The organism is Pseudoxanthomonas sp. G3 (genome assembly GCF_057654715.1).
This window is the reverse complement of sequence record NZ_CM172805.1, coordinates 2795475-2851785: the sequence shown is the minus strand read 5'-3', so window position 1 is coordinate 2851785 and position 56311 is coordinate 2795475. Positions and strand designations below refer to the sequence as shown.

52 protein-coding genes and 2 tRNA genes (2 of these 54 only partly in view) are annotated in these 56311 nt (G+C 65.9%); 29 read left to right on the top strand and 25 right to left on the bottom strand.

The genetic code is table 11. The features are described 5' to 3' along the window. Positions 1–486, bottom strand: the 5' portion of a protein-coding gene (locus AC23D6_RS13655) for a penicillin acylase family protein (RefSeq protein ID WP_487749782.1). It extends 1893 nt beyond the left edge of the window; 486 of the gene's 2379 nt are visible here — the first part of the coding sequence; it begins with the start codon at positions 484–486; its stop codon lies off the left edge, out of view. Between the two features lie 153 nt (positions 487–639). Between AC23D6_RS13655 and bfr the strand changes: the two genes are divergently transcribed. After that, positions 640–1125, top strand: coding sequence for a bacterioferritin (gene bfr / locus AC23D6_RS13650; RefSeq protein ID WP_487749781.1), 486 nt, complete (start codon positions 640–642; stop codon positions 1123–1125). Positions 1126–1203: 78 nt separating this feature from the next. Here the strand turns inward: bfr and AC23D6_RS13645 are convergent, their stop codons facing one another. From AC23D6_RS13645 to AC23D6_RS13630, 4 genes are all read right to left on the bottom strand, one after another. Then, the gene (locus AC23D6_RS13645) at positions 1204–1860 is read right to left on the bottom strand and encodes a thiopurine S-methyltransferase (protein WP_487749780.1); all 657 of its coding nucleotides are present in this window, start codon (positions 1858–1860) and stop codon (positions 1204–1206) included. A gap of 124 nt (positions 1861–1984) precedes the next feature. Continuing rightward, the gene (gene parC / locus AC23D6_RS13640) at positions 1985–4228 is read right to left on the bottom strand and encodes a DNA topoisomerase IV subunit A (RefSeq protein WP_487749779.1); all 2244 of its coding nucleotides are present in this window, start codon (positions 4226–4228) and stop codon (positions 1985–1987) included. 56 nt (positions 4229–4284) lie between these two features. Further along, positions 4285–6102: an SLC13 family permease gene (locus tag AC23D6_RS13635; RefSeq protein ID WP_487749778.1), complete on the bottom strand. Its 1818-nt coding sequence runs from the start codon at positions 6100–6102 to the stop codon at positions 4285–4287. A 133-nt stretch (positions 6103–6235) separates the two neighbouring features. Beyond that, positions 6236–6320: transfer RNA gene (locus tag AC23D6_RS13630), tRNA-Leu, on the bottom strand. A 243-nt stretch (positions 6321–6563) separates the two neighbouring features. On the opposite strand from AC23D6_RS13630, the gene rnr reads away from it, so the two are divergent. The 4 genes from rnr (at position 6564) to AC23D6_RS13610 (ending at position 11490) form a co-directional block, all read left to right on the top strand. Continuing rightward, entirely contained in the window at positions 6564–8882 is a 2319-nt protein-coding gene (rnr, locus tag AC23D6_RS13625; protein WP_487752640.1) for a ribonuclease R, read from the top strand. Between the two features lie 139 nt (positions 8883–9021). Further along, a complete protein-coding gene (locus tag AC23D6_RS13620) occupies positions 9022–9495 on the top strand; it encodes a GFA family protein (RefSeq protein ID WP_487749777.1) in 474 nt (157 codons plus the stop codon). A 51-nt stretch (positions 9496–9546) separates the two neighbouring features. Beyond that, positions 9547–10290: a 23S rRNA (guanosine(2251)-2'-O)-methyltransferase RlmB gene (gene rlmB, locus AC23D6_RS13615; protein WP_487749776.1), complete on the top strand. Its 744-nt coding sequence runs from the start codon at positions 9547–9549 to the stop codon at positions 10288–10290. A gap of 9 nt (positions 10291–10299) precedes the next feature. Beyond that, positions 10300–11490 (top strand): P1 family peptidase, encoded by a 1191-nt coding sequence (locus AC23D6_RS13610; RefSeq protein ID WP_487749775.1) that lies wholly within the window; start codon positions 10300–10302, stop codon positions 11488–11490. Between the two features lie 11 nt (positions 11491–11501). Here the strand turns inward: AC23D6_RS13610 and AC23D6_RS13605 are convergent, their stop codons facing one another. Then, positions 11502–12038, bottom strand: a complete 537-nt coding sequence (locus tag AC23D6_RS13605; protein ID WP_487749774.1) for a helix-turn-helix domain-containing protein — start codon at positions 12036–12038, stop codon at positions 11502–11504. Positions 12039–12146: 108 nt separating this feature from the next. Between AC23D6_RS13605 and rhtA the strand changes: the two genes are divergently transcribed. Then, on the top strand, positions 12147–13037 hold the full coding sequence (gene rhtA, locus AC23D6_RS13600; protein ID WP_487749773.1) for a threonine/homoserine exporter RhtA: 891 nt from the start codon (positions 12147–12149) through the stop codon (positions 13035–13037). 1 nt (position 13038) lies between these two features. On the opposite strand, the gene AC23D6_RS13595 is transcribed toward rhtA, so the two are convergent. From AC23D6_RS13595 to pstS (AC23D6_RS13545), 11 genes are all read right to left on the bottom strand, one after another. Further along, a complete protein-coding gene (locus AC23D6_RS13595; RefSeq protein ID WP_487749772.1) occupies positions 13039–13539 on the bottom strand; it encodes an O-acetyl-ADP-ribose deacetylase in 501 nt (166 codons plus the stop codon). A 22-nt stretch (positions 13540–13561) separates the two neighbouring features. After that, positions 13562–14191: a ribonuclease T gene (rnt, locus tag AC23D6_RS13590; RefSeq protein WP_487749771.1), complete on the bottom strand. Its 630-nt coding sequence runs from the start codon at positions 14189–14191 to the stop codon at positions 13562–13564. A gap of 207 nt (positions 14192–14398) precedes the next feature. Further along, the gene (locus tag AC23D6_RS13585; RefSeq protein ID WP_487749770.1) at positions 14399–15151 is read right to left on the bottom strand and encodes an HvfC family RiPP maturation protein; all 753 of its coding nucleotides are present in this window, start codon (positions 15149–15151) and stop codon (positions 14399–14401) included. Continuing rightward, positions 15144–15995 carry an HvfB family MNIO-type RiPP peptide maturase gene (locus AC23D6_RS13580; RefSeq protein WP_487749769.1) on the bottom strand — a complete coding sequence of 284 codons (852 nt, stop codon included), beginning with the start codon at positions 15993–15995 and terminating at the stop codon, positions 15144–15146. Before AC23D6_RS13580 ends, AC23D6_RS13585 begins: the two co-directional genes overlap by 8 nt. 49 nt (positions 15996–16044) lie before the next feature. Continuing rightward, positions 16045–16455, bottom strand: coding sequence for an HvfA family oxazolone/thioamide-modified RiPP metallophore (locus AC23D6_RS13575; RefSeq protein ID WP_435305457.1), 411 nt, complete (start codon positions 16453–16455; stop codon positions 16045–16047). 146 nt (positions 16456–16601) lie between these two features. Further along, positions 16602–17312 carry a phosphate signaling complex protein PhoU gene (phoU, locus tag AC23D6_RS13570; RefSeq protein ID WP_487749768.1) on the bottom strand — a complete coding sequence of 237 codons (711 nt, stop codon included), beginning with the start codon at positions 17310–17312 and terminating at the stop codon, positions 16602–16604. Positions 17313–17320: 8 nt separating this feature from the next. Continuing rightward, entirely contained in the window at positions 17321–18139 is an 819-nt protein-coding gene (gene pstB, locus AC23D6_RS13565; RefSeq protein ID WP_487749767.1) for a phosphate ABC transporter ATP-binding protein PstB, read from the bottom strand. Then, positions 18132–18983, bottom strand: coding sequence for a phosphate ABC transporter permease PstA (gene pstA / locus AC23D6_RS13560; protein ID WP_487749766.1), 852 nt, complete (start codon positions 18981–18983; stop codon positions 18132–18134). The genes pstB and pstA overlap by 8 nt, the downstream gene beginning before the upstream one ends. Before the next feature lies 1 nt (position 18984). After that, positions 18985–19956 (bottom strand): phosphate ABC transporter permease subunit PstC, encoded by a 972-nt coding sequence (pstC, locus tag AC23D6_RS13555; protein WP_487749765.1) that lies wholly within the window; start codon positions 19954–19956, stop codon positions 18985–18987. Between the two features lie 110 nt (positions 19957–20066). Further along, positions 20067–21161, bottom strand: a complete 1095-nt coding sequence (gene pstS / locus AC23D6_RS13550) for a phosphate ABC transporter substrate-binding protein PstS (protein ID WP_487749764.1) — start codon at positions 21159–21161, stop codon at positions 20067–20069. Positions 21162–21363: 202 nt separating this feature from the next. Beyond that, positions 21364–22374: a phosphate ABC transporter substrate-binding protein PstS gene (gene pstS / locus AC23D6_RS13545; protein WP_487752639.1), complete on the bottom strand. Its 1011-nt coding sequence runs from the start codon at positions 22372–22374 to the stop codon at positions 21364–21366. A 429-nt stretch (positions 22375–22803) separates the two neighbouring features. On the opposite strand from pstS (AC23D6_RS13545), the gene AC23D6_RS13540 reads away from it, so the two are divergent. Beyond that, positions 22804–24102, top strand: coding sequence for an OprO/OprP family phosphate-selective porin (locus tag AC23D6_RS13540; RefSeq protein WP_487749763.1), 1299 nt, complete (start codon positions 22804–22806; stop codon positions 24100–24102). A 191-nt stretch (positions 24103–24293) separates the two neighbouring features. Next, entirely contained in the window at positions 24294–25904 is a 1611-nt protein-coding gene (locus tag AC23D6_RS13535) for a M28 family metallopeptidase (RefSeq protein WP_487749762.1), read from the top strand. A gap of 199 nt (positions 25905–26103) precedes the next feature. On the opposite strand, the gene nth is transcribed toward AC23D6_RS13535, so the two are convergent. The 3 genes from nth to AC23D6_RS13520 are packed head-to-tail and all read right to left on the bottom strand — an operon-like array spanning position 26104 to position 27919. After that, a complete protein-coding gene (nth, locus tag AC23D6_RS13530; protein ID WP_487749761.1) occupies positions 26104–26766 on the bottom strand; it encodes an endonuclease III in 663 nt (220 codons plus the stop codon). Next, positions 26763–27131 (bottom strand): hypothetical protein, encoded by a 369-nt coding sequence (locus AC23D6_RS13525; RefSeq protein ID WP_487749760.1) that lies wholly within the window; start codon positions 27129–27131, stop codon positions 26763–26765. Before AC23D6_RS13525 ends, nth begins: the two co-directional genes overlap by 4 nt. Before the next feature lie 5 nt (positions 27132–27136). Continuing rightward, entirely contained in the window at positions 27137–27919 is a 783-nt protein-coding gene (locus tag AC23D6_RS13520) for an enoyl-CoA hydratase/isomerase family protein (protein ID WP_487749759.1), read from the bottom strand. A 157-nt stretch (positions 27920–28076) separates the two neighbouring features. On the opposite strand from AC23D6_RS13520, the gene AC23D6_RS13515 reads away from it, so the two are divergent. The 3 genes from AC23D6_RS13515 to AC23D6_RS13505 all read left to right on the top strand — a co-directional run bounded on the left by AC23D6_RS13515 (position 28077) and on the right by AC23D6_RS13505 (position 30536). After that, positions 28077–28778, top strand: coding sequence for an FKBP-type peptidyl-prolyl cis-trans isomerase N-terminal domain-containing protein (locus tag AC23D6_RS13515; RefSeq protein WP_487749758.1), 702 nt, complete (start codon positions 28077–28079; stop codon positions 28776–28778). Between the two features lie 100 nt (positions 28779–28878). Beyond that, positions 28879–29682 (top strand): NUDIX hydrolase, encoded by an 804-nt coding sequence (locus AC23D6_RS13510; protein ID WP_487749757.1) that lies wholly within the window; start codon positions 28879–28881, stop codon positions 29680–29682. Continuing rightward, a complete protein-coding gene (locus AC23D6_RS13505; protein ID WP_487749756.1) occupies positions 29679–30536 on the top strand; it encodes a sulfurtransferase in 858 nt (285 codons plus the stop codon). Before AC23D6_RS13510 ends, AC23D6_RS13505 begins: the two co-directional genes overlap by 4 nt. 9 nt (positions 30537–30545) lie before the next feature. Here the strand turns inward: AC23D6_RS13505 and AC23D6_RS13500 are convergent, their stop codons facing one another. Continuing rightward, entirely contained in the window at positions 30546–31322 is a 777-nt protein-coding gene (locus AC23D6_RS13500) for an enoyl-CoA hydratase/isomerase family protein (protein ID WP_487749755.1), read from the bottom strand. Here AC23D6_RS13500 and AC23D6_RS13495 point away from each other — a divergent pair. After that, complete coding sequence (locus AC23D6_RS13495) at positions 31293–31802, top strand: copper chaperone PCu(A)C (RefSeq protein WP_487749754.1); 510 nt, start codon at positions 31293–31295, stop codon at positions 31800–31802. The genes AC23D6_RS13500 and AC23D6_RS13495 overlap by 30 nt on opposite strands. A gap of 183 nt (positions 31803–31985) precedes the next feature. Here AC23D6_RS13495 and AC23D6_RS13490 read toward each other — a convergent pair whose 3' ends face one another. Together AC23D6_RS13490 and uvrA are read right to left on the bottom strand one after the other, a co-directional pair. Beyond that, complete coding sequence (locus AC23D6_RS13490) at positions 31986–32408, bottom strand: acyl-CoA thioesterase (RefSeq protein ID WP_487749753.1); 423 nt, start codon at positions 32406–32408, stop codon at positions 31986–31988. Continuing rightward, entirely contained in the window at positions 32405–35338 is a 2934-nt protein-coding gene (uvrA, locus tag AC23D6_RS13485) for an excinuclease ABC subunit UvrA (protein WP_487749752.1), read from the bottom strand. Before uvrA ends, AC23D6_RS13490 begins: the two co-directional genes overlap by 4 nt. Positions 35339–35757: 419 nt before the next feature. Here uvrA and rplU point away from each other — a divergent pair, with 419 nt between their 5' ends. The 3 genes from rplU (at position 35758) to cgtA (ending at position 37516) form a co-directional block, all read left to right on the top strand. After that, complete coding sequence (gene rplU / locus AC23D6_RS13480; protein ID WP_062355039.1) at positions 35758–36066, top strand: 50S ribosomal protein L21; 309 nt, start codon at positions 35758–35760, stop codon at positions 36064–36066. A gap of 12 nt (positions 36067–36078) precedes the next feature. Continuing rightward, positions 36079–36339, top strand: a complete 261-nt coding sequence (gene rpmA / locus AC23D6_RS13475) for a 50S ribosomal protein L27 (RefSeq protein ID WP_056878362.1) — start codon at positions 36079–36081, stop codon at positions 36337–36339. Positions 36340–36466: 127 nt separating this feature from the next. Continuing rightward, complete coding sequence (gene cgtA, locus AC23D6_RS13470) at positions 36467–37516, top strand: Obg family GTPase CgtA (RefSeq protein WP_487749751.1); 1050 nt, start codon at positions 36467–36469, stop codon at positions 37514–37516. Between the two features lie 125 nt (positions 37517–37641). On the opposite strand, the gene rpsT is transcribed toward cgtA, so the two are convergent. Beyond that, complete coding sequence (gene rpsT / locus AC23D6_RS13465; RefSeq protein WP_062355047.1) at positions 37642–37911, bottom strand: 30S ribosomal protein S20; 270 nt, start codon at positions 37909–37911, stop codon at positions 37642–37644. A gap of 127 nt (positions 37912–38038) precedes the next feature. On the opposite strand from rpsT, the gene murJ reads away from it, so the two are divergent. The 13 genes from murJ to radA all read left to right on the top strand — a co-directional run bounded on the left by murJ (position 38039) and on the right by radA (position 55265). Then, positions 38039–39649 carry a murein biosynthesis integral membrane protein MurJ gene (gene murJ, locus AC23D6_RS13460; protein WP_487749750.1) on the top strand — a complete coding sequence of 537 codons (1611 nt, stop codon included), beginning with the start codon at positions 38039–38041 and terminating at the stop codon, positions 39647–39649. Between the two features lie 84 nt (positions 39650–39733). After that, complete coding sequence (locus AC23D6_RS13455) at positions 39734–40681, top strand: bifunctional riboflavin kinase/FAD synthetase (protein ID WP_487749749.1); 948 nt, start codon at positions 39734–39736, stop codon at positions 40679–40681. Beyond that, the gene (ileS, locus tag AC23D6_RS13450; RefSeq protein WP_487749748.1) at positions 40678–43509 is read left to right on the top strand and encodes an isoleucine--tRNA ligase; all 2832 of its coding nucleotides are present in this window, start codon (positions 40678–40680) and stop codon (positions 43507–43509) included. Before AC23D6_RS13455 ends, ileS begins: the two co-directional genes overlap by 4 nt. Next, complete coding sequence (gene lspA / locus AC23D6_RS13445) at positions 43509–44006, top strand: signal peptidase II (protein WP_487749747.1); 498 nt, start codon at positions 43509–43511, stop codon at positions 44004–44006. Before ileS ends, lspA begins: the two co-directional genes overlap by 1 nt. A gap of 229 nt (positions 44007–44235) precedes the next feature. After that, positions 44236–45186, top strand: a complete 951-nt coding sequence (ispH, locus tag AC23D6_RS13440) for a 4-hydroxy-3-methylbut-2-enyl diphosphate reductase (protein WP_487749746.1) — start codon at positions 44236–44238, stop codon at positions 45184–45186. A gap of 38 nt (positions 45187–45224) precedes the next feature. Beyond that, positions 45225–45869 carry a cation efflux transmembrane domain-containing protein gene (locus AC23D6_RS13435; RefSeq protein WP_487749745.1) on the top strand — a complete coding sequence of 215 codons (645 nt, stop codon included), beginning with the start codon at positions 45225–45227 and terminating at the stop codon, positions 45867–45869. 151 nt (positions 45870–46020) lie between these two features. Continuing rightward, on the top strand, positions 46021–46599 hold the full coding sequence (locus AC23D6_RS13430; protein ID WP_487749744.1) for a hypothetical protein: 579 nt from the start codon (positions 46021–46023) through the stop codon (positions 46597–46599). A 580-nt stretch (positions 46600–47179) separates the two neighbouring features. Next, a complete protein-coding gene (locus AC23D6_RS13425) occupies positions 47180–47662 on the top strand; it encodes a hypothetical protein (protein ID WP_487749743.1) in 483 nt (160 codons plus the stop codon). Positions 47663–47935: 273 nt separating this feature from the next. Further along, positions 47936–52312, top strand: a complete 4377-nt coding sequence (locus AC23D6_RS13420; RefSeq protein WP_487749742.1) for an RHS repeat-associated core domain-containing protein — start codon at positions 47936–47938, stop codon at positions 52310–52312. Between the two features lie 15 nt (positions 52313–52327). Further along, positions 52328–52741 (top strand): hypothetical protein, encoded by a 414-nt coding sequence (locus AC23D6_RS13415; RefSeq protein ID WP_487749741.1) that lies wholly within the window; start codon positions 52328–52330, stop codon positions 52739–52741. A 269-nt stretch (positions 52742–53010) separates the two neighbouring features. Further along, positions 53011–53562, top strand: a complete 552-nt coding sequence (locus AC23D6_RS13410) for a hypothetical protein (RefSeq protein ID WP_487749740.1) — start codon at positions 53011–53013, stop codon at positions 53560–53562. A 133-nt stretch (positions 53563–53695) separates the two neighbouring features. Further along, positions 53696–53771 (top strand) — tRNA-Thr (locus AC23D6_RS13405). A 105-nt stretch (positions 53772–53876) separates the two neighbouring features. Further along, on the top strand, positions 53877–55265 hold the full coding sequence (gene radA / locus AC23D6_RS13400) for a DNA repair protein RadA (protein WP_487749739.1): 1389 nt from the start codon (positions 53877–53879) through the stop codon (positions 55263–55265). Positions 55266–55369: 104 nt separating this feature from the next. On the opposite strand, the gene AC23D6_RS13395 is transcribed toward radA, so the two are convergent. Further along, entirely contained in the window at positions 55370–56161 is a 792-nt protein-coding gene (locus AC23D6_RS13395) for a cytochrome C assembly family protein (protein ID WP_487749738.1), read from the bottom strand. A gap of 126 nt (positions 56162–56287) precedes the next feature. Here AC23D6_RS13395 and ffh point away from each other — a divergent pair, with 126 nt between their 5' ends. Continuing rightward, a protein-coding gene (gene ffh / locus AC23D6_RS13390) for a signal recognition particle protein (RefSeq protein WP_487749737.1) crosses the window boundary here: on the top strand, positions 56288–56311 show its beginning. The gene runs 1347 nt beyond the window's last position; 24 of the gene's 1371 nt are visible here — the first part of the coding sequence; its start codon is at positions 56288–56290; its stop codon lies beyond the right edge, outside the window.

Sequence of the window (56311 nt, the reverse complement as noted above, 5' to 3'; positions counted from 1 at the left end):
GCGTGGCTCCTGCCGCAGCAGCAGGTAGGGCCAGGGTCGCGCGCGCAGATTGCCGAGGCCGGCGTTCACGCCATCGGCATAGGCTTGCAGCTGCGGCATGCGGTTGCCGGCGAAGGCGTCCAGGTGCTCGCTCAGGCGCGCGCGCATGCGGTGCACGCGGCGCTCCTTGTCCAGGTCGACGGCGATGGGGCCGAACAGCTCCGCCAGCTCGCCCGCCGAACTGCGGCGCATCAGATCCATCTCGAAATAGCGCTCCTGCGCGTGCACGTAGCCGAGTGCGCGGACCGCGTCAGCCTCGCTGGCGGCGTCGATGGTGACCACGCCCAGCGCGTCGCGCTGCACGCTGGCCGGCGCCGACAGGCCGGCCAGGCCGGCCTCGCCGTCCAGCCGGGCCAGGCTTCCCCGCAACATCCACCATGCGACCAGCACCACGACCACGATCAGGGCCAACAGCAGCAGCGCGATGCGCCGGGTCCACTTCAGCATTGCGGGTCCTGAGGGTAGGGGCGGGCGGGGCGATTATTCCATGGAAGCGATGACGGTCCATGCCGCGATGCGACGACGAACGCGACTGATTCCGATTCGGTCGCCGGCCCGGAGGATCGGGCATCCTGTGCGCCTCGTTACAGGAGCCGCCCCATGAAAGGCCACCCCGACGTCATCGACTACCTCAAGTTCCTGTTGCGCGGCGAGCTGGCCGCGCGAGACCAGTACTTCATCCATTCGCGGCGTTACGAGGACCAGGGCCTGAAGGCGCTGTTCCACCGCATCGACCACGAAATGCAGGAAGAGACCCAGCATGCCGACGCGCTGCTGCGCCGCATCCTGTTCCTCGAGGGCGACCCGGACATGCGCCCGGAAGCCTTCATCGCCGGCACGACGGTCGAAGAGATGCTCCAGCGCGACCTTGAGGTCGAGTACGCGGTGCGCGCCAATTTGGCCAAGGGCGTCGCCCTGTGCGAACAGCATGGCGACTACGTGACGCGCGAGATCCTGCTGACCCAGTTGCAGGACACCGAGGAAGACCATGCGCACTGGCTGGAGCAGCAACTCGGCCTGATCAAGCGGCTCGGCATCGAGCTGTACCTGACCTCGAAGCTGGACGGCGAAGCCGTCGCCGAATAAGTGCTCACGTAGCGCCGAGCTTGCTTGGCTTCGCACGCCGCGAGCATCCGCTGTCCCTGCTGGAAATCAGGCTCCGCTCTACGAACGGCGCAGGCGGTAGACCGCCGTTTCCAGTGCGCTCAGGCCTTCCTCGCGGAAGCGTGGCTCCTGGTCCAAGATGTCGCGCCGTTCCAGCAACGTATGTCGCCACGGTGCGGCGAACAACGCTTCGACCTCGGGCTGCTCCACTGAAAACGGCGGGCCGGCCTTCTCGGCCTGTGGGTACTCCAGCGTGATCAGCAGCCCCTGGCAGCCGGCAGGCAGTGACACGTACACCGTGTCGCGATAACGCAGGCGCAGGTGGGGCGGCAGCGCGATCAGGGCGGCGCGGTCGTAGACGCCGGCCACGTCGGCGAGCAGCGCCGGATCCACGCCGAAAGCATCGCCCAGGATGATCTCCACCGGCCCAGCGCTGAAGTGCTCGCCGTAGCGGCTCGTGGTCCGCACCGGCTCCAGTCCGGCTTCTTCGAAGAACTGCGTCACCGCCAGTGGCGACAGTTCCACACCGAGCACGCGATGGCCTTGAGCAGCCAGCCAGTGCATGTCCAGCGACTTGCCGCACAGCGGCACCAGCACGCGCGCCTCCGACGGCAGTTGCAGCGACGGCCAGTGCTTCTCCAGCAGCGGCATCACGTCGCTGCGATGGAAGCCGATCTGGCCTTCCTGCCACTTCTGCAACCAGAAATCGGCATCCATCGACGAATCCTTCAGAGGTAAGGGTGAACTACGGGACGTCCAGTCCGTCGACCCTCTGCTGCGCCCCTTTGAAGCCAGGGACGGCGGCGATCATGAGCGCGCCGCAGCGCGCCCATGCGGTGAACTACTGGACTTCGAGTCCGTCGACCTTCTGCCAACCCCGCGGCAACAACCCGCCCCGCGTCGCCCGCGCGCCGAGGTACTCGTCCAGATCCTTGAACGACAGGCTCATCGTGCGCTGTCCGCTCTTCACCAGCAGCGTGCTGCCCGGCGTAACGGCCGCGATGGCCACCACGCGCTCGGTGCCGAGTTTGGCCTTCGGGATTTCGATGATCTTGTTGCCCTTGCCCTTGTCCAGTTCCGGCAGATCGCTGACCGGGAACGCGAGCAAATGGCCCGCGCTGGTGACGGCGACGATGCGGTCGGTCTCGGTGTTGGCCACCTGCGCGGGCTGCAACACGCTCGCGCCCACCGTGAGGTTGAGCATCGCCTTGCCCGCCTTCTGGCGGCCGGTGAGGTTTTCGAAGCGGGTGACGAAGCCGTAACCGTGCGAGGACGCCAGCACGAAGCGGCTGTCGTTGTCGCCGCTGGCCAAGGCCTGGAACGATGCGCCGGCGGCCGGCGAGAAGCGCCCGGTCAGCGGTTCGCCGTTGCCGCGGGCGGAGGGCAGCGTGTGCACGGCGGTGGAGTAGCTGCGGCCCTCGGAGTCGAGGAAGGCCACCTGCTGCGTGCTGCGCGAGCGCACCGCCGACAGCAGGCCGTCGCCGTCGCGGTAGGAGAGCGTGGCGGCATCCACCTCGTGGCCCTTGGCGGCGCGGATCCAGCCCTTCTCCGACAGCACGACGGTCATCGGTTCGCTGGCCACCAACTCGGTCTCGTCCAGCGCCTGCGCGGCGTCGCGCTGCACCAGAGGCGACAGGCGCGCGTCGCCGAATTTCTTGGCGTCGGCGGTCAGTTCGTCCTTGATCAGCTTCTTCAGTTTCGCCTTCGATTCCAGAATGCCGGCGATCTTCTCGCGCTCGGCCTGCAACTCCTCCTGCTCCCCGCGGATCTTCATCTCTTCGAGGCGTGCGAGCTGGCGCAGCTTGGTCTCGAGAATATAGTCGGCCTGCTCCTCGCTCAGCTTGAAGCGGGCGATCAGCGCGGCCTTCGGCTCGTCCTCGGTGCGGATGATGCGGATCACTTCATCCAGGTTGAGGAACGCGACCAGCAGGCCTTCCAACAGGTGCAGGCGGCGCTCGACCTTCTCCAGCCGGTGTTTCAAACGGCGCGTCACGGTGTCGCTGCGGAACGCCAGCCATTCCGTCAGGAACATCTTCAGGTTCTTGACCTGCGGGCGGCCGTCCAGCCCGATGATGTTGAGGTTGACCCGGTAGCTCTTCTCCAGGTCGGTGGTGGCGAACAGGTGGCCCATCAGTTGTTCGGCATCCACGCGGTTGGAGCGCGGGATCAGCACCACGCGCACCGGGTTGGCGTGGTCGGATTCGTCGCGGATGTCCTCCAGCCACGGCAGCTTCTTGGCGCGCATCTGTGCGGCGATCTGCTCGATCACCTTGGAAGGCGACACCTGGTAGGGCAGCGCGTCGATCACGATGTTGGCGTTGTCCTTGCGCCACACGGCGCGTGCGCGGACGCTGCCGGTGCCGTTCTCGTACATCGCGCGCAGGTCCGACGCCGCGGTGATGATTTCCGCCTTGGTCGGGTAGTCCGGGCCGCGCACGTGTTCGCACAGGTCGGCGACGGTGGCGTCCGGATCGTCGATCAGGCGGATGCACGCGCTGACGATCTCGTTGAGGTTGTGCGGCGGTACGTCGGTCGCCATGCCCACGGCGATGCCGGTGGTGCCGTTGAGCAGCAGGTGCGGCAGGCGCGCGGGCAGCCAGGTAGGCTCTTCCAGCGTGCCGTCGAAGTTCGCCGCCCAGTCCACGGTGCCCTGCCCAAGTTCGCCCAGCAGTACTTCGGCGATGGGGGTCAGCTTCGATTCGGTATAGCGCATGGCCGCGAAGGACTTCGGGTCGTCCGGCGAGCCGAAGTTGCCCTGGCCCTCGATCAGCGGATAGCGGTACGAGAACGGCTGCGCCATCAGCACCAGCGCTTCGTAGCACGCGCTGTCGCCATGCGGGTGGTATTTACCGATCACGTCGCCCACGGTGCGCGCGGATTTTTTCGGCTTGGCGCCCGCGTTGAGGCCCAACTCGCTCATCGAATAGACGATGCGCCGCTGGACCGGCTTCAATCCGTCGCCGATGAAGGGCAGGGCGCGATCGAGCACGACGTACATCGAATAGTCGAGGTAGGCGCGTTCGGCGTACTCGCGCAACGGGATCTGTTCGAACCCGTGGAAGGTGGGGCGGATCGTTTCGGTCATTGCGGGCGTGCGGTCTGCGGGTCGGAAATCCCCTCCATTCTACCCGCGGGCACGTCTCACCCCGCGATATTGGGCAGCAGCGGGCCATCCAGCCATAGCCAGCGCGCGAGCCAGGCCGTGGTAAAGGCGATCGCCAGGGTGAGGGGGATGCCCACCCGCAGGAAATCCGCGAAGGTGTAGCGGCCCGGGTTGAGGATCAGCAGGTTGCCGTGGTGGCCGATCGGGGTCAGGAAGGACGCCACCGCGCCCATGGCGGTGCAGACGACGAAGGGGACTGGGTTAAGTCCCAATCCGGTCGCGAGGGCGAGCGCGATCGGCGCCAGCAGCACGGTGGTGGCGGCATCGGATAGGATCTGCGTGAGCAGCGCAGCCGTGCCGAACATCACCAGCAACAGCGCGAGGGGCGTCCAGTGCGCGGCGTGGCGCATCAGCAGATCGGCGACCAGCCCGGCCGTGCCGGTCTTTTCCATGGCGATACCCAGCGGAATCACGCCGCCGATCATCACGAAGATGCGCACGTCGATTTCCTGGTAGGCGCGCTCGATGTCGACGCAGCGGGTCAGCACCATGGCCACCGCGCCGGCCAGGAAGGCGATGTGCGGCGCCAAGGTTTCGGTGGCCGCGGCCGCCACCGCCGCGACCATGACCGCGAGGGCGATCGGAGCGCGACGCCGCGATTTCTCCTCGCCGCCGAAGGGCACGAGCATCAGGAAACCGTGGTGCGCCGCCAGGGGTTCGAAATTCTGCGGTTGCCCCCACAGCACCAGCAGGTCGCCTTCCTGGAGCACCATTTCCGAAAGCTCGCCGTGCAGCCAGCCTTCGCGTCGCCATAGGCCGACGACGACCACGCCGAGATTCCTCAGAAAGTCGATGTCGGCGACGCTGCGGCCGATGAACTCGGAGTGCGGGGCGACGACGGCCTGTACCAGCCGTTCCTCGCCCAACGCCTCGCTCTTGCCGTCCTCGTGCTTGTCGCCGTATTTCGCCACGGCATGCAGTGCCAGCCCGGGCTCGTCGCGGATGGAGGCGATCTCGTCCGGCGAGGCGCGCACCAGCAGTACGTCGCCGGCTGCCAGCAGGCTGTCGAGGCGCTGGTTGCGCCGGCGCATGCCATGGCGCAACCAGTCCACCACCTGCAGGCGACCTTCGTAGGTCTGCGCGAATTCGCCGCGCGGCTTGCCGATCCACGGGGAATCCTCTTCCACCAGCAACTCGGTGTAGTAGCGATCCAGCTTCAGGTAATCGCCTTGCGGCGTTTCACCCTCGCGCCTGGGCACCAGCCAGCGCCCCAGCAGCATGTAGACCGTTCCGAGCACGACCAGCGCGATGCCGATGGGCGTGACCGCGAAGAGGTCGAGCGCAGGCAATCCAGCGCGCTTGATCAGATCGTTCGACAGCAGGAAGGCCGGGGCGCTGAACAGCGTCAGCGTGGTGCCCAGAGACGCTGCCAGCGACATCGGCATCAGCAGGCGCGATGCCGCAAGCTTCTGCTCTCGTGCGATGCGCATCAGGATCGGCAGCATCATCGCCGTGACCATCACGTGATGCGAGAACGCGGCAAGCGCGGCCGTGGCGGGCATCACCACTGCGATCGTGCGCCACTCGCTGCCGCCGGCCGCGCGGCCGATGCCCGCGCCGATGCGTTCGGTGATGCCGGTGGCCGACAGGCCTGCGGACAGCACGAACACGGCGGCGACGATGATCGCCGGCTCGCTGGCGAAGCCGGACAGCGCTTCCTTCGGGCCGAGGATGCCGGTCAGCGTGAGCGCCAGCAACGCCAGCAGCGCGACCAGGTCGACGCGCAGTTTCTCGCTGACGAACAGACCCAGGGTGACCGCCAGGATGGCGAGAAACAGGATCTGCTGGAACTCCATGCGCGCCCCCGGGCGATAGAACGTCGTGCGTGTGTCGCGGAGCCTAGCGTGGGCGGCGTGATGAGGCGTGATCGCATGCGGACACGTCCCCGGAAACGAAAAACCCCCGCTTGCGCGAGGGTTTCGTTATGCGTGGTGCCCAGGAGAGGACTCGAACCTCCACGGTTTTACCCGCTAGTACCTGAAACTAGTGCGTCTACCAATTCCGCCACCTGGGCAGGTAAGCGAGGCGCGCATTTTGAGGATAGGGCGGGGGAATGTCAACGGGTGTCTTCGCGCGGCGTTGTTCAGGCGGGGTGTACGATGCACGGATGACCAAGAAGAACACGACTGGCGGCGGCAACAAGCCCGCCGCGAACGCGAAGGCCGGTGCGAAACCGGCGTCCCGAAATGCGCCCAAGGCCGGTGGCAAGTCCGCCGGCAAGCCGGGCAAACCCGCCAAGAAGAGCCTGCCGCCCTGGATGCCGGATCTGCCATCCGCCCCGCGCGGCGGTCGCAAGCCGTCGCCCGCGTCGGCTCCGATGCCACGCCGGGCGCCGTCGCCCGGCCGCTTCGTCGACCCGCATGCGCAGCGCGAAGCGCAGCGCTACGACCAGCCCATCGCCAGCCGGGAGGCCATTCTGGCCTTTCTTGAAGCGGCCGAGGGGCCGCAGACGGCGGAAGAGATCGCCGGCCCGCTGGGTCTCGACGCGCCCGACCGCTTCGACGCCCTGTCCAAGCGGCTCGGCGCCATGGTCCGCGACGGCCAGCTCGTGCAGAACCGCCGCGGCGGCTTCGCTCCGGTGCAACAGACCGACCTGATCGCCGGCACGGTGATCGCCAATCCGGACGGCTTCGGTTTCCTGCGGCCGGACACGGGCGGTGGCGATGATCTGTTCCTGCCGCCTTACGAGATGCGCAAGGTGATGCACGGCGACCGCGCCCTGGCCAACGTCACCGGCATCGACCGTCGCGGCCGCCGGGAGGGCAGCATCGCGCGCGTCCTGGAGCGCGGCGTCACCCGCCTGATCGGCCGCTTCGGGTTCGAAGTCGGCATTGCCTACGTCGCACCGGACGACAAGCGCATCCAGCGCAACGTGCAGATCCCGCAGGATGCCACCGGTGGTGCGCGCGACGGCCAGCTCGTCGTCGTCGAACTGACCCAGGCCCCGGACGCACGCCGCCCGCCCATCGGCAAGGTGATCGCCGTGCTCGGCGACAGCCTGACGCCGTCGCTGGTGGTCGAGGCCGCCATCCACGGCCACAACCTGCCGCACGAGTTCCCGCAGGACGTGCTCGACGAAGCCACCGCTGTGCCGCTGGTCGTGGAGCCGGCGATGATCGGCGACCGTGTCGACCTGCGGTCCACGCCGCTGGTCACGATCGACGGCGAGGACGCGAAGGATTTCGACGATGCGGTCTACTGCGAACCCACTCGCGACGGCTTCCGCCTGATCGTCGCCATCGCCGACGTGTCGCACTACGTCTGCCCCGGCACGCCGCTGGACGACGAGGCGCAGAAGCGCGCGACGTCTGTCTACTTCCCCGGTTACGTGGTGCCGATGCTGCCGGAGACGCTCTCCAACGGCATCTGCTCGCTGAACCCGAAAGTCGATCGCATGACCTTCGTCTGCGACATGCAGGTCAACCGCGAGGGTGAAGTCACCAGTTCGACGTTCTACGAGGCGGTGATGAACTCGCATGCGCGCCTGACCTACACGCAGGTGTGGAAGGCGGTCGGCGAGAACGACGAAGAAACCCGCGCGCAGATCGCCCCGGTGCTGCCGCACGTCGAACGCCTGTATCAGCTCTATCACGTACTCGCGAAGGCGCGCACGCAGCGCGGTTCGATCGAATTCGAAAGCTCCGAAGTGCGCTTCGTGCTGGACAATCGCGGCGAAGTGACGCAGGCCGGCATGCTGGTGCGCAACGATGCGCACAAGCTGATCGAGGAATGCATGATCGCGGCGAACGTGCAGGCCGCCCGCTATCTGTTGAAGGCGCACATCCCGGCGCCGTACCGCATCCACGAGAAGCCACCCGAAACCAAGTACATGGACCTGCTGGAATTCCTCAAGGAGTTCAAGCTGTCGATGCCGTCGTGGGGCAAGGTGCAGCCGAAGGATTTCACCCACCTGCTGAAGAAAGTGCGTGAGCGGCCCGACGCGGCGCTGCTGGAGTCGGTGCTGCTGCGCAGCCAGAGCCTGGCGGTGTATTCGCCGGACAACGTGGGCCACTTCGGCCTGGCGCTTGAGGCCTATGCGCACTTCACCTCGCCGATCCGCCGTTATCCTGACCTGCTGGTGCACCGCGCGATCAAGCACGGGCTGACGAAGAAAAAGCCCGATGCCTTCCTTTATGCGCCGCGCGACATGGCCGCGCTGGCGCTCCAGTGCTCCGAACGCGAGCGCCGCGCCGACGAGGCCGAGCGCGAGGTGGATGAGCGCTTCCGCGCCGCGTGGATGGAGAAGCACGTCGGTGGCCAGTTCGACGGCGTCATCAGCGGCGTGACCAGCTTCGGCCTGTTCGTCGAGCTGGACCAGTCCAAGGTCAACGGCCTGGTCCACGTGACCCAACTGCCGCACGACTACTACCACTTCGATCCGATGCGGAAGACGCTGTCCGGCGAGCGCCGTGGCCTGCAGTTCCGCCTCGGAGACCGGGTGCGCATCATCGTGCTGAAGGCCAGTCTGGAGGAGCGCAAGATCGACTTCCGTTTAGTCGAAGACAAGACTGATACGGGGGCTCCGCCTCCGCCGCCGCGCGGGCAGCCGGCGAAGCGCAAGAAACAGAAGTACTGAGTACCCCGGCCCGTCGTCCCAGCGAACGCTGGGACCCACTTTGATTCTGCTTTGCGCGTGGGTTGCGGCGGCAGACGCAACATGGATCCCGGCCTTCGCCGGGATGACGATCAGGATTTTTCACCCAACCGGAGTCTCCATGTCTCCCGACATCCACACCGGCGGCTGCCAATGCGGGGCGATCCGCTTCCGCATCACCGGCGACCTCACGGATGCCTCCATCTGCCATTGCCGCATGTGCCAGAAAGCGTTCGGCACGTACTACGCACCGCTGGTATCAACGCGCGGCGCACGACTGGAATGGACGCGCGGCGAACCCAAGCGCTTCCAGTCGTCGAATGTCGTCCGTCGTGGCTTCTGCAGCGACTGCGGCACGCCGCTGACCTATGAAGCACCGGACGGCGTGGCCGTGGCGGCGGGCGCGTTCGACGAGCCCGGTGGTCTGGCGCCATGGGTGCAGTACGGCGTGGAGGGCAAGCTGCCGTTCGTGGATGGCCTGCCGGCGCTGCCGCAACGGCGCACCGAAGAGGACGAGGCCGCCGCCGCGTTCCTCGTCGGCGTGGTCTCCTTCCAGCACCCGGACCACGACACGCCGGCCTGGCCGCCACGCTGAACGGCGGGTCGGTGCGATAATGCCGGCCTTTCCAGGGCGGCCGTACAGCGCATGAGCAAGCAGAACCAGTGGATCGTCGGCGTCAACGCGGTGGCGTCGGCCATCGAGAACGATGCCGACAACGTGCGCGAGGTGCTGGTCGAAGGCGGCAGCAAGAACGCGCGCCTGACCGAGATCGAAGAGAACGCGCGCCGCAAGGGCATCGACGTGCGCCGCGTGACCGGACAGGCACTGGATGGCGTGGCCGGTTCGCTGCGCCACCAGGGCGTTGCCGCGCGCTATGCCGCGGCGAAGACCTGGGATGAGGGCGAGCTGCAGGGCCTGGTCGAGGCCGCCGAAGGCAAGGCGCTGGTGCTGGTGCTGGACGGCGTGCAGGACCCGCACAACCTCGGCGCCTGCCTGCGCAGCGCCGCAGCGGCCGGCGTCACCGCGGTGGTGATCCCCAAGGACAAGTCGGTGGGCGTGAATGCCACCGTGCGCAAGACCTCGGCCGGAGCGGCCGACACCATCCCGGTGGTGCAGGTCACCAACCTGTCGCGCTGCCTACGCGACCTGCAACAACTCGGCGTGTGGATCTACGGCCTCGCGGGCGAGGCGGAGGCGTCGTTGTACTCGCTCGATCTGCGCGGCAACGTGGCGCTGGTGCTGGGGGGCGAAGCCGACGGCCTGCGCCGGTTGACGCGTGAGAACTGCGACGGCCTGGTGAAGATCCCGATGCCGGGCGAGATCGAGAGCCTCAACGTGTCGGTCGCCGCCGGCATCACCCTATTCGAAGCCGTCCGCCAACGCCAATAAGGACGCCGCATGCCCGGCACACCGCACCGTTCCCTGTACCGGCTCGCGGCGCTGCTGCTGGCAGTCCTATCCGCCACCGCCGCCGCACAGGAGGCTCCGCGCGTACGCGCGCGTGACCTCGGCGTTGCGCCGGGCATTTTCGCCACCGGCACGCACAACGCCATCACCGATGTCGGCGGCGTACGCGTGGGGCAGGTAACCCTGGTGGAAGGCAATAGCGTGCGCACCGGCGTCACCGCCATCCTGCCGCATCCGGGCAATGCCTACCGCTCTCGCGTGCCCGCGGCGGTGCATGTCGGAAATGGCTTCGGCAAGTTCATCGGCAGCACGCAGGTGAGCGAGCTCGGTGAACTCGAAACGCCCATCCTGCTGACCTGCACCTTGTGCGTATGGAAAGCCGCCGATGCGATGGCGGCGTGGATGCTCGAACGCCCCGACATGCAGCAGGTGCGGTCGATCAACGTCGTCGTGGGCGAGACCAACGACGGTGGACTCAACGATATCCGCGCGCGGCCAGTCACGGCCGAAGCGGTGCGACGCGCACTGGAGACGGCGAGCGACGGTCCGGTGCGCGAAGGCAGCGTGGGCGCGGGCACCGGTACGGTCGCGTTCGGCTGGAAGGGCGGCATCGGCACGTCCTCGCGCAAGCTGCCCGACAGCTTGGGCGGCTGGACGGTGGGCGTGCTGGTGCAAGCCAACTTCGGCGGCGTGCTGCAGGTGTCGGGCGCACCGGTGGGTCGCGAACTGGAGCGCTATGCCTTCCAGAACGCGGTCGCACAGGCGCATGCCGGGCGCGGACCGGCGGAAGATCGCGGCGACGGTTCCATCATCATCGTCATCGCTACTGATGCACCGCTCGGCGATCGCAACCTGCGCCGGCTGGCCTCGCGCGGCATGATGGGATTAGGCCGTACCGGCAGCGCGGCGTCCAACGGCAGCGGCGACTACATCATCGCGTTCTCCACGGCGGAATCCGTCCGGCGTGCCTTCGACGCGCCGCGCCTGGAGACGACCGAACTGGCGAACGAGCAGACCAGCGCGGTCTTCCAGGCCAGCGTGGATGCGGTCGAGGAGGCGATCTACAACGCACTGTTCATGGCCACCACCGTGAGCGGGAACGGCCAGACCGTCGAGGCGATTCCACTGGATCGCGTGCGCGCCGTCCTGCGTCGCCACGGCATCGCGCCGCCGGCGAAGTAGGCCACTACAGACTAGTGCACGACGTTGCGGATGAAGCGCAGCGGCGTGTCGCCGCCGTTGCGGTAGGCGTAGTCGCGGTCGCTGGGAAAGACGAAGAAGTCGCCGGCGTCGACGGTCTGTTCGCCCTCGGGCAGCTCGACCACCAGTTGCCCTTCGATGACGAAGAACATCTCGTGCCAGCCGGCCGGATCCGCGCCGCAGGTGTAGCGGTCGCCGGGCATCAGTGTCCACGCCCACAGTTCGACATCGTGCGACGCGGGCGCGGTGGCCAGCAGCACCGCCCGCGATCCCGGTGTGCGCCCCTGCCAGGCGAGGGCTTCGATGCGGCGCAGGTCGTTGGCGGGGGCCTTCACCAGGTCGGCGAAGCTCACCTGCAATGCTTCGGCGATCCGGTCCAGGGTGTTCAGGCTGACATTGGCGTCGCCGGACTCGATGCCCACCAGCATCCGCCGACTGACGTCGGCCGCTTCGGCCAGGGCCTGCTGGCTGAGGCCGGCGGCGGCCCGCAGGCGACGGACGTTCTCGGCCACATGTTCAAGTACGCTCATCGTCGGAGTTGCGCAATATATTGCGCATAGGCTAAGCTTCGATTGCGCAATATAGTGCGCAAAGCCCTTGTCCCACAAGCGCACGTCCCCGCCGTGCAGGTGTTCCTCATGCAATCCCTGTCCCGTTCCCATGCTGCTTCGCCGTGGCAGCCCATCGCGCTGTTGCTGGTCGCGATGGTCTCCATCCAGTCCGGCGCCGCGCTGGCCAAGCATCTGTTCCCGGCCGTCGGTGCGTCCGGTGCCACCGCGTTACGTCTCGCGCTGGCGACGCTGATGCTGGTGGCGGTGTTCCGGCCGTGGCGCATGCGCGTGGAGCGGCACCAGTGGCCCGCGCTGCTCGCGTACGGTGTCTCGCTGGGCCTGATGAACCTGATGTTTTACAAGGCGCTGGAAACCGTGCCGTTGGGCATCGCCATCGCGCTGGAATTCACCGGTCCGCTGGCCGTAGCGCTGTTCGGGTCCCGCCATCTGCGCGACGTGGTCTGGGTGGCGCTGGCCGTGTTGGGCCTGGTGCTGCTGGTGCCGGAGCAGGGCCCGCAGGGGCTGGATCCTGTCGGCGTGGCTTATGCGCTGGGTGCGGGTGCCTGCTGGGCGCTGTACATCGTGTTCGGGCAAAAGGCCGGCAGCGACCATGGGCCGCAGACCGTGGCGCTCGGTAGTTGCATCGCCGCCGCGGTCGCGGTGCCGTTCGGCGTGGCGCATGCAGGCGCGGCCTTGCTGTCGCCCGCCCTGCTGCCGATCGCCTTCGGCGTGGCCCTGCTGTCGACGGCGCTGCCCTACAGCCTGGAAATGGTGGCGCTGACCAAACTGCCGACGCGCACATTCGGCATGCTGATGAGCCTGGAACCGGCGATCGGCGCGCTATGCGGCTTGCTGTTCCTGCACGAGCGGCTGTCGGTGCTGCAGTGGCTTGCGATCGCCGCGATCATCGTCGCGTCAGCCGGTGCGGCGATGACTTCGCGCTCCCCGGTGAAGACCGCGGCCAACGGCGAGGCGTAGTTCAGGCGAGCAAGGCGCGGTAGTGCGCCAGGTCTTCCGAAGAGAAGCAGCAGAACACCACGTCGGGCGGCGCCGCCGATCCAGCCAGCACGTCGCGGACCGTATCGACCGCGACGCGCGCGGCCGCCTCTGCGGGGTAGCCAAATATGCCGGTACTGATGCAGGGAAAGGCGATGCTCAGAAGGCCGTGCTTGTCCGCCAGCGCCAGGCTGTTGCGGTAGCACGCGACGAGCAGATCCTGCTCGCCCTGGTCGCCGCCACGCGATACCGGGCCGACGGTATGGATCACATGGCGTGCCGGTAGCCGGTATCCCTTCGTGATCTTCGCTTCACCGGTCTTGCAACCGCCGAGCAGCCGGCATTCGTGCACGAGGTCCGGACCCGCCGCGCGATGGATCGCGCCATCGACCCCGCCGCCGCCGAGCAGCGAGGAGTTCGCGGCATTGACGATGGCGTCGACGTCCAGCGTCGTGATGTCAGCTTGTAATGCGGTCAATCGCATGAGGGCATGCTCACGCGCGATCTCAGCCTGGCGGCCGCGGCCACGCGTTGGCGATCGTGCAGAAAAGGCGCGCGGTCTGCTCCGCGTCGTAGACGGCGGAGTGGGCGTCCTCGGCATTCCAGTCGAAGCCGGCGGCAGCCACGGCACGGGCGAGTACGGTCTGGCCGTACGCCACGCCGGCCAGCGTCACCGTGTCGAACACGCTGAAGGGATGGAACGGGTTGCGCTTGTGGCCGACGCGTGCGACGGCGGCATTGAGGAAATTCAGATCGAAGTGGGCGTTGTGGCCCACCAGGATCGCGCGCTGGCAACCGTGCTTCTTCACGGCGGCGCGCACCGGCGCGAACACGTGGTCCAGCGCCTCCTTCTCGTGCTTGGCGAAACGGAACGGATGGTCCAGGTCAATGCCGGTGACCTCGAGCGACTTGGGATCGATCTCCAGGCCGGGCGCCGGATGCAGGTGCACGCTGGACGTGGTGCCGGGCACGAGCAAGCCGTTTTCGTCCAGATCGAGCGGCACGGCAGCCAGTTCGAGCAGGGCGTGGCGGTTCCAGTCGAAGCCGCCCGTTTCCACGTCGACCACCACGGGCAGGTAACCGCGGAAGCGGTGGGCCATGGGGGTGATGCGGAGGGGCTCGGCGACGTTTTCCATGCGGAAAGGGTAGCAGAGGGCGAGGGCGCTTCCCCGGCTGAAAGCCCACCGGGAACCCGTTCCGTTGTAGGAGCGACGTAAGTCGCGACCGTCAGCCTGCCGCCCAGTGACAATGAATGCGCTGCACGAAGGGACGCGATGTCTCCGCTCTCGGCGTGCGACGGTCTCGTGGTTGCTCAATCCGTGCGGTCGCGACTCACGTCGCTCCTATAGTACAGGCGGGACGGTGCCAAGGAGCGTGCCTTCCTGACGCATGCGCGCGAGCATCGCGGTGCCCTGTTCGATGAAGGCGGGGGCGTCGTCGACGCCCGCTTCGTCGGCCAGCTGGCGGAGCGTTTCCGCGCCGGTGCGCTGTCCCTCGCCGAGCAGTTCGATCAGCCGGTAGACGAGGGGCGAGAGGGCGGAGAAGCGGACCTGATGATCGTCGCCACGCCGCACCAGCAGGCAGGTCGGTGCCTCCGGCGGTGAAGTAGGGCGGTAGTCCGGCCCGATGCGATGCACCGGCCACTGATACGCCAGCGCCCACGCGAACGGCGACACCACGGGAACGCCTGCGAGCAGATTGCCATCCGGGTCGTGCGGCGGCACGGCGTCGTCGGCGATCTGCAGGGCCAGTTCCACCCATTCGTAATGCGCCAGCTCGCGCAGCCACGGCGTATCGGGATCAGGTGCGCGACCTTCAAGGAAGCGGATGAATTCGCGCGCCACTTCCGGAAACAGTGGCGTGTGGCTGCGGTGGTTCGCGTAGAAGTCGCGCACGAGCCGGCGCCATGCATCATCGCCCAAGGTCTTGCGGATCACCGGGAAATTGCCCGCCAGCAAGCCCTCGATGTTGTTGAAGAACAGGTCGCGGTAGATCGCCAGCCGCCGTTCCTCGATCCCGGGCGGCGGCGGATGCGTCGACGGGTCACGCAGGTGCCGCGACAACGCGAACTGCTGGTCTTGCAGGCGCTCAGCCATGGGTGGCGCGCGCGGTCGCGCCGGCATGCGGCGCTTGCAGGTCGCGGATGCGCTGCACTTCCGCGGCCAGTTCGGCCAACGGCGGGAAGTTGAAGTCACGCTCGAGCAGGGTCGGCCGTACGCCATGGGTGGCGTAGGCCAGCGACAGTAGCGACCACACGTCGTCCTTCACCGGCGCACCGTGCGTATCGACCTTCAGGTCGTCGGCTTCGTCGTAGTGCCCGGCGATGTGGTACGAGGCGATCCGCGCCGATGGCATGCGGGCCAGGAACGCGCGCGCGTCGTAACCGTGGTTGATGGCGTTGACGAAGATGTTGTTGACGTCGAGCAACAGGTCGCAGTCGGCCTCGTCGAGGACCGCGCCGATGAAATCGGCTTCCGCCATCGCCTGGTAGGGCGCGGCGTAGTAGGAGACGTTCTCCACCGCGATGCGTCGGCCCAGCGCGTCCTGCGCCTGGCGGATGCGTGCGGCGACGTGGTGGACCGCTTCTTCGGTGAACGGGATCGGCATCAGGTCGTACAGGTGCCCGTCGTCGGCGCAGTAGCTCAGGTGTTCGCTGTACAACGCGACCTCGTGTTGGTCGAGGAACCGGCGCGTGCGTGCGAGGAAGGTATCGTCCAGCGGCGCCATGCCGCCCAACGACAACGACAGGCCGTGACAGGTGAGCGGATGTCGCGCCGACAGCGCGCGCAATGCCTCCCCGTAACGGCCACCCACCCCGATCCAGTTGTCGGGCGCGCATTCGAGGAAATCGAACGCGCCCGCAGGCGCAGCCAACAGATCGTCGAGCAGCGCGCGGCGCAGGCCGAGGCCGGCCGATGCAGTGGGGAGGGGCGTGGTCATCCGGTGGATGCCGCAGGCCCCGGCTCAGCCGGGGCCCGAGGCCATGGGCTTACTTGTCGCCGGTCTTCTTGTCGCCGCCGCACTTGCCCTCGCCGCACTTGCCTTCACCGCACTTGCCCTCGGCGCCCTTGGCGCCGGCGTGGGCCTTGTGCTCGGCCGCGTCGATGAAGCCGTCCTTGTTGGTGTCGATGCCGGCGAAGTCGGCCGCCTTGTCCGGATGGGCAGCGGCGAACTCGGCCTGCGAGACCTTGCCGTCCTTGTCGGTGTCGGCCTTGGCCATGCCGCACTTGCCCTCACCGCATTTGCCTTCACCGCACTTGCCTTCGCCCGCCTTCGCGGCTTCGGGTGCGGCAAGCAGGTAACCCTGCGCCAGCGGTTCCATCGCGAAGCTCGAGCCGGCCAGCAGGATGCCGCCGGCCAGCGCAACGGCGACGGCGGCGGGTTTGGTGGTCTTGGACATCTGTTCTCTCCCAGGGCGTGCGGGGAATCCGCACCAGCGTGGCGCGATTGTAGCCGCGAGACGTTAGCGCGCCGTCTGCGAGGGGCCCTGAACCGACAAGCCCCGCCGGAGCGGGGCTTGTCGCATGTTGCGGTGCGGCGCGTGGATCAGACGGCGCCGGTGGTGCTGGTGTCGTCGCGCTTGGCGCGCGGCGGCAGCGGCTGTTCGCCATGGACCAAGAACCACACGTTCTCGGCGATGTTCGTCGCGTGGTCGCCGATGCGCTCCAGGTTCTTCGCCATGAACAGCAGGTGCGTGCACGGCGTGATATTGCGCGGGTCTTCCATCATGTAGGTCAGCAGTTCGCGGAACAGCGCGGTGTAATGCGCGTCCAGCTCGGCATCGCGCTCGCGCACCTGCACGGCCTGTTCGGCGTCGCCATTCTGGTAAGCGACCAGCACATCGCGGACCTGGCGGGCGGCGAGCCTGCCGAGCGCGCGCAACCCGGTGATCTGCGGCATCGGCGGCGAGACGTTCAGGGCGATGGAGCGCTTGGCGACGTTGGCCGCGTAATCGCCGATGCGTTCGATGTCGGCGGGGATGCGCAGGCCGGCGAGGATCTCGCGCAGGTCGCGCGCCATCGGGCCACGCAGCGCCAGGTGCATCACGTCATGGCTGACCTGGTGCTCGATAGCGTCGATGGCTTCGTCGTTGGCGATGATGCGCTGGGCGGCCTTGTCGTCGCGGCGTTCGACCACGTCCAGCGCGGCCTCCAGCTGGGCGACGGCGGTTTCGCCCATGCGGACGATCTCCGCCACGATGCGGCGCTGTTCTTCGTCGTAGCTCTTCACGATATGGTCGTTGGGTTGGGTATTCATGGGCGTCCTCAGCCGAAACGTCCGGTGATGTAGTCTTCGGTCTGCTGCTTGCCGGGGTTGGAGAAGATCGTCGACGTGGCGTCGTGTTCGACCAGCTCGCCCAGGTACATGAAGGCCGTGTAGTCCGACACGCGCGCCGCCTGCTGCATGTTGTGCGTCACGATGGCGATGGTGTACTGGTGCTTCAGTTCTTCGATCAGCTGTTCGATCTTGCTGGTCGAAATCGGGTCCAGCGCCGAGGTAGGCTCGTCCAGCAGGATTACGTCCGGACGCAGGGCGACGGCACGCGCGATGCACAGGCGCTGTTGCTGGCCGCCAGAGAGTCCCAGCGCGCTCTGCTTCAGCTTGTCCTTGGCTTCTTCCCAAAGCGCGGCCTGGCGCAGCGCCTGTTCGACGCGCACGTCCATGTCGGCCTTGTTGAGGCGTTCGTGGTGGCGGATGCCGTAGGCGACGTTTTCGTAGATCGTCATCGGGAACGGCACGGGCTTCTGGAAAACCATGCCCACCTTGCTCCGCAGGCGGTTCATCGGGTACTTGGCATCCAGGATGTTCTCGCCGTCCAGCAACACTTCGCCCTTGGCGTGCAGCTTCGGGTAGAGCGAGTAGATGCGGTTGAAGACGCGCAGCAGGGTGGACTTGCCGCAGCCGGACGGACCGATCAGCGCGGTAACGCGCTTTTCCGGAATCTCCAGGTTGATGTTCTTCAGCGCATGAAAATCGCCGTAGTAGAAATCCAGGCCCTTGGCGGCCAGCTTCACGCTGGCGGGCGCGGCGTGTTCGTCGTGGCGCTGCGGCGTCACCACGGCAATGCGGGCGGCGTCATTCATGGGTCACCTTGTTTCGAAGAAGGATGGTGCGGGCGATCAAGCTGAGGATCAGCACCAGGGCGGTCACGAGGAAGGCGCCGGCCCAGGCCAGCGAGTTCCAGGAGTCGTACGGGCTCATCGCGTACTGGAAGATGACCATCGGCAGGTTGGCCATCGACTGGTTGAGATCCGTGCTCCAGAACTGGTTGTTGAAGGCGGTGAACAGCAGCGGCGCGGTTTCGCCGCTGATGCGCGCCAGCGCCAGCAGGATGCCGGTGACGATGCCCGGCAGCGCCGAACGCATCAGCACCTGGGTGGTGACCTTCCACTGCGGCACGCCCAGCGACAGCGCGGCCTCACGCATCTGCTGCGGCACCAGGCGGAGCATTTCGTCGGTGGTACGCACGATCACCGGCAGCGCGATGAATGCCAGCGCGACCGCACCGGCCCATGCCGAGTAGTGGCCCATCTGCGCCACCATCACGGTGTAGATGAAGAGGCCCAGCACGATGGACGGCGCCGACAGCAGGATGTCGTTGACGAAGCGGACGGTCTCGCCCAGCCAGTGCTTGTTGGCGTACTCGGCCAGGTAAGTGCCGGCGGCGATACCGATCGGCGTACCCAACACGATGGCCAGCAGGCTGATCACCACGCTGCCGAACAGCGCATTCGCCAGGCCGCCCGGTTCGTTCGGCGGCGGCGTCATCTGGGTGAACAGGTCCAGGTTCAGACTGCCCATGCCCTTGGTGATCGTCGTCCAGAGGATCCAGACCAGCCACATCAGACCGAACAGGGCGGCGGCGATGGACAGCGTCAGGGCCACGCCGTTCTTGACCTTGCGCCAGGTGTAGAGGGACGTGGACATATCAGTTGCCCTCCCGCTTGGCCAGTTGGCGCAGCATCAGGCGCGCGATCGCCAGCACGATGAAGGTCAGCACGAACAGCGTGAAGCCCAGCAGCAACAGCGAACCCTTGTGCAGCGGGTCGGTGGCTTCGGCGAACTCGTTGGCGATCGTCGCGGCGATCGAAGTGCCCGGTTCCAGCAGGGCGAGACTGATGGCATAGGCGTTGCCGATCACGAAGGTGACCGCCATCGTTTCGCCGAGCGCGCGGCCCAGGCCGAGGAACACGCCGCCGATCACCGCCGAGCGGGTATAGGGCAGGACGATGTCCCAGACCACTTCCCACTTGGTCGAGCCCAGCGCGTAGGCCGATTCCTTCAGGCGCCCCGGCACGGTCAGGAAGACTTCGCGCATCACCGACGAGATGAAGGGGATCACCATGATCGCCAACACCAGGCCGGCGGTCATCATGCCGATGCCCAGCGGCGGACCGGACAGCAGCACGCCGACCAGCGGCAGCTGGCCGAGGTTGTCGTTGATCCAGGGGTAGACGTGTTCGCTCAGCTGCGGCGCCAGCACGAACAGGCCCCACATGCCGTAGATGATCGAGGGAATGCCGGCCAGCAGTTCGATGGCCATGCCGACCGGGCCGCGCAGCCAGGCCGGTGCGACTTCGGTGAGGAACACCGCGATGCCGAAGCTCACCGGCACCGCGATCAGCATGGCGATGCCGGCGCTGACCAGCGTGCCGAAGATCGGCACCAGTGCGCCGAATTCGCGCGTGCCGACGTTCCACTCGGTGCTGGTGAAGAACCCCAGGCCGAAGGTCTGCAGGGCTTCGCGGCCACCCCACAGCATCGACAAGGCGGCGGCGATCAGCGAGACCAGGACGAACAGGCCGGCACCGGTCAGCGTGAGCCGGAACAGCCTGTCGGCGCGCGCGTCTTTCGCAGTGCGCACGTCCGTCAGGGAAGCGGGGAGGGCAGTGGCGTTCATGCAACCCGAAGGGTGGGGGAGGGCGGTAGGGCGGTCTGGCTAGTGCACGGGTACGTCGTTACCGCGTGATGACACCGGGCCGCCCATCACGGCGGCCCGGTGCGGACGACTCAGAGCTTGATCTCGGTGCTCCAGTACTGCTCGATCTGGCCGACCAGTTCAGGCGGCAGCGGCACGTAGTCCAGTTCGTTCGCCTGCGCCTGGCCCTGTTCGTACGCCCACTTGAAGAAATCCAGTGTGTGCTTGGCCTTCGCGGCGTCCTTCGGCTGCTTGTAGACCAGGATGAAGTTGGTGGCGGTGATCGGCCACGCCTGCTCGCCCGGCGCGTTGGTGATGACGAGATTGAAGTCCTTCGCATTAGCCCAGTCGGCGCTGGCCGCGGCGGCAGCGAAGCTCTCGGCGGTGGGCAGCACGAACTGGCCGGCCGCGTTCTGCAGCGAGGCGTAAGACATCTTGTTCTGCTCGGCATAGGCCAGTTCGACGTAGCCGATGGAGCCCTTCAGCTGGCGCACGTAGGCAGCCACGCCTTCGTTGCCCTTGCCGCCGACGCCGCCCGGCCAGTTGACGCTGGTGCCTTCGCCGACCTTGCTCTTCCACTCCGGGCTGACCTTGGACAGGTAGTTGACGAAGTTGAAGGTGGTGCCCGACCCATCGGAACGGTGCACGGTGTTGATCTTGCCGGTCGGCAGGGTGACGCCCGGGTTCAACGCGACGATGGCCGGGTCGTTCCAGGTGGTGATCTTGTGCAGGAAGATGTCCGCCAGCACGGTGCCGTTGAGCTTCAGCTGGCCCGGCTGCAGGCCTTCCACATTGATGACGGGGACCACGCCGCCGATCACCGACGGGAACTGGCCCAAGCCGGCCTGCGCCAGTTCTTCCGGCGACAGCGGCTTGTCGGAGGAACCGAAGTCGACCGTCGCGGCCTTGATCTGCGCGATGCCGCCGCCGGAACCGATCGACTGATAGTTGATCTTCGCGCCGGTGGCCTTGTTGTAGTCCGTGGACCAGCGTGCCATCAGCGGATAGATGAAGGACGCGCCGGCGCCGGTGATCTCGGCCGAGATCTTCTGCGCGCCCTCCGCGGTCGCGGCGGCGCCTTCGGTACCCGCGGTCGCAGCCGGAGCATCGGTCTTTCCGCCACAGGCAGCGGCGAACAAGGCGGTGGCCAGGGCCAGCGTGGCCAGGCGGGCATTACGGACGTGCATGGGCGCTCCAGACGGGTCGTTTGTGATCCACGCTATGAAATGATGTTTTTGTTACGGCTTGATGACATGTGCGTCTCGGGGTGTCATGCGACAGCTGGGGAGACAAAAGAAAGCGGGCCCGAAGGCCCGCCGGATGAGGCTGCGCGGGAGGGAGCGCAACCCGGTGCCGGCACGGGGAGAGACCGTGCCGGCGGTGCTGCGATCAGTACTTCAGATTCGCCTTCCAGTACGTCTCGATCTGCTGCACCAGCGCCGGCGGCAGCGGCACGTAGTCGAGCGACTTGGCCTGGGCGTCGCCATTGGCGTAGACCCAGCGGAAGAAATCACGGGCGTCCTTGTTGCCCTTCTTCGGCGCCTTGTACATGAGGATGAAGTTGGTGGCGGTGATCGGCCAGGACTGCGCGCCCGGGGCGTTGGTCATCACCAGGTAGAAGTCCTTCGACTTGCCCCACTCGGCACTGGCGGCCGCCGCGGCGAAGCTCTCTTCGCTCGGCTGCACGAACTGGCCGGCAGCGTTCTTCAGGCTGGCATAGGCCATCTTGTTCTGCAGCGCGTAGGACAGTTCGACATAGCCGATGCCGCCCTTGATCTGCTTCACGTACGCGGCGACGCCTTCGTTGCCCTTGCCGCCCACGCCGGTCGGCCACTGCACGGTGGTGCCTTCACCGACCTTGCTCTTCCACTCCGGGCTGACCTTGGACAGGTAGTTGACGAAGTTGAAGGTGGTGCCCGAACCGTCCGAGCGACGGACGACGGTGATGCGCTGCGCCGGCAGGGTCAGGCCCGGGTTGAGGGCGGCGATGGCCGGGTCGTTCCAGGTCTTGATGGTGCCCAGGAAGATGTTGGCCAGGGTCGGGCCGTCCAGCTTCAGCTGGCCCGGCTTCAGGCCGGCCACGTTCAGCACCGGCACCACGCCGCCGATCACCGACGGGAACTGGGCCAGGCCGTACTTGGCGAGTTCTTCGGGCCTCAGCGGGGCATCGGACGAGCCGAAGTCCACCGTGCCGGCCTTGATCTGCGCGATACCGCCGCCCGAACCGATCGACTGGTAGTTCACGCGGTTGTTGGTGGCCTTGGCGTAGTCGGCCGACCACTTGGTCATCACCGGATACACGAACGACGCACCGGCGCCGGTCACGTCGGCCGCGAACGCCTGCGTGGAGAAGGCGGACGCCAGCGCCAGCAGCGCCACGCGGGATTTGATCGAGTTCAACACGGAAGTCTCCTGGGAGAAGGCAGGGTGGAAGGCACGGGCGTGCCCGTTGGGTGGCCATTCCACGACGTTTCTGTGACAGCCCCGTGTCGCGATTAAGACAGTCCCGTGACGATGCGCGATCCGGCCCGATTGCGTCAGGAAAAGGCGCCCGAGCGCAACTGCCACTCGCGCGACAGACCCGGAGACTCATCGACGCGTCCTGAGCTCTCATTTATGAGGTGGCCGAATCCCGCGTTGCCGGATGAACGCGTGGAGGGCGCGCCTGTCACATTACGGTCACGAAACGCACATGTGACTGCAAGATTTCACTCCCATCCTTTAGCGCATCTTTGACGGGCGCTTAATGATTTCCGAAGGTGATCTCGGAAGCGGAGCGGGCGCCCACGAAGCCTGCGCTCTTACTTAACTTCCACTCGGAGAGTCACCATGCGTTATTCCCTCCTGGCCGCCGCGCTCGCCGTCGCCATGGGCAGCACCAGTTTCTCGGCGTCCGCCGCCGACTCCCGCGATCAGACGATCGCCGAACTGAAGGCGCAGCTGGAAGCGCTGTCGGCCAAGGTGGCCGAGCTGGAAGAGCGCACCGACGCGCAGTCCGACGTCAACCTGGATACCGCCGCGCAGTTGGACAAGCTCAACACCGGCTCGCCGAAGGTCGACACCAAGGGCGGCCTCAAGATCACCTCGGCCGATGGCAAGTTCGAAGCCTCCGTCGGCGGCCGCATCCACTTCGACACCTACGCGTTCGATCGCGACCTCGCCAGCACCACCGGCACAACGGAGTTCCGTCGCGCGCGTCTGACCTTGCAGGGCAAGGCCTACGGCTGGGAATACAAGATGGAGAACGACTTCGGTGCGGGCGGCGGCCTCGACGGCTTCCGCGACGTCTACATCGCCAAGTCGGCGTTGGGCGGCAAGTTCACGATTGGTCACTTCAAGCCCTACCGCGCCATGGAAGAGCTGACCAGCTCCAACGAACTGTTGACGATGGAGCGTCCGTTCGCCTCGGCCACAGGCCTGTTCTCCGGCCGCCAGTTCCAGCAGGGCGTGGGTTACCTGCGCGCCGGCGAGAACTACACCGCGGGCCTGAGCGTATTCAACCTGCGCGGTGCTGCGGGCACGCGCAATGAGGGCGTCGGCGCCGCCGGCCGCGTGACATATGCGCCGATCAACACCGACAACAACACGCTGCACTTCGGTGCGTGGTACAGCTTCGAAGACAACAACCTGGGGTCGGCCGACCTGGTCGCCACCTCGAACTACGCCGGCCGTCGCGGTCCCTCGCAGGTGATCGCCACCACTACCGGTGCCAGCCGCAACACCGTCGACGTGATGGCGGTGGAAGCCGCCGGTTCGTTCGGTCCGGCCTTCTTCCAGGCCGAGTACGCCGATGCAACCTTCGGCCAGCCGCTCGGCCGCGACCAGGACGTGACCACGTACTACGTGCAGGGCAGCTTCATGCTCAACGGCGGGCACAAGCCTTACAAGGGCGCCACCGGCGTGTTCGGTTCGCCGAAGGTCGCCGACAAGGGCCTGTGGGAGCTGACCGGTCGCTATGACTACGTCGAGAACGAAACGCTGAACCGCGAAGTCACCAGCTGGATCCTCGGCGTGAACTACTACGTCAATCCGAACCTGCGCTTCATGTTCAACTACACGCAGGGCGACAACGAAGTCACCGGCGACGAGACCGCCCAGTACGCGCTGCGCACGCAGTTCGCCTGGTAAGCCGCGCGGCGCATCCGCGTCGCTCGCACGGCACGAAGGCCCGGGATCGCATCCCGGGCCTTCGCCTTTCCGGCCACCGACCATGACCATTGGCAGGGGTACCCATCTGGTCCAGCAGGGACACTGCGGGGCGGTCCATGGCGCATGCGGTGGATCACAGGGATGGGGATCCTTTTCAATCAGGGGGCTGGATGAAGCGGCTGATGATCGTCGCCTGGGCGGCGATGTGCGTGATGGCGGGAGAGGGGCAGGCGGCCGAGCCGGTGGACCTGGATGTGGTCGCGAAGATCCGGCACGAGGCCTTCAACCGCTCGCAGGCGGCGGCCAACCTGAAGGCGCTCACCGAAACCGTCGGCCCGCGCCTGACGGGTTCGCCCAACTACACCCTCGCCAGCGCGTGGGCGCGCGAAAAGCTGTCCGCCTGGGGTTTGTCCAACGTGCACGAGGAGGTTTTCGATCCGGCCTTCGGCCGGGGCTGGGCGTTCGAGTCCTCGCGCGTGGAGATGGTGTCGCCGCGCCGGGCGCCGGTGCATGCACTGCCGAAGGCCTGGACGCGCGGTACCGATGGCCCGGTGGAAGGCGAGGTGGTCCTGGCCGCGTTCAAGACGCTGGAGGACATCGACAAGCAGCGCGGCAAGCTGCGCGGAAAGATCGTGCTGCTGGATGATGCGCGCGCCTATAAGCCGGCAGAGAAGGCCGACTTCCGCCGCTACAGCGAAGCCGAGCTGGGCGAACTACAGACCTTCCCCATCGCCGAAGACGCTGCACCCGATGCCCAGGAGAAACGCCTCGAGGAGTACCGCAAGCGCCAGGCCCTGACCAAGGCGTTGAATGCCTTTCTTGCCGATGAAGGCGTGCTGGCGACGCTGTCGCTGAGCGCGTGGGACAACGGCATCATCCGCGCCACCGGCGGCGGCGCGCGCAAGGCCGACGAGCCGGTCGGCGTCACCGAGCTGGTCCTGCCCACCGAACACTACAACCCGCTGGTGCGTGCGGTGCAGGCCAAGCAGGCAGTGCGGCTGCGCATCGACGTCGATTCCCGCTTCACGAGTGAGCAGGACCTGCCGGCCACCAACACCTTCGCCGAGATCCCGGGCACGGGCGGCAAGGCGGGCGAGGTGGTGATGATCGGCGCGCACCTGGACTCGTGGCACACCGGCACCGGCGCCAGCGACAACGGCGCCGGCGTGGTCGTGATGATGGAGGCCATGCGCATCCTCAGGGCGATCGGCGTGAAGCCGCGCCGCACGATCCGGCTGGGCCTGTGGGGTGGCGAAGAGCAGGGGCTGCACGGTTCGGCTGGTTATGTCGCCCGCTACCTGGCCGACTATCCGGCGCCCACTGATCCGGAACAGAAGGCGCTTCCCCGCGCCTACCAGCGCGGCACTGGCCCGCTGCAGCGCCAGCGCGGGTACGACCACTTCTCGACCTACTTCAACTTCGACAACGGCACCGGCCGCATCCGCGGCATCTACGCGCAGGAGAACCACGCCGCGGTGCCGATCTTCAAGGCTTGGCTGGAGCCGTTCGCCGACATCGGCGCCACCGTCGTGACCACCCGCAACACCGGCAGCACGGACCATATTTCGTTCGATCGCGTGGGCCTGCCGGGGTTCCAGTTCGTGCAGGACCCGGCGGACTACTTCACCCATGTCCACCACACCCACCTGGACACGTACGACCATGTGGTGCCGGAGGATCTGAAGCAGGCGGCGGCAATCATCGCGTCGTTCGCCTACCACGCCGCGATGCGCGATGAGCGCATGCCGCGCAAACCCTTCATCGAGCGCGACGCACAGTAGCGTGCACCGCGTGCAAGATCGCTAGGATTCCGACGAGGCGATGCCGTGCGCATGGCGCACGCTACGTCGGGCGATGTCCTTGTCCTTGAATCGGCAGGATCGCGGTTCACCCTCATGGAGCGCGACACCGGATCGTGCGCCGCGCGCACAATCCGGAGGATTCCACCGACGCGATGCGGTGCACGTGGCGCACGCTGCGTCAGGGTGCCGTCTTCTCCTTGAAGCGGCAGATATCGCGGATCACGCACTGCGGGCAGTCCGGTTTGCGCGCCTTGCACACGTAGCGTCCGTGCAGGATGAGCCAGTGATGCGCATCCTGCATGAACTCCGCCGGCACCACTTTCTGCAGCTTGTCCTCTACCGCGCGCACGTCCTTGCCGGGCGCCAGCCCGGTGCGGTTGGCGACCCGGAAGATGTGCGTATCCACGGCGATGGTCGGTTCGCCGAACGCGGTGTTGAGCACCACGTTCGCGGTCTTGCGTCCCACGCCAGGCAGGCTTTCCAGTGCTTCGCGAGAGCGCGGCACTTCGCCGCCGTAGTCGTCCACCAGGATCCGGCAGGTGGCGATGACGTTCTTCGCTTTCGCGTTGAACAGGCCGATGGTGGCGATGTATTTCTTCAATCCGTCTTCGCCGAGGGCGAGAATCGCCGCCGCCGTGTTGGCGACGGGGAACAGCCTTCGCGTCGCCTTGTTGACGCCCACGTCGGTCGCCTGCGCGGAGAGCGTCACCGCGACCAGTAGCTCGAAAGGCGTGCTGTACTCGAGTTCCGTGGTCGGATGCGGATTGAGTTCGCGCAGCCGCGAAAACAGTTCCACCACTTCATCGCGCTTGAGCGTTGGGCTCCGTCGCACCGCGCTCATGGCTTCGTGCGCTCCGCGGCCTTGGCGCGCGCGCGCTCGAGCACGGCGGCGGCAGCGGCGGGCAGCGCAGGCCTGACGGGCACGGCGGGTCCGCTGGGTTGCGCCGCGATGCGTCGCGCCTCGTGTTCGGCGGCACGGCGTGCCAGTCGTGCTGCGCGCTGGCGATAGCGCTCTCGCGCTGCCCACGCCGTGCGCAAGCGGACCTGCGCGCGGGTGATCGCCTCGACGTACGCCGGATCGGCGCATTCGCCGGGACACTGCACCCACCCCATGAGGCCGGTGTCCAGCGCGGCATCGATGGCGTCGTCGACCAGCAGGCGGGTCAGCATGCGGGCCTGTTCGCAGCCGGGGCAGAACGTGGCCATGCGCCTCAACGGCCGGTGAAGTGGGGCTTGCGGCGTTCGATGAAGGCGCGGGTGCCCTCGCGCATGTCATCGGTGGCGAACATCAGGCCGAACTGCGCGGTTTCATACTGCAGGCCTTCCTCGATGCCGCACTCGCCGCCGACATTCACCACCTCCAGCGTCGCGCGCAGGGCGAGCGGTGCCGAGGCGGCGAGTTGCGCGGCCACCTTCAAAGTTTCTACTTCGAGTTCGGTCGCCGGCACCACGCGATTGACGATGCCCAACTGCAGGGCTCGCTCTGCGGTGATCGGGGCGCCCAGCAGGCACAGTTCCAGCGTGGCGGCACGGCCGGCCAACCGCAGCAGGCGCTGGCTGCCACCGAAGCCTGGGATCAGGCCCAGGTTGATCTCCGGCTGTCCAACCTTGGCGGTGTCCGCGGCGATGCGCAGGTGGCAGGCCATGGCCAGTTCCAGCCCGCCGCCGAGGGCGAACCCGTTGACCATCGCGATGACCGGCTTGGGCAAGGTCTCGATGGTGCGCATCAAGCGTTGGCCGCGCAGCGAAAAATCGCGGCCTTCGGTGGCCCGCAAGTCGGCCATTTCAGCGATGTCGGCCCCGGCCACGAAGGCTTTCGGACCGGCGCCGGACAGCACGACCACACGCACGGAGGTGTCTTCGGCCGCGGCCGTGAACGCGGCCTGCAACGCATCCAGCGTGGCGGCATTCAGAGCGTTCAGCTTGTCGGGACGATGGACAGTGAGGCGGCGGATGCCATCGGCATCGCTAACGAGAACAAGGCTTTCTGACATGGGATTTTCAGTGGTTTTGTAAATTTTCGGTAAAGCGGGAACTCCGCCGCAGAGAGCCGGTCAGAGCAGCCTGCTGTCAGTGGCGGTTAAGCGCCCCGGCCGCTATCCTATCGCGTCCATTCCAGGCGGTATGCCGCCCATCCCGGAGAGTGTGTTGATGAAGTTGCGTTCGTTAGTGGTCGCTGTTGCGGCATTCGCCATGGCCGGTAGCGCCCTGGCCCAGGACGTCTCGTCCGAGAAGGGCAAGCTGAGCTATTACTTCGGCTACGACTATGGCAACAACCTGGCCGAGCTGACCGCCCGTGGCGAGCAGTTGGATATCAATTCCGTGGTCAAGGGCTTGCAGGATGCGTATGCCAAGCAGAAGCCTGCCCTGACCAGCGAGCAGCTGAAGCCCGCCCTGGAGGCCTTCCAGAAGCGCGAGCAGGCCCGCGCGCAGCAGGCCAAGGCCGAGTACGACAAGGTCGCGGCCGAGAACAAGACCAAGAGCGACCAGTTCATCGCGACGTTCAAGGGCCAGCCGGGCGTGAAGCTGCTGCCCAGCGGTGTGGCCTACAAGGTGCTGGAGAACGGCACCGGCGCCAAGCCCACGCAGGCGAGCACGGTGGAACTGCAGGTTGCGGGTGCCTACCCGTTCGGCCAGCGTCCGACCGAAGCGCGTCCACCGCAGCAGATGAAGGACGTGAAGGTCAGTGCCATCGAGATGCAGGCCATGCGCGACGTGCTGCTGCAGATGCCGGTCGGCTCGAAGTGGGAAGTCGCGCTACCGCCGGACAAGGCCTATGGCGCGGACCCGCGCACGGGTTTCCCGCCGAACGTGGCGGTGGTGTTCGAGATCAAGCTGGTCAGTGCCAGGTAAGCCTGTCTGACTGTTCCATCCCTGCGCCGGCCTCGTGCCGGCGCAGTGCTTTTCGCGGCAGGGCACGTTTTCGCGCTACCCTCCGCAGGTGTCCGACGACATGAATACCGCTTTCCGCGCCGTGCTCAGCCCGTGCATCGGCGTCTGCACGCTGGACGATGCCGGCCTCTGCCAGGGCTGCCTGCGCACCACTTCGGAGATCGCACGCTGGTCGCAGATGAACGATGACGAACGCCTGCGCCTGATGGAGTCCGTGCTGCCCGCGCGCGAACGCACGCGGGTGCCGCTCGTCGAACAGCTGCGCGACGGTGTTCGCCTGCAGCGTGCCCTGCATCCGCTCGGCGCCGTGCCGCGCATGCCAGGCTGGAACCAGGACGAGCTCATCGATCTGTTGCCGCCGGGCCCGCTGGCGGAAGCCGCGGTGCTCGCCGGCCTCGTGCCGCGCGAGAGCGGCACGCAGGTGCTGCTGACGCGAAGGACGGACGGCCTGAGGCATCACGGCGGGCAGGTGAGTTTTCCGGGCGGGCGCATCGAGCCTACCGATGCCGACGTCGTGGCGGCGGCATTGCGTGAGAGTCGCGAAGAAATCGCACTGCAGGCTTCGCAGGCCGTGCCCCTGGGCTTCCTCGATCCGTTCACGACGATCAGCGGCTTCCGCGTCGTGCCGGTCGTCGCGGTGATCGATCCCGCGTTCGTGCCGACGCCGGCACCGGGCGAAGTGGCCGATGTGTTCGAGGTGCCGCTGGATTACCTCCTGGCAGCGGACAACCTGCGCCGCGTGGAGATCGACTATCGCGGCCGCCGTCGCGTCGTGCTCGAGTACGACTGGCCCGGGCAGCGCATTTGGGGTGCGACCGCCGCCATCCTGTTCAACTTGCGGCAACGCCTGGAGCAACTGGCATGAACTGGACAACGCTGGTCGATGCACCCACGTTGTTCGCTGCCCTGGGTGATCCGGATCTGCGGCTGGTGGATGCGCGTTTCGTGATGCTCAACGCGGCGCCCGATGCGGGGCGACAGGCGTACGTCGCGTCGCACCTGCCGGGTGCCGTCTATGCGGATCTCAATCAGGACTTGTCGGACCTCTCGAAAATCGGTGCAGGTCGGCATCCGCTGCCCGACAGTGAGGCGTTTGCACGCAAGCTGGGCGAATGGGGCATCGGGCCCTCGCATCAAGTCGTGGTCTATGACGCGGGCGACGGCAGCATGGCGGCCGCACGTATGTGGTGGCTGCTGAAACTGCTGGGCCACACACGCGTTGCCGTGCTTGATGGCGGTGTCGCGGCCTGGCGACTAGCGGGTGGAAGTGAGACGGCGGAGGCGTCGGCGCCGGTGGCGGTCGGGGCGTATCCCTCGCAATTCGACCCAGGCCAGCTTGTCGACGCGAAAGACATCGTGGCGCGGCTGGGCGAGGCGGGCGCCTGGCTCATCGATGCGCGCGCAGGCGAACGCTTTCGCGGCGAGATCGAACCCATCGATCCTGTCGCGGGCCACGTGCCCGGCGCGGTCAACCTTCCGTTCTCGCAGAACCTGCGCGACGGGCGCTTCAAGCCGGTCGACGAACTCCGTGCCGAATTATCGTCGCTGCTCGGGCATCGCTCTCCCGCGGATGCCGTCCTCATGTGCGGCTCCGGGGTGACGGCCTGCCATCTGCTGCTCGCGTTCGAGCATGCAGGCCTGCAGGGCGCGCGCGTCTACCCCGGTTCTTGGAGCGGCTGGATCGGCGATCCTGCCCGCCCGATCGCACGCGGCACCTGAAGCGCGGCGCTACTTCTTGAGCTTGTCGATCAGCGCCTGCAAGGCGGCCTGCGTATCGGGCGCGTGCCAGGCGTCGACGAAGCGCTCGAGTTGGATCAGGGCTGGGTCCAGCGCTTCCACCAGGTCGCGGCGCGCGAGCGCGCGGGTCTGCAGCATCGGGTGATGTGGTAGCCGCAGCAGCTGTCGCAGCCAATCGACGCCACGCGCGGTGACGGTGTCCTGGTCGACCAGTTCGTCGACCAGGCCGATCTCCAAGGCGTGCTCGGCTGGCACCATTTCGCCGGCTACCAACAGGCGCTCGGCGCGGTAGGGACCGACCACGCGTCGCATGAGGCGCTGGATGCCCTCCGGCACCACCAGGCCGACCTGGGTTTCATTGAGGCCCAGCGCGAACGGGCGCGCCGGATCCGGGCTGCGCGCCATCACGCGGTAGTCGCAGCACAGCGCCAGCACGCAACCGCCTGCCGGCGCATGGCCGGTGATCGCGGCCACCACCGGCACGCGCGACTCCGCCAGCGTGCGCGCGGCACCGAAGAAGGCCTGCCATGCGTCCAGCAGGGCCTTTCGGTCATCGCCCAGCGACATCAGATAGGGCACGTCCATGCCGGCGGAGAAGATCTTCGGGTTGCCCGCCAGCACGATGCCGCGGACGCCCTGGTCGAGCGCGGCGTTGAGCGCGTCGATCAGGGCACGGCACAGGTCCGTGTTGAGGGCGTTGACCGGCGCGCGCGCCAGCCGGATCTCGCGGATGTCGGCGTGGTCGACGGTTTCGATGAGTCCGGTCATTCATTTCTCCCCGAGTCAGGTCAGTATCATAGGCGCATGAACCGTTGCGTCGAAACGCTTTGCCTGTCCGTCCTGCTGGTGTCGTGCGCGGCGACCGCCGTGGCAGCCGAGTGCCTGCCCGTCGCCAAGGCCGCATGGATCCGCCTGCCCCCGGTCGCAATGCCGATGATGGCCGGCTTCGCCCGCATCGAGAATCCCTGCAAGGCGTCGGTGAGCATCGTAGGGGCCGAGAGTCTCGCGTTCGACGACGTGTCGCTGCACGAGACGCGCGAAGAAAACGGTGTCAATCGCATGCGTGAAGTGGCGACACTCCCGATCGCGCCCGGCAAGGCCGCTGAACTGAAGCCGGGCGGGCTGCACCTGATGTTGCATGGCCCGTATCAACCGCTGGTCGCGGGGGAAAAGCCGGTGATCACGCTGAAGCTGGCCGATGGGCGGACGCTGCCGGTGGTGTTCGAGGTACGCAAGTCGGCTCCCTGAGCCGCCAGGCGTCTGCAGGAGCGACGTCAGCCGCGACCGGAAGAGCGACAAACCTGCGGACTTGGAAACACCGGCCGGAACGCATAAGCACGCGGTGCTCATAAGGGCACCGCCCAAGCCAGCGGCGTCCCCGCATGGGTAAAGGAGGGGCGTGACGGCGCCCCTACAGGGGTCAGGAACGCGCTACGCCTCCGACGCCGCTCGGATCGCAGAGGGCAGGGGCGCGCTATGGCCCGTCTGCGTGTCCATCCAGACCACCACCACGTTGCCATCGGAATACAGCACGCTGTCGTCCTTCGCCGAGACGATGCGATGGCCGATGGTGACGCTGCTGGTGCCGAGGCGGTCGACGTAGAGTTCCACCACCACATCATTCGGCCAGGTGAGCGGCCGCTTGTAATTGATGTTGTTCGCGGCCACGACCGGTGCGATGCGGTCGGTCATCGACACGTCCGGCACGGTCAGCATCCAGCGCACGCGCGCTTCCTCCAGGTACGAGATGTACTTGGCGTTGTTTACGTGACCCATGCTGTCCATGTCGCGCCAGCGCACGCTGATCGGGATCTTGGCCAGCAACTTGCGGCTGGCGTCGTGGGAGTCGCTCATCGCGCGGCCTTCTTCTTCGTGGTCTTGGTGGCGGACTTGCGCGGCGGCAGCACGTCGGGCTTGGCGACAGCTGCCGGCTTCGTGGGCTTGGGCGCCTTGGCAGCGGGCAGCAGCTTGGCGAGGAAGCGCCCGGTGTGCGATTCCGGATGCGCCGCGATGTCCTCCGGCGTGCCGGTGGCGAGGATGCGCCCGCCCCGGTGGCCACCCTCCGGCCCGAGGTCGACGACCCAGTCCGCGGTCTTGATGACGTCCAGGTTGTGCTCGATCACGACGATCGTGTTGCCTTCGTCGCGCAGCTTGTGCAGCACCGCGAGCAGGTGTTCGATGTCGTGGAAGTGCAGGCCCGTCGTGGGCTCGTCCAGGATGTACAGCGTGCGACCGGTATCGCGCCGCGACAGTTCCTTGGACAGCTTGACGCGCTGCGCCTCGCCGCCGGACAGCGTAGTCGCGCTCTGGCCCAGCTTGACGTAGCTCAGGCCAACGTCGACCAGCGTTTCCAGCTTGCGCGCGATCGATGGCACCGGTTCGAACAGGGTCAGCGCATCTTCGACCGTCATCTCCAGCACGTCGTTGATGTTGTAGCCCTTGTATAGGATCTCCAGGGTCTCGCGGTTGTAGCGCTTGCCGTGGCAGACGTCGCAGGGCACATACACGTCCGGCAGGAAATGCATCTCGACCTTGATCATGCCGTCGCCCTGGCAGGCCTCGCAGCGGCCGCCGCGCACGTTGAAGCTGAAACGGCCCGGCGAATAACCGCGCGCGCGCGCTTCCGGCACCTGCGCATACAACTCGCGCAAGGGTGTGAACAGGCCGGTGTAGGTCGCCGGATTGGAGCGCGGCGTGCGCCCGATCGGCGACTGGTCGATGTCGACCACCTTGTCGAACAGGTCCAGGCCTTCAATTTCGCGGTACGGCGCCGGCTTGTGCGAAGCGCCGTTGATCTCGTTGGCGGCCAGCGCGTACAGGGTGTCGTTGATCAGCGTCGACTTGCCCGAGCCGGACACGCCGGTGATGCAGGTGAACAGGCCGGACGGCACGTCGAGGTCGACGTCCTTCAGGTTGTTGCCGGTGGCGCCGCGCAGGTGCAGCGTCATCTTAGGGTTGGCCTTGTGGCGCGCCTTCGGTACCTCGATCTGGCGCTTGCCCGAGAGGTACTGGCCGGTCAGCGAACGTGGCGCTTTCAGCAGGTCGTCCAGCGTGCCCTGGCCGACGATCTCGCCCCCATGCACGCCGGCACCGGGGCCGATGTCGAGCACGTAGTCGGCCATGCGGATGGCGTCCTCGTCGTGCTCGACGACGATCACCGTATTGCCGAGGTCCCGCAGGCGGGTCAGAGTGGCCAGCAGGCGCTCGTTGTCGCGCTGGTGCAGGCCGATGCTGGGTTCATCGAGCACGTACATCACGCCGACCAGGCCGGCGCCGATCTGCGAGGCCAGGCGGATGCGCTGCGCTTCGCCACCCGACAGCGTGTCGGCCTTGCGTTCGAGGGTGAGGTAATCCAAACCGACATCGACCAGGAAGCCGAGCCGCTCGGCGATTTCCTTGACGATCTTGGCGGCGATCTCGCCGCGCCAACCGGGCAGGTCCAGGCTGCGGAAGAACGCCAGCGCCTCATCGACCGGCAGCACGACCAGCGACGGCAGCGGACGGTCGGCGACGAACACGTTGCGCGCAGACTTGTTGAGGCGCGCGCCCAGGCAATCGGGGCAGGGACGGTCACTGATGTACTTGGCCAGTTCCTCGCGTACCGCGGGGGATTCCGTCTCGCGGTAGCGGCGCTCGAGGTTCGGCACGATGCCCTCGAAGCGGTGCTTGCGCTGCGTGCGGCCGCCCGATTCGGTGAGGTAGGTGAAGGTGATGACCTCTTCGCCGCTGCCGTACAGCACGGCCTGTTGCACGCCTTCCGGCAGCGACTGCCAAGGGGCATCCACATCGAAGCGGTAGTGCTTGGCCAGCGAGGCGATCAGCTGGAAGTAGTACGCGTTGCGACGATCCCAGCCGCGCACCGCCCCGGCGGCCAGCGACAGCTCGGGATGGACGACGACGCGCGCGGGATCGAAGAACTGCGCCACGCCCAGCCCATCGCAGGTCGGGCAGGCGCCCACCGGCGAGTTGAACGAAAACAGGCGCGGTTCCAACTCCGGCAGCGAGTAGTCGCAGACCGGGCAGGAGTATTTCGACGAGAACAGCAGCGGGGCGGTGTCTGGCTGGTCCAGCGACATGACCTGGGCCATGCCGTCGCCGAGCTTCAGCGCGGTCTCGAAGCTCTCTGCCAAGCGCTGCTTGAGGTCTTCGCGCGGGCGGAATCGGTCGATCACCGCCTCGATGGTGTGCTTCTGGCGCAACGCCAGGGCCGGCACGGCGTCGATCTCGTACAGCTCGCCGTCCACGCGCACGCGGACGAAACCCTGCGCGCGCAGCTGGTCGAACACCTGTGCGTGCTCGCCCTTGCGCTCGCGGATCACGGGCGCCAGCAACATGTAGCGTTGCTCGCCATCCAGCGCCAGCACCTGGTCGACCATCTGGCTGACGGTCTGTGCTTCCAGCGGATAGCCGTGGTCCGGGCAGCGCGGCAGGCCTACGCGCGCGTACAGCAGGCGCAGGTAGTCGTAGATCTCGGTGATCGTGCCGACCGTGGAGCGCGGGTTGTGGCTGGTCGATTTCTGCTCGATCGAGATCGCCGGCGACAGGCCTTCGATGTGGTCGACGTCAGGCTTTTCCATCACCGACAGGAACTGCCGCGCGTACGCGGACAGCGATTCCACGTAGCGGCGCTGGCCTTCGGCGTAGATGGTGTCGAACGCCAGCGACGACTTGCCCGAGCCGGACAGGCCGGTGATGACGATCAGCTTGTCGCGCGGGAGGTCGAGGTCGATGTTCTTGAGGTTGTGCGTCCGCGCGCCGCGGATGCGGATGAAGTCCATGGCCATCGGGTGGGGGATCCGGAAAGCGAACAAGGAAGCGTAGCGATCTGCTCAGATGGGGGCAAATAGCCCCCGCACCAATGCAGGGATACGCGGGAAAGGAGCAGGGAAGCGAGGGAGGAGCTATGGGAAGCGGCTGAGGTGGGCGGCAGCCCGCATGCAGGCACGCCTGCGACGTACCATCAGAGCGGCACGAAGAGACATGTGGGCAAGTGCATGATTTTCAAGAGCTTGTACTAGCAGAGTGGATCGAGCCGACCAGTCTATGAGGGGGTCCAGGGCGGGTTCCGCCCGCAATCGGTGTCGCTGGGCCATGGGGCGGGGGTGGTTGACCCTAACCGCATGAATCCACTAGAATTCCGCTTCTGTCCGCCCTCGATGGCAGGCAGGCTCCAGAAAATAACTACAGAAACCAAGGAATCCACATGTACGCAGTCGTAGTCACTGGCGGTAAGCAGTACCGCGTGATGAAGGGCGAGACGCTCCGCGTCGAGAAGCTCGAGGCCGAAGCCGGCAACGAGATCACCTTCGACAACATCCTGATGCTGGGCGATGGCGAAACCATCAGCCTGGGCGACGCCCTGAAGGGCGCCAGCGTGACCGCCAAGGTCGTCGGCCACGGCCGCGCCGATAAGGTCCGCATCATCAAGTTCCGCCGCCGCAAGCACCACATGAAGCGCCAGGGTCACCGGCAGCACTACACCGAAATCGAAATCACCGGCATCACCAAGTAAGGAGAAGCAGTCATGGCACACAAAAAAGGCGTAGGTTCCTCGCGCAACGGCCGCGACTCCAATCCGAAGATGCTGGGCGTCAAGGTCTTTGGTGGTCAGGCGATCGATGCGGGCAACATCATCATCCGCCAGCGCGGCACCCAGTTCCATCCGGGTCCGGGCGTCGGCCTGGGTCGCGACCACACGCTGTTCGCACTGGTCGACGGCAAGGTCGAGTTCTCGATCAAGGGCGCCAAGAAGCGTCGTACCGTCAGCGTGGTGGCGGAAGCCTGAGGCTTCGCGCACACGCGTCGCGAAGGGCCCCGCCGCGTGCGGGGCTTTTCGTTTCGAGGCCTGGAATGACCGTGCAGCGCACCTGCTTCTTCGATTCCCCACTCCCGAATCCCCACTCCCGGCTCTTATGAAACTCGTAGACGAAGCTGAAATCCTGGTCACCGCCGGCAATGGCGGCAACGGCTGCGTAGGCTTCCGCCGCGAGAAGTTCATTCCGCTGGGCGGCCCCGATGGCGGCGACGGCGGCAGTGGCGGCAGCGTCTGGCTGCTGGCCGATGAGAATCTCAACACGCTGGTCGATTTCCGCCACCAGACGACGTTCCGCGCCCAGCGTGGCGAGAACGGCATGGGCCGGCAGATGTATGGCAAGGCAGGCGAAGACCTGACCATCACCGTGCCGGTCGGCACCGTGGTCACCAACGTCAGCACCGACGAAGTGATCGGCGACCTCACCCAGCATGGCGACCGCCTGCTGGTGGCCAAAGGCGGCAAGGGCGGCCTGGGCAACATGCATTTCAAGAGCTCCATCACCCGTGCGCCCCGCAAGGCGACGCCGGGCGAGGAGGGCGAGGAGCGCCTGTTGAAACTGGAGCTCAAGCTGCTGGCGGATGTCGGCCTACTGGGCTTCCCGAACGCGGGCAAGAGCACCTTCATCCGCGCCGTCTCGGCGGCGACGCCGAAGGTGGCCGACTACCCGTTCACCACGCTCTATCCGAACCTGGGCGTGGTGAGCGTCGAAGCGCACCGCAGCTTCGTCATTGCCGACATCCCGGGCCTGATCGAAGGCGCTGCCGATGGTGCCGGCCTGGGTGCGCAGTTCCTCCGCCACCTGCAGCGCACGCGCATCCTGTTGCACCTGGTGGACATGGCGCCGATGGAAGGCGGCGTGGAAGGCATCGATCCCGTCGAGCAGGTGCGTGCCATCGAGCGCGAGCTCGAGAAGCACGACCCCGAGTTGCTGCAGAAGCCGCGCTGGCTGGTGCTCAACAAGGCTGACCTGATGTTCGAGGACGAGGCCAAGGAGCGCGCGGCGCAGATCATCGCCGAGCTGGGCTGGACCCAGCCGTGGTACCAGGTCTCGGCCATCTCGCGCGAAGGCACCTGGCCGATCATGAAAGACGTGATGGCTTTCTTCGACCGCCAGCGTGAAGAGGCCGAAGAAGCCGCCCGGGGCTGACGTCGGAACCCGCCGGAAGGCGGGTTTTCCTTGTCCGTCGACTCGTGCAGGATCCGGCGGCGGTCGGGCAAAAAGAAACCCGCCTTCCGGCGGGTTTCGTGTCTTCGCGTCCGTGTACCGCTGGATTAGGCGGCTTGCAGCGCCTTGATGCGGGCGTTCAGGCGGCTCTTGTGGCGGGCAGCCTTGTTCTTGTGGATCAGGCCGCGCGAGCTCAGGCGGTCGAGGATCGGCTGGGCCGACACGAACGCAGCCTGGGCGCCAGCGGCGTCATTGGCGTCGAGGGCCTTGAGGACTTTCTTGACGGCGGTGCGCAGCATCGAACGCTGACCGGCATTGCGCGCATTGCGCACGACGGTCTGCTTGGCGCGCTTCTTGGCGGACTTGATATTGGCCACAGTGGGATTCCTGGTGAATACCTGAGAGAATTCAGGGGTTGAACGGAAGACGGGTAATCGAGCCGGAAATTATGGGGCATTCAATGGGTTGCGTCAAGCTGGTGATTCTGTCGGGGGATCTGTCCCGATGAGCGGGAAGCTCCTGCGCTCGGCCGCCGTCTTCAGCTCGATGACCTTCCTGTCCCGGCTCTCGGGGCTGGTCCGGGACCAAGTCTACGCCCACGTCTTCGGCGCGGGTGGGATGATGGACGCCTTCTTCGTGGCCTTCCGCATCCCGAACTTCATGCGCCGGCTGTCCGCCGAGGGCTCGTTTTCGATGGCGTTCGTGCCGGTCCTGGCCGAATACAAGGCCACCCGAAGCCCGGAAGAGGTCAGGGCGCTGATCGACCGGGTCACCGGCACCCTGGCGGCGGCGCTGCTGGTGCTGACCGGTATCGTCATCCTGCTGGCTCCGCAGATCGCACGCCTGATCGCGCCGAACTTCGACGCCGCGCAGATGCAGGTGCTGACCGACCTGCTGCGGATCACCTTCCCCTATGCGTTGTTCATCTCGCTGGCCTCGCTGGCCGGCGGCATCCTCAATACCTACCAGCGGTTCGCCATCCCGGCGCTGTCGCCCGTGCTGATGAACCTGTCCATGATCGCCGCCGCCGTCGGGCTGGCGCCGTTGATGGACTACTCGGTGATGGTGCTGGGCTGGGGCGTGTTCGCCGCCGGCGTGCTGCAGTTGGGCTTCCAGCTGCCGTCGCTGGCCCGCCTGGGCCTGTTGCCGCGCCCGAAGCTGGACTTCGCCCACGCCGGCGTCCGCAAGATCCTGACCCTGATGGTGCCTACGCTGTTCGGCTCCTCGGTGGCCCAGTTCAACCTGTTGCTCAACACCTGGGTCGCCGCCCTACTGATCAGCGGCAGCGTCAGCTGGTTGTACTACAGCGACCGGTTGCTGGAATTCCCGCTGGGCATGTTCGGCGTGGCGATCGGCACGGTGATCCTGCCGCACCTGTCCAGCCGGCATGCCGAAACCGATCCGGAGGGCTATTCGAAGGGGCTGGACTGGGGCTTCCGCCTCTGTCTGCTGATCGGCCTGCCGGCCTGTGCCGGCTTGATCCTGTGCGCCCCACCGCTGCTGGCCACGTTGTTCCAGTACGGAAAATTCGATGCCACCGACGTGCAGATGGCCAGTTGGAGCCTGATGGCGCAGTCGATCGCCGTGCCGGCCTTCCTGCTGGTGAAGGTGCTGGCGCCGGCGTTCTATTCGCGCCAGGACACCCGCACCCCCGTCAAGGCGGCGGTGGTGGCGGTGCTGACCAATGCGCTGTGCACGCTACTGTTCTTCGCCCTCATGCTCTACGGCACCGAGCCGGGTCGGCAGGCGCTGCGGGCGGCCGGCGGCGATGTGAAGCAGGCGCTGGGCCAGGTGCAGGGCGCACACGCGCTGCTGGCGCTGGCCATCGCCGTGGCCGGCTGGGTGAACGCGCTGCAACTGGCCTGGTTGCTGCGCAAGGCTGGCGTCTACCGGCGGCAGCCCGGCTGGGGGCGGTTCCTGCGCCAGATCGGTGTAGCGACGGTGGCGATGACGCTGGTGGTGATGGCCTTCCGCGTGCTCTGGCCGGACTGGACGCCCTGGGCCTGGTGGGACCGCGGCTGGCGCCTGGCGGTGGTGGTGGGCGCGGGCGGCGCACTGTATGCCGGCCTGCTCTGGGTACAGGGCATCCGTCCCCGTGACCTGCGTGGTCATTGAGGTCCGGCACGCCCGGCTATACTTCAACGTTGTTGCACTCCTCCGGGATCGCCCGTACCGGCCGATCCGTCCTGACAGGATTCCATGAGCAGGCTGTTCCGTGACGTCGATGGCGGGCTTCTGAGTCCGCACGGTAGCGTGGTCTGCATCGGCGCCTTTGATGGCCTGCACTCGGGCCACCGCGCGCTGGTGCGGCATGCCGTGGCGCGTGCGCGTGCATTGGGTGTCGAGTGCGTGGTGGTGACCTTCGAGCCCCTGCCGCGCGAGTTCTTCTCCAAGGACCACCCGCCGCCGCGCCTGACCCTGGCCCGGGCCAAGGTGGAAGGCTTGTTAGAGCTCGGGGCCGACCGTGTCGGCCTGTTGCGCTTCGACGCGAAGCTTTCGGCGATGTCGGCCGAGGATTTCGTCCGCACCTTGTTGGTCGGCCGCCTGGCCGCCCGCGAAGTCTGGATCGGTCCCGAGTTCCGTTTCGGTCACCGCCGCGCTGGCGATGTCACGCTGCTGCAGGCGATGGGCAGCGAACTCGGCTTCAGTGCCGACGCGATCGCGCCGGTCGAAGTGCATGGCGAGCGTGTCTCCAGTACGCGCATTCGCGAAGCCCTCAAGGGCGGCGACTTCACCACGACCACGCGCCTGCTCGGCCGGCCCTACGCCATCGGCGGCCGGGTCGTGCGCGGCAAGCAACTCGGCCGCACGCTCGGGTTTCCCACCGCCAACCTGCGCTTCCCGAAAACGCCCGCCCTGTCCGGCATCTACGCCACCTGGGTGCATGGGGTGGGCGATACACCATGGCCGTCCGTCTCCAGTTTCGGCACGCGCCCCACGGTCGACGGCGTCGAGCCGCTGCTGGAAGCGCATCTGTTCGATTTCGCCGGCGACCTCTACGGGCGCCATATCGAAGTCGAATTCGTCGCCAAGCTGCGCGACGAACTGAAATTCCCCGATCTGCCCAGCCTCACCGAGCAGATGCACCGCGATGCGGATGACGCACGCGACATCCTTTCCGAACATCAACGACGAGCGACGGCGTGAGCCAGGACTACAAAGCCACCCTTCATCTGCCCGCCACGGAGTTCCCGATGCGCGGCGACCTGCCCAAGCGTGAGCCGGACACGTTGGCCCGCTGGGAAAGCCAGGGCCTGTACGCGCAGTTGCGCGAGCACGCCAAGGGACGCCCGCTTTTCGTGCTGCACGACGGTCCGCCGTATGCCAACGGTGCGATCCACCTGGGCCATGCGGTCAACAAGATCCTGAAGGACATCATCGTCAAGTCGCGCTACCTGGCCGGCTTCGATGCGCCCTACATTCCGGGCTGGGATTGCCACGGCCTGCCGATCGAGATCGCCATCGAGAAGAAGTACGGCAAGGTCGGCGTGAAGCTCGATGCGGTCGAGTTCCGGCAGAAGTGCCGCGAATACGCCGAGTCGCAGATCGATATCCAGCGCAAGGACTTCAAGCGCCTGGGCGTGATCGGCGACTGGGACAACCCTTACAAGACGCTCGATTTCCGCTTCGAAGCGAACGAGATCCGTGCGCTCGCCAAGATCGTCGCCAACGGCCACCTGACCCGCGGCGTGAAGCCGGTGCACTGGTGCTTCGACTGCGGCTCGGCGCTGGCCGAGGCGGAGATCGAATACGCCGACAAGGTGTCGCCCGCCGTCGATGTTGCCTACGCCGCACGCGACGCCCAGGCGGTGGCGCAGGCGTTCGGCGCCGCGGTGCCGGCCGATGTCGAAGTCGCGCTGCCCATCTGGACCACCACGCCGTGGACGCTGCCGGCCTCGCTCGCCATCTCCATCGGCGGAGAGCTCGAGTACGCCCTCGTCGAAGGCCCTGCGCATGACGGCAAGCGCCGCTGGCTGGTGCTGGCCGATGCGCTGGCCGCGCGCGCGCTGCAGCGCTACGGCGTCACCGACCTGGTGGTGCATGCGCGAGTGAAGGGCAGTGCGTTGGAAGGCCTGCTTTTCGCGCACCCGTTCTACGACACCCGCGACATCCCCGTGCTGCTGGGCGACCACGTGTCGGCCGAAGACGGTACCGGCGCCGTGCACACCGCGCCCGGCCACGGCCAGGAGGACTATGTCGTCAGCAAGCAGTACGGCCTGCTGGACAAGTACACCGCCGCGCAGATCAACCCGGTCGACGGTCGTGGCGTCTACCTGCCGTCCACTCCGGCCGCGCATGGCGTGGAGCTGGCCGGTCTGCATATCTGGAAGGCCAACGACGTCATCATCGACGTGTTGAAGCAGGGCGGTGCGCTGCTCGCTTTCAGCAAGCTGGAACACAGCTACCCGCACTGCTGGCGCCACAAGACGCCCATCGCGTTCCGCGCCACGCCGCAGTGGTTCATCTCGATGGAGCAGGCGAACCTGCGCGCTGACGCACTGGACGCGATCAAGCAGGTCGGCTGGTTCCCGCAGTGGGGCGAAGCCCGCATCGCCGGCATGGTCGACGGGCGTCCGGACTGGACGATCTCGCGGCAACGCACCTGGGGCGTGCCGATCGCGCTGTTCGTGCACCGCGAAACCGGCGAGCCGCATCCGCGCAGCGTCGAGCTGATGCGCGCCGTGGCCGACCGCGTGGAGCAGGGCGGCGTCGACGTCTGGTACACGCTGGACGCGGCCGAACTGCTGGGCGACGAAGCCAAGAACTACGACAAGATCACCGACATCCTCGATGTCTGGTTCGATTCCGGCGTCACCCACGAAGGCGTGCTGCTGGAACGCGGCCTGGGCAAGCCGGCCGATCTCTACCTGGAAGGCTCCGACCAGCACCGCGGCTGGTTCCAGTCCTCGCTGCTGACCGGCGTGGCGATCGACAAGAAGGCGCCCTACAAGCAGTGCCTCACCCACGGCTTCACCGTGGACGAGCACGGCCGCAAGATGTCCAAGTCGCTGGGCAACGGCATCGAGCCGCAGGACATCATGAAGACCCTCGGCGCGGACATCCTGCGCCTGTGGATCGCCAGCGCCGACTACAGCAACGAGATGTCGCTGTCGCAGGAAATCCTGAAGCGCAACGCCGATGCCTACCGTCGCCTGCGCAACACCGCGCGCTTCCTGCTCAGCAACCTCAACGGCTTCGAGCCCGCGCGCGATCTGGTGGCGCCGGCGGACATGGTCGCGCTGGACCGCTGGATCGTGCACCGCGCCTACGAGGTGCAGGAGAAGATCAAGGCGGCCTACGACCGCTACGACTTCGCCGAAATCGTGCAGGCGCTGCTGAACTTCTGCAGCGTCGACCTCGGTTCGCTCTACCTGGACGTCACCAAGGACCGCCTGTACACCATGCGCGAGGATTCGCGCGGGCGCCGCAGTGCGCAGAGCGCGATGTACGTCATCGCCGAGGCCTTCGTGCGCTGGATCGCGCCGGTGCTGAGCTTCACCGCCGATGAAATGTGGGGCTACCTGCCGGGCGAGCGCACGGGCAACGTGCTGTTCGCCACCTGGTACGACGGCCTGGCGCCGCTGCCCGCGGACGCTGCGCTGAATGCGGCCGACTTCGACCAGCTGCTGGCCCTGCGCGAGCAGGTCGCCAAGGTGCTGGAGCCGATGCGTGCGAACGGCCTGATCGGCGCCGCGCTGGAAGCGGAAATCGCCGTCTCGGTGAATGCCGCCACGGCCGCGAAGTGGCAGCCGCTTGCAGAGGAACTGCGGTTCTTCTTCATCAGCGGCGACGTCACCGTCTCCGAAGTCAGCGCCGACGAGGTCTTCGTCCTCGCCACGCCGACCACCAAGGCCAAGTGCGTGCGCTGCTGGCACTACCGCGCCGATGTGGGCGCACATGCCGGGCACCCGGAACTGTGCGGCCGCTGCGTGAGCAACATCGACGGCAACGGCGAAACCCGGGAGTGGTTCTGATGGCCGCCGCCCCCAAGCCGAACGCCCTCGTCTGGCTGCTGCTCTCGGCCGTGGTCATCGGCCTGGACCAGTGGTCCAAGGCCTGGGTGCTGGCCTCGCTGCCGGAGTACACCGCCATCCCGGTGATCGATGGGTTCTGGAACTGGTACCGCACCTACAACACCGGCGCGGCCTTCAGCTTCCTGGCCGACGCCGGCGGTTGGCAGCGCTGGTTCTTCACCGTGCTCGCGGTGGGCATCAGCGGCCTGCTGGGCTTCTGGCTGTCGCGCACGCGCCGGGCCGACTGGCGCCAGGCGCTGCCGTACGCGCTGGTGATCGGCGGCGCGCTGGGCAACGTCATCGACCGCCAGATCCATGGCCACGTGGTGGATTTCATCCAGTGGCATTGGCGCGACCACTATTGGCCCGCATTCAACATCGCCGATTGCGCGGTAGTGGGCGGGGCGATCGGCATCGCCTTGTTCGGCCTGTTCGAAGGCAAGAAGAAGGCCGCGTAGGGCGGGCCTTGGCCCGCCGTGTCGGTGCGTCATTGAACGGTGGGCCAAGGCCCACCCTACAGGGCTTGCGGTCGTCATCCCGGCGAAAGCCGGGACCCAGTGCCTTTTGCTCCGCCGCCCCATCTCCCGTGCCAAGTCGCTGGATCCCGGCTTTCGCCGGGATGACGGCGGAGACAAGAAGCCCGGGATTCATGCTTTCACTCGCTCACCTCCGGTAAAGTTGTTTCCTATGGACGTCCTGCTCGCCAATCCCCGCGGTTTCTGCGCCGGCGTCGACCGCGCCATCGAGATCGTCAAGCGCGCCATCGAAACGCTGGGCGCGCCGATCTACGTGCGCCATGAAGTGGTGCACAACCGCTTCGTCGTCGACGACCTGAAGCAGCGCGGCGCGATCTTCGTCGAGGAACTGGACGAAGTGCCGGACGGCGCCACCGTCATCTTCAGCGCCCACGGCGTCTCGCAGGCGGTGCGCGGCGAAGCCACGCGGCGCGGGCTGAAGGTCTTCGACGCCACCTGTCCGCTGGTTACCAAGGTGCACCTGGAAGTAGCGCGCCACTGCCGCGCCGGTCGCGACGTGGTGCTGATCGGCCACGCCGGCCACCCCGAGGTGGAAGGCACGATGGGGCAGTGGAACCGCGAGGGCGGGGACGGGCAGATCTATCTGGTGGAAGACATCGACCAGGTCGCCACGCTGGAAGTGAACCAGCCGGAGAACCTGTTCTACACCACCCAGACCACGCTGTCGGTGGACGACACGGTGGGCATCATCCAGGCGTTGCAGGCGCGCTTCCCGGCCATCCACGGGCCGAAGAACGATGACATCTGCTACGCCACTCAGAACCGCCAGGACGCCGTGCGCGACCTGGCGAAGCAGTGCGACCTGGTGCTGGTGGTCGGCTCGCCGAACAGCTCCAACTCCAACCGCCTGCGCGAGCTGGCCGAGCGCGATGGCGTGGAGTCGTACCTGATCGACGGCGCGCATGAAATCGATCCGCGCTGGGTCGACGGCAAGCAGCGCATCGGCGTGACCGCCGGCGCCTCCGCGCCGGACGTGCTGATCGACGGTGTCATCCAGCGCCTGCGCGACCTCGGCGCCGCCGGTGTCAGCGAACTGGACGGCGAGCCGGAGAACATGGTGTTCGCGCTGCCGAAGGAACTGCGGCTGCAGCTGGTCGGCTGAGACTTCAGCCTTACGCGCACACGCGACGGGAGACGCCCATGTCGGAATGCTGCGGATGCGGGAAGGTCGTCGATGTCGCCGCGCTCGAGGCGAAGCAACGCCGCGTGCTGCGTGGGGTGCTGGCGATCAACCTCGCCACCTTCGCGATGATGATGTTCGCCGCCTGGCGCGCGCATTCGTCGTCGCTGCTGTCCGGGAGCCTCGACAATCTTGGTGATGCGCTGACCTATGCGATCAGCCTGGCGGTGGTCGGCGCGTCGTTGCGTGCGAAGGCGAAGGTCGCATTCTTCAAGGGCCTGCTTATCCTCGGTGCCGCGGTCGCGGTAGGCGTGCAGATCGCGTGGCGGCTGGCCCATCCCGCGGTGCCGCTGTTCGAAGGCATGGGCATCGCCGCCGCGTTGAACCTGGCGGCGAACGTTGCGTGCCTGTGGCTGCTCACGCCGTACCGCACCGGCGACGTCAACATGGCGTCGGCGTGGGAATGCTCGCGCAACGACATCTTCGAGGGCGGCGCCGTGCTGCTGGCCGCCATGCTGGTGTGGCTGTTCGGGGCGGGCTGGCCAGACCTGCTGATCGCGGTCGCGTTGTTGGTGATGTTCCTGCGTTCTTCTTCGCGTGTGCTGCGCGCCGCCTGGCGTGAACTGAAGGCGGCACCGGCGGGGGGCGTCACCGCCACGCGTTGATCCCGGCGTGCACGCTTGTTAGAGAGATGGCGTGGCCCCTAAGATCGACCAGCATCCAGGGGAAGGCGCGTCGTCTCGGAGCGCCGTGGGTGAACGGGGATGTCGGCCTGCGGGCCCGGCGATCCAGGACTGAGACTTCCAGGGGAAATGAATGAAGCGTTCGACGATGGCGGCGGGAGCCGCGCTGCTCTTGCTGCTGTGCGGTTCCGTGGCGGCGCAGACGGCACCTGCTTCGGGGTCCGCGAAGTTGGTGACGTATCTGTTCGAGGTGTTCCGCGGGTATGAGGTGATCCTGCAGTCGATGCGCGAGCAGATGCCTACCGACCCCGCGGAGAAGGCGATGATGGAAGGCTCGATCGCCGCGTTCGATGTCGACGAACTGGCGGCGCGGCTCAACGTGCCGTTGTCCCAACTGCTGACGCCGCAGGAAGCCGAGCACTGCGCGGCGTTGATCAGGTCCGAGAGCGGGACCGACCTGGCCGAGGCCGCCCGCCGGGTCGCCACGCTCGACGACCTCCTCCCGGCGCTGGAAAAGCTGCCCACGCCGAAGAAGGACGCCATCGCCGCGATGTTCGAGGCGCCATGCTTCAAGAAGACCATCGCCTACATCAATTCGGCCGAAGCGAACCAGGTGTCCTCCGACTACGGCAAGAGCCTGGTCTGCGACTACCTGGCGCGAACCGACCCGGAAAAGTCGGCGCTGGCGAAGCAGCACGGGTTGTGCCTGTGAGGGAGTTGTTTGCTGTCCTATAGGTTTGAACGAGCGCATAGGTTGGGGTGAGCTCGCGAACCCCACAATGCACGGACAACATCAGAGGCCACGGACGTTCGACGCATCCGTCAGGAGGAAGCCAGGCTTCCTGTCGAGCCGCGGAAAGTCCCTGACGCGCCACGATGGCTCGCCATCACCTCGCGAAGCCTTGCGGCCAGGGCGGAGATCCTTGGCGGCAACGATGTTTTCTTCGACACCTCGACCCGATAAGGCTCGACACCGAGGTGGATTTCCCTGTCGCCCAGCGTGGGAGGTTCCCGATCGAGGAGTGATGCCTCGTCGACTCATAGGAACACTTCGCGATGCGAGGAAACCGGCCTGGTCATCTCACTTCAGTGCGGTGCGCGCGCACCTTCTTGGGTCGACGTCTCACATTCGAGGGGTGCGGGTGATGCTCTGCGAGGTGGACGAGCACAGCGACGTGACAATTGTTAGCCATTTTCCGTCGTCATCGTCTTGGATGCGCACGGATGTCGGGGTAGCGTGGACGTGCCGTCGGATGCGGCGGTATCACCTGACATGGAATCAAGGAGTGACAATGAGTCAGAACCTCGTGGACTTGCAGATCGACAACACCATCCTCGATCCGCTGGATGCGGCTATTACGCAGATGGAAACCAGTCTGGCAGGCTTGATCTCACTGACGCCGGAACAGCGGCGTGGGCTGATGAAGATGGGCGAAAAGTCCGAAGCCTTCTGCCGTGCCGCCCTCAACGTGGCGCAGCAGCACAGCGGCATCATGGCGCGCGACTTCGACATCGATGCTTTCCAGCGCGATCAGCAGACCCTCGACCTGCTGCGCCCGCGCATCCTGCGCATCGCGCACCTGTATCAACGGGTGGTGGATACCGAAATGGCCCTGGGCAGCGACCAGATGGTCGCCGCCCTGGAGGTCTACGGTGCGCTGAAGGTGGCCGGCAAGGGCAAGAGCCTGGACGAAGCACGCCGCAGCTTGAGCGCGCGCTGGCGCGTGAGTACGCAAGAACCGGACGCGCCGCCAGCGGGGGAGGGCGGCAACTGATCGCGTGTTGTCGAGCGGTTGATGGACGCAGAACGGCCCCGCGATGCGGGGCCGTTCTTTTCTGGAGTTGCTGTGGCTTGGGAGCGCCGCATCGCTGAGGCGCCGCTCCCTGACGGTCCCGCGGGGCATGGACTCAGCAGGTAAGTGCGTTTACGTTCGCAACCCACTTCCCAAGCTCAACGCTGCCACGTTAGTTTCGCCGGCAAGGGGTGTCCCGCCGGGGTGGCGGACGCATGGACTCTGGCCTGCAAGGGGCTGGAACGGAGCGTTTGGATGGTTGGAAATTCGAATGTGGCGCAACTTGGCCTGTCGGCACCGAAAGCGAGCTACGTATCTGTCTGCCAATTGCGGGGTCGGTTACTCGCTGTACCGAAGAAATTCATTTTTAGCCTGGCTGCAGCGCTGCTTCTGGTGGGCGTTACGGCGCATGCTACGGAACCAGAACCGACCAATCTCGAACGCGTCCGGGCCATACTTGATTTTGGCGGGTCCGGCAGTGGCGGTATGTTCTCGTTCATGATTGACGCCTACGGTGCGCAGCAGTACCGAGGTGTGCGTCAAGAAAACGAGGGTGCGTCCGAGTCACAACAGAAAGATCCATGCCCCGACGCAGAAGGGGATAGTTCGGTAGCTCCCAAGACCGTAGGCAATCCGGTCGTGCTCGCTACAGGCAACAAGATCGAGCCCGAGCTGGACTTCAGCAGCTCCGGCGAAATGGGCCTGTTCCTGCAGCGCACCTATAACCACTACTGGCCCGGCGCAGGTCTCTTCGGCAAGCACTGGGTCAGCAATTTCGACTACAAGTTGACCTTCGGCAGCTTCGCGTTGGATGCATGCTATCCGCGACAAGGCGGTGGTGCGTGCGGGGTGGGCAGCCACACTGAGATCTACGCCTGGCGTCCGGACGGCCGCATCATCAAGTACATCCGCAATGCCACCGACGGCGTGTTCTACGAGGACAAGCCATCACCCATCGCGCGCATCGTCAAGCAGGCCGACAACAGCTTCGTGCTCTATGGCGAAGACAATGAGGTCGAGACGTACTCCTCGGCCGGTTACGTTGTCACGGTGCGCAATGCCCAGAACATCGGTTGGACGTATACCTATACGTCAGGCACCTATCCTTATCGCGTCACCCACACCTCCGGGCGCTATGTCGAGTTCACCTGGACCGGGACGCAGTTGACGGCAGTCCGGGACCCGGCAGGGAACTTCTACGGCTACTCGTACACCGCGAACCAGTTCGGTACCGGACTGCACCGGCTGTCTGCGACGTCCCGTCCCGGCACGCCTGCCACGGCCATCGCCTACCACTATGAGTTCACCAGCGACCCATCCGCGCTGACGGGCAAGAGCATCGGTGGTTCGCGCTACTCCATCTTCCAGTACGACGGCACGGGTTTCATGCGAACCAGCATGCATGGCCTGAACCTGACCACGGCCGTGGAGAAGTACAACTACACTTACCTGCGCGGCCAGAACGGCGCCCTCACTGCCACCGTAACGAACCCGCTGGGACACCAGACGGTCTATCAGTTCCAGGATGGCAAGCCCACGTCGGTATCGGGTGCGGCAACGACGTACTGCGCCAGCCGGTATGCGGAGACTGTCTATGATGCCAATGGATATCCGTTGCTCAAGTCCGACTACAAGGGCAACGACACCCAGTTCACTTACAACGCCAAGGGACAGTTGACCCAGAAGATCGAAGGCTACGGAACGGCGCTGGCCCGAACCACCCAGTATGTGTGGCATCCGACACTGAATCGGATGGAGAGCGTCACGGTGGTTGGCGTGGCCAAGGTCGAATACACCTATGCGGCCAATGGACGGGTCGCGTCCATCACCGAGACCAATCTGCTGGCGCCCGCGCCGGCGACGAATCTCAACCAAACGCGCACCACCACCTACGCCTACACCACCCATGCCAACGGGATGCTGGCGACGATCACGGTGGATGGACCGTTGTCCGGTGCAGGCGACGCCACGGTGACCAGCTACGACAACCAGGGCAATCTGGTGTCCGTTGCCAACAGCCTTGGCCACACGCAAAGCTTCAGCAACTTCAATGGGCTGGGGCAGCCTGGCCGGGTCACAGGGGTCAACGGCGACATCACCGACCTTACCTACGATGCGGGCGGCCGTACCCTTCGCGTGAGGCGATATCCAGACGGAACGCAGGCGGCCGACATCACCTACACCTATAACGGCAAGGGATTGCTGGCGTCTGTCGTCAGCATCGACGGCGTGACCACGAACTACACCTACGACCTCTTCTTCCGGTTGGAGAAGAAGGCAAGCCCCGTCTCCGGTGTGCTACAGAACGGCGGCTCCGAAGAGTCCATGGCCTATTACTACAATGCCGCCAGCGACGTGGTCCAGCGTGAAATCAAGAACACCTATGGCCACTACGAAACCCAGTGCACACGCTGGCGCACAGTGGAAGGAGCGCCGGAGTGTGTTCAGTACGGGTCGGTGTGGGTAGTCAGTCCGGTCACCACGCAGAGTGCATTCACCGACTATGACGAGTTGAGTCGGCCTCGGGCGAGTCGGGGCAACTACGGTCTGAATGTCCGCTACGGCTATGACGTCGACGACACGCTGGTCACGGTGAAGGATTCGCAGGATCGCGTCACCACCCTGACCTACGATGCGCTGGGCCGGGTTACCTCGTCCAAGGATCCGCTAAACCAGACGACCTACATCGAGTACAACGCCGGCGACCAGGTCACCAAGGTCACCGACCCCCGGGGCAAGATCACGACGTACGTCTATGACGGGTTCGGGCAGGTGTGGTCGCAGTCGAGTCCTGATACAGGAACCACGACCTACCAGTACAACGCCTATGGCCAGCTGACACACATGGTCCGCAATGATGGCAGTGCGTTGGTATATGACTATGACGCGCTGGGGCGGGTGATCTGGTACGGGGCGTCAGCGGCAGAAGGGCGTCAGCTGGTCTACGACAATTGCCACCATGGCTATGGTTACGGTGATGGGAACGGGTATGGAAAGGGCCGGCTCTGTGGCATCACAGCAAGCGGAGGTCAATGGACGCAGTTCACCTACCTGGCAGATGGTCGTCTTTCCACACGAAGGGAGGGCATCACGGGTAATAGCGTGACCACGGACTATTGGACGCGCTACTACTACGACGTTTATGGCCGATTGAACTCGTTGACGTATCCGAACGGCGTTGCGGTGGGATACGGTTACGCGTCGGGTAAGCTCAAAACAATGACCGTGAACATTGGAGGATCAATCTCCAATGTTGTCTCGGACTCACTCTATGCGCCTTACAACGGAATCTCGGAGGTCGCGTTAGGTAACGGACTTCAGCTTGTGATGCCGAAAGATTCGGACGGACGCACCACAGGAATTACCCTCTCCAACGGGGCGAGCTACTTACAGAACTTGGCATATGCCTGGACCGCAGACGATCAGATATCGACCATTACAAACGGCGTCAGCTCAACTCTGACGCAGCAGTATGCCTATGACGCTATTTCGCGTTTGACGGGCGTGACGTCGGGTTCCGGGAATCAGTCGTTTGGCTACGATGCGAACGGAAACAGGACGTCCGCGACGGGCGCGACCTTCGGGGCGGGCACCTATTCCATCGAGAGCGCCAGTAATCGGGTGTCCCTGCTTACGGGGACTTCGCCAAGCCGGCCCATCGAGTATCAGTACGATACGGTGGGCAACCTGACGTGGACCCATGATCACGGGAGGTACATCGCCAGCTACGGGTACAACGCCTTTTCTAACATGGCGTCTGCCTCCCATTTCAACGGCTCCACAACGGATAGCATCGGATACGGCTACAACGCCTTCAACGAGCGTGTCTGGAAGTCCGCTCCAAGTCACGGGTACTACCGCTACGTGTATGGTCCTGGAAGCCGCTTGATGAGCGAGCACAAAGACAATGGCGATGTGTGGACCAATTACTTGTGGTTCGGTAGCGAGCTGGTCGGGATTACGCGCGGTAGTCAGATGTACTGGGTGCACGGCGACCACCTCGGTCGTCCTGAAATCGTGACCAACAGCGCCAAGGCCGTGATGTGGCGTGCCAGCAACTATGCATTCGACCGTGCGGTGACGCTGGACAGCATCGGGAGCCTGAACGTCGGCTTCCCGGGGCAGTACTATGATCAGGAGACGGGGCTCTGGTACAACGTCAACCGCTACTACGATGCGCGATTGGGGCGATATGTACAGTCTGATCCGATCGGCTTAGGAGGGGGAGCAAACACATATGCTTACGTGGGCGCAGACCCCGTGAATCTTGTGGATTCGCAAGGAAAACAAGGGGCGCGGCCGACGAATAGATGGAACGCCGTCCAGCAAGCTTTGGGTGGCCGGGGGCTCACTCGTGCCCAGATTCATTCCATTTGGAGACAGGTACAGCGTGAGAGCTGGCTGGGCTTGAATCGGGATTTGGACTTGTCGTTGAATAACTTCCCCGATCCAGTTAAGACCCCTGATCTAGATACCGTAAAGTGCAATGCACACGGGCATTGCACTGTAGAGGTCATCATCTGTGTGTGTCCGCCGAGCAGCAGCTGTCCAATTGTTCCCACTGTGGGGCCCGCTCCGCAGGACAACCCTAGTTGCCGTTGCACGCGTGCGACTATGGCGATTGATATCTAGTGATGGAGATAAGGCGTGAGGGCGATTTTCAAAACTTTAATAATCGTTCAAGTGGTTAATTTGGTGGTGTTCTATTTTTTACCGATTGACTATCTTTTCGATCAAAGTTCCATGATGGCGCTCTCTTGGTTGGGCGAGGGTGCCCAGGTTTCATTGGAGCTCTTACAGTGGGTCGGCCTGTTCTACGCTGTAGGGTTGTTCGTCGCGTATGCAGGCATGCTTTTCTTTACAAATTGGTCGAGATGGCTCCACTTAGTGCTCGTGATTTCGGGTGGAGCCGTAATCGCGGTCAGTGGCATTTCTATACAGGCCTCGTCGGAGGCGGCACTGGGCTACATGGCGACACTGCTGGATGGCCTAATCATTGGGATCGCCTTCATGTCGCAGCTTCGAGCCAGTTTCCGCGAAGTTCCTAAACATGGACGCTAAATTCCTACTCGCGGTCGCTGCTTCGGAACTAGTCAGCCTCTTCGTGGTTTACAGATTGTTGAAAGGCAAGAGGTCGCGGCTTGAGAAAGCTGCGCTTGCGGTCGTGGCATTTGTACCCTTCTTGGGGCCGCTGCTTTATGCGTTCTTGGCAGAGGATGTTCCTCCAAACCCCGCAGTGTTTCAGAATCGTGGGCCGCGAGGTAGCTTTACGCACCGGATGATTGGAATAGAGGCTGATCTAGAAGCCTCGGACGATCACGATCAGAAGAATGCTGCGCCAAGAAAAGAAGAATCTGATGGAAGGGAGTCGCGCTAACGGCGAGACAGGGTTAGGGGGCCTTTCTGACGACGCTTCCAACGTCAATCTTGCCCAGGCTCCTAGGGTGTGGATGGCGAGCCCGCAATGTGCGGATCCGGTGATGGCCTGTTGGAGCGAAAGTGTGATTGCCGTGAATAGACTTCTTGCTTTTCTACCTGCCTTTCTACTGATGCAGTATTCCTTCGTGGCCGTTGCTCATGAAGATGTCTTGGAAAAGCCCACCCGGGTTCAAGCCGACAACGAGGCAGTTGCGCGAGCGTACAAGATGGCGATCGACAAGTTCGTCGTTGAGTTGTCCAAGGATCTTGAGCGCGATGGTGAAATGGAAGACCGCTTGGCCCTGCTGCGCAACTATCAGTCGATCGTCTATCCCAAAGGCGATGGGTTTTGCATTAGTTTTTCTCCCTTTTCGCTGAAGGGCGAGGTGGTATTCGGGGGTTCAACCACCTACTGCTTCGACAAGGACGGCGTTACGTTGAAAAAGGTTCTGTGGGGCAAGTGATGGGATTGATCCCAATGTCAGCCAAGCGGACAAGGCGCAACGCACCCACCCCCGGCTTCCCAGCGGCTTACATCCCATCCCCAACACCCCGCATTGACCCGCCCCCGCCCCAACCTCTAAAATTCGCGGCTCCGCCGGAATAGCTCAGTTGGTAGAGCGGCGCATTCGTAATGCGTAGGTCGTAGGTTCGATTCCTATTTCCGGCACCAGGTGTGACAGGGCCCCGCTTCGGCGGGGCTTTGTTTTTTTCCGGGTCTCGCCCCCGGAGACGGCGGCCCGATACAGTAGCCGCTCGCCGTCCCGACAGGTTTCCCGTGGCCAAGACCTCCGCCAAGTCCCGTACCGCCTACGTCTGCACCGAATGCGGGGCCGAGCACAGCAAATGGCAGGGCCAGTGTGCCGACTGCGGGGCGTGGAATTCCCTCAGCGAGATCGTGCTGGAAACCGCCGCCGGCGCACCCGCCGCCGCCCGCCGCTCGGGCTGGGCCGGCAAGGCCGAGACCCCCAAGATCACCGCCCTGAAGGACGTGCGCCATAGCGAAGAGGCGCGCGTGACCACCGGCATCGGCGAATTCGACCGCGTGCTGGGCGGCGGCCTGGTGGAGGGCGCCGTGGTGCTGGTCGGCGGCGACCCGGGCATCGGCAAATCCACCCTGTTGCTGCAGGCCCTGGCCCGGATGTCAGACCACCTGCCGGCCCTGTACGTGACCGGCGAGGAGTCGCTGGCCCAGGTCGCCGGCCGTGCCGTGCGCCTGGACCTGCCGCTGGACAACCTGCAGGCGCTGGCGGAAACCGGCATCGAGGCCATCCTGCAACACGCCTCCGTCGCGCGGCCGAAACTGATCGTCGCCGACTCCGTCCAGACCCTGTGGACCGAATCGCTCACCGCTGCGCCCGGCTCCGTCAGCCAGGTGCGCGAGAGCGCCGCGCGGTTGGTGCGCTACGCCAAGGAGACCGGCACGGCCGTGTTCCTGGTGGGCCACGTGACCAAGGAGGGCGGCATCGCCGGTCCGCGCGTGCTCGAGCACATGGTCGATGCGGTGTTGTATTTCGAAGGGGAGAGCGGCAGCCGGTTCCGCGTGCTGCGCGCGTTCAAGAACCGCTTCGGCGCCGTGAACGAACTGGGTGTCTTCGCGATGGGCGAAAAGGGCCTGAAGGAAGTGCCCAATCCGTCGGCGATCTTCCTGTCCGGCAGCGCCCAGCAGCCCGGCAGCTGCGTGATGGTCACCCGCGAGGGCACGCGTCCGTTGCTGGTGGAAGTGCAGGCGCTGGTGGACAGCTCGCCGCTGTCCAACCCGCGGCGCGTGGCGGTGGGCCTGGAGCAGAACCGCCTGGCCATGCTGCTGGCCGTGCTGCACCGGCACGGCGGCGTGGTGGTGGGCGACCAGGACGTGTTCGTGAATGTCGTCGGCGGCATCCGCTTGCAGGAAACCGCGGCCGACCTGCCGGTGCTGCTGGCCGTGCTGTCCTCGCTGCGCGACCGCCCGCTGGCCGAGAAGACCATCGCCTTCGGCGAAGTAGGCCTGTCCGGCGAGATCCGCCCCGTGCCCAACGGCGAAGAGCGCCTGCGCGAAGCGGCCACGCACGGCTTCAAGCGCGCCATCGTGCCCAAGGGCAACGCGCCGAAGTCGGGCACGTTCAAGGGCCTAGAGGTAGTGGCGGTGGAGCGGCTGTCGCAGGCGCTGGAGGCGGCTGCGGAGTAGGGGGCAAATGTTGTGGGAGCGACGTAAGTCGCGACTACAAAGCCGCTGGTTTCCACTTGGGAAGTAGATTCACCGTCGCGACTTACGTCGCTCCCACAAGTCGGTTAAGCGCGCCTCAACACCATTTCATAGACGAACTTGCTGCCGAAGAACGCCAGCAGCAGCAGCGCCATCGCGGCGAGGGTCCAGCGGACGGCTTTCACGCCTCGCCAGCCGTAGCGCCAGCGGCCGACCAGCAGGGCGCCGAACGCCAGCCATGACAGCACGCTCAGCACGGTCTTGTGGCTGAGCTTCTGGGCCAGAAAGTTCTCCACGAACAGCACGCCGGTCAGCAGCGTGGCGGTCAGCAGGATGAAGCCGACCGTGATCGTGCGGAACAGCAGGTCCTCCAGTTCGGTCAGCGGCGGCAGGGCGCGCAGCCAGAGGTGGAATTCGCGCCGGCGCAGGGCGCGTTCCTGCGCCCACAGCATCACCGCCAACAGCGCGGCGATGGCCAGTGCGGCGTAGGCCAGCAGCGCGAGCCAGGCGTGCAATTGCAGACGCCAGTCGAGCCCGCTCGAGGCTTGGTGACCATAGACGTGGTACGCCGCCAGCAACAGGGCGGCCAACGGGAACGCGACCACGCCCAGTGCCGCCATCCGGCCCTGGACCGCGACCAGCAGGGTCATTGCCGCCATGCCCAGCGCCACCAGCGAGAGCGCGGCGAAGAAATGCATGTCCGGTCCGCCCGGCGTGCGCCAGGCCACCAGCAAGTGGTAGGCCCCGTGCAGCGCCACCGCCCCCAGTGCCGGCCACAGCCAGGGACGCGAAGTCTCGCCGGTATCGCGGGCCACGGTTCGGACCAGCAGGCCGGCGGCCAGCAGATACAGCGCAACGGCGATGAGAATGACTGTCATCCGGAGAGTGTCGCACAGCGGGCCGCGCCGGCGCAGGGGCGCGGGCGGCCTGTGCGGGCGGCAACGGAGGCGGAAGGGCGGGGCCGCTATAATCGCCGTCCGTTTTCCCCTGGCCTGCCTGCTTCCATGTTCGAATCCCTGACCCAGCGA

What these genes read in the sequence shown, in the direction of transcription:
- AC23D6_RS13395 (WP_487749738.1), bottom strand. Translation starts at nt 56,161, where the DNA reads ATGACAGTCATTCTCATCGCCGTTGCGCTGTATCTGCTGGCCGCCGGC.
- AC23D6_RS13540 (WP_487749763.1), top strand. Translation starts at nt 22,804, where the DNA reads ATGCGTTATTCCCTCCTGGCCGCCGCGCTCGCCGTCGCCATGGGCAGC.
- pstS (WP_487749764.1), bottom strand. Translation starts at nt 21,161, where the DNA reads ATGCACGTCCGTAATGCCCGCCTGGCCACGCTGGCCCTGGCCACCGCC.
- phoU (WP_487749768.1), bottom strand. Translation starts at nt 17,312, where the DNA reads ATGAATACCCAACCCAACGACCATATCGTGAAGAGCTACGACGAAGAA.
- rnt (WP_487749771.1), bottom strand. Translation starts at nt 14,191, where the DNA reads ATGGAAAACGTCGCCGAGCCCCTCCGCATCACCCCCATGGCCCACCGC.
- AC23D6_RS13505 (WP_487749756.1), top strand. Translation starts at nt 29,679, where the DNA reads ATGAACTGGACAACGCTGGTCGATGCACCCACGTTGTTCGCTGCCCTG.
- AC23D6_RS13520 (WP_487749759.1), bottom strand. Translation starts at nt 27,919, where the DNA reads ATGTCAGAAAGCCTTGTTCTCGTTAGCGATGCCGATGGCATCCGCCGC.
- AC23D6_RS13425 (WP_487749743.1), top strand. Translation starts at nt 47,180, where the DNA reads ATGAGTCAGAACCTCGTGGACTTGCAGATCGACAACACCATCCTCGAT.
- AC23D6_RS13515 (WP_487749758.1), top strand. Translation starts at nt 28,077, where the DNA reads ATGAAGTTGCGTTCGTTAGTGGTCGCTGTTGCGGCATTCGCCATGGCC.
- murJ (WP_487749750.1), top strand. Translation starts at nt 38,039, where the DNA reads ATGAGCGGGAAGCTCCTGCGCTCGGCCGCCGTCTTCAGCTCGATGACC.
- AC23D6_RS13645 (WP_487749780.1), bottom strand. Translation starts at nt 1,860, where the DNA reads ATGGATGCCGATTTCTGGTTGCAGAAGTGGCAGGAAGGCCAGATCGGC.
- AC23D6_RS13430 (WP_487749744.1), top strand. Translation starts at nt 46,021, where the DNA reads ATGAAGCGTTCGACGATGGCGGCGGGAGCCGCGCTGCTCTTGCTGCTG.
- rnr (WP_487752640.1), top strand. Translation starts at nt 6,564, where the DNA reads ATGCCGGATCTGCCATCCGCCCCGCGCGGCGGTCGCAAGCCGTCGCCC.
- rlmB (WP_487749776.1), top strand. Translation starts at nt 9,547, where the DNA reads ATGAGCAAGCAGAACCAGTGGATCGTCGGCGTCAACGCGGTGGCGTCG.
- AC23D6_RS13580 (WP_487749769.1), bottom strand. Translation starts at nt 15,995, where the DNA reads ATGACCACGCCCCTCCCCACTGCATCGGCCGGCCTCGGCCTGCGCCGC.
- AC23D6_RS13575 (WP_435305457.1), bottom strand. Translation starts at nt 16,455, where the DNA reads ATGTCCAAGACCACCAAACCCGCCGCCGTCGCCGTTGCGCTGGCCGGC.
- nth (WP_487749761.1), bottom strand. Translation starts at nt 26,766, where the DNA reads ATGAGCGCGGTGCGACGGAGCCCAACGCTCAAGCGCGATGAAGTGGTG.
- AC23D6_RS13595 (WP_487749772.1), bottom strand. Translation starts at nt 13,539, where the DNA reads ATGCGATTGACCGCATTACAAGCTGACATCACGACGCTGGACGTCGAC.
- AC23D6_RS13435 (WP_487749745.1), top strand. Translation starts at nt 45,225, where the DNA reads ATGTCGGAATGCTGCGGATGCGGGAAGGTCGTCGATGTCGCCGCGCTC.
- AC23D6_RS13420 (WP_487749742.1), top strand. Translation starts at nt 47,936, where the DNA reads ATGGTTGGAAATTCGAATGTGGCGCAACTTGGCCTGTCGGCACCGAAA.
- lspA (WP_487749747.1), top strand. Translation starts at nt 43,509, where the DNA reads ATGGCCGCCGCCCCCAAGCCGAACGCCCTCGTCTGGCTGCTGCTCTCG.
- parC (WP_487749779.1), bottom strand. Translation starts at nt 4,228, where the DNA reads ATGACCGAAACGATCCGCCCCACCTTCCACGGGTTCGAACAGATCCCG.
- AC23D6_RS13535 (WP_487749762.1), top strand. Translation starts at nt 24,294, where the DNA reads ATGAAGCGGCTGATGATCGTCGCCTGGGCGGCGATGTGCGTGATGGCG.
- AC23D6_RS13610 (WP_487749775.1), top strand. Translation starts at nt 10,300, where the DNA reads ATGCCCGGCACACCGCACCGTTCCCTGTACCGGCTCGCGGCGCTGCTG.
- uvrA (WP_487749752.1), bottom strand. Translation starts at nt 35,338, where the DNA reads ATGGCCATGGACTTCATCCGCATCCGCGGCGCGCGGACGCACAACCTC.
- AC23D6_RS13410 (WP_487749740.1), top strand. Translation starts at nt 53,011, where the DNA reads ATGCTGCGCCAAGAAAAGAAGAATCTGATGGAAGGGAGTCGCGCTAAC.
- AC23D6_RS13490 (WP_487749753.1), bottom strand. Translation starts at nt 32,408, where the DNA reads ATGAGCGACTCCCACGACGCCAGCCGCAAGTTGCTGGCCAAGATCCCG.
- rpmA (WP_056878362.1), top strand. Translation starts at nt 36,079, where the DNA reads ATGGCACACAAAAAAGGCGTAGGTTCCTCGCGCAACGGCCGCGACTCC.
- AC23D6_RS13525 (WP_487749760.1), bottom strand. Translation starts at nt 27,131, where the DNA reads ATGGCCACGTTCTGCCCCGGCTGCGAACAGGCCCGCATGCTGACCCGC.
- pstB (WP_487749767.1), bottom strand. Translation starts at nt 18,139, where the DNA reads ATGAATGACGCCGCCCGCATTGCCGTGGTGACGCCGCAGCGCCACGAC.
- rhtA (WP_487749773.1), top strand. Translation starts at nt 12,147, where the DNA reads ATGCAATCCCTGTCCCGTTCCCATGCTGCTTCGCCGTGGCAGCCCATC.
- AC23D6_RS13510 (WP_487749757.1), top strand. Translation starts at nt 28,879, where the DNA reads ATGAATACCGCTTTCCGCGCCGTGCTCAGCCCGTGCATCGGCGTCTGC.
- AC23D6_RS13500 (WP_487749755.1), bottom strand. Translation starts at nt 31,322, where the DNA reads ATGACCGGACTCATCGAAACCGTCGACCACGCCGACATCCGCGAGATC.
- AC23D6_RS13585 (WP_487749770.1), bottom strand. Translation starts at nt 15,151, where the DNA reads ATGGCTGAGCGCCTGCAAGACCAGCAGTTCGCGTTGTCGCGGCACCTG.
- bfr (WP_487749781.1), top strand. Translation starts at nt 640, where the DNA reads ATGAAAGGCCACCCCGACGTCATCGACTACCTCAAGTTCCTGTTGCGC.
- rplU (WP_062355039.1), top strand. Translation starts at nt 35,758, where the DNA reads ATGTACGCAGTCGTAGTCACTGGCGGTAAGCAGTACCGCGTGATGAAG.
- ispH (WP_487749746.1), top strand. Translation starts at nt 44,236, where the DNA reads ATGGACGTCCTGCTCGCCAATCCCCGCGGTTTCTGCGCCGGCGTCGAC.
- AC23D6_RS13605 (WP_487749774.1), bottom strand. Translation starts at nt 12,038, where the DNA reads ATGAGCGTACTTGAACATGTGGCCGAGAACGTCCGTCGCCTGCGGGCC.
- AC23D6_RS13620 (WP_487749777.1), top strand. Translation starts at nt 9,022, where the DNA reads ATGTCTCCCGACATCCACACCGGCGGCTGCCAATGCGGGGCGATCCGC.
- AC23D6_RS13455 (WP_487749749.1), top strand. Translation starts at nt 39,734, where the DNA reads ATGAGCAGGCTGTTCCGTGACGTCGATGGCGGGCTTCTGAGTCCGCAC.
- AC23D6_RS13635 (WP_487749778.1), bottom strand. Translation starts at nt 6,102, where the DNA reads ATGGAGTTCCAGCAGATCCTGTTTCTCGCCATCCTGGCGGTCACCCTG.
- cgtA (WP_487749751.1), top strand. Translation starts at nt 36,467, where the DNA reads ATGAAACTCGTAGACGAAGCTGAAATCCTGGTCACCGCCGGCAATGGC.
- pstC (WP_487749765.1), bottom strand. Translation starts at nt 19,956, where the DNA reads ATGAACGCCACTGCCCTCCCCGCTTCCCTGACGGACGTGCGCACTGCG.
- pstA (WP_487749766.1), bottom strand. Translation starts at nt 18,983, where the DNA reads ATGTCCACGTCCCTCTACACCTGGCGCAAGGTCAAGAACGGCGTGGCC.